The sequence below is a fragment of the Pseudacidovorax intermedius genome, from assembly GCF_003350475.1.
Classification (GTDB): Bacteria; Pseudomonadota; Gammaproteobacteria; order Burkholderiales; family Burkholderiaceae_C; genus Xenophilus; species Xenophilus intermedius.
In genome coordinates this window covers 582,116-637,258 of record NZ_QQAV01000001.1, presented here as the reverse complement: position 1 = coordinate 637,258, position 55,143 = coordinate 582,116, and the positions used below count along the sequence as shown (strand labels likewise).

52 protein-coding genes and 1 pseudogene (2 of these 53 only partly in view) are annotated in these 55,143 nt (G+C 70.9%); 18 read left to right on the top strand and 35 right to left on the bottom strand.

What is annotated here, in order from left to right:
* From DFR41_RS02780 to sucC, 5 genes are all read right to left on the bottom strand, one after another.
* Nucleotides 1-415, bottom strand: partial view of an FHA domain-containing protein gene (locus DFR41_RS02780; RefSeq protein ID WP_114801613.1) — the 5' portion only. The gene continues 245 nt to the left of window position 1, outside the view; 415 of the gene's 660 nt are visible here — the first part of the coding sequence; the start codon lies at nt 413-415; the stop codon falls past the left edge of the window.
* A gap of 97 nt (nt 416-512) precedes the next feature.
* Complete coding sequence (locus DFR41_RS02775; protein WP_017761550.1) at nt 513-1,298, bottom strand: Stp1/IreP family PP2C-type Ser/Thr phosphatase; 786 nt, start codon at nt 1,296-1,298, stop codon at nt 513-515.
* Nucleotides 1,299-1,302: 4 nt separating this feature from the next.
* Nucleotides 1,303-1,995, bottom strand: coding sequence for a TerC family protein (locus tag DFR41_RS02770; RefSeq protein ID WP_017761551.1), 693 nt, complete (start codon nt 1,993-1,995; stop codon nt 1,303-1,305).
* Nucleotides 1,996-2,173: 178 nt separating this feature from the next.
* Nucleotides 2,174-3,067: a succinate--CoA ligase subunit alpha gene (sucD, locus tag DFR41_RS02765; protein WP_017761552.1), complete on the bottom strand. Its 894-nt coding sequence runs from the start codon at nt 3,065-3,067 to the stop codon at nt 2,174-2,176.
* 13 nt (nt 3,068-3,080) lie between these two features.
* Nucleotides 3,081-4,241 carry an ADP-forming succinate--CoA ligase subunit beta gene (gene sucC / locus DFR41_RS02760; protein WP_114801612.1) on the bottom strand — a complete coding sequence of 387 codons (1,161 nt, stop codon included), beginning with the start codon at nt 4,239-4,241 and terminating at the stop codon, nt 3,081-3,083.
* A 192-nt stretch (nt 4,242-4,433) separates the two neighbouring features.
* Between sucC and argC the strand changes: the two genes are divergently transcribed.
* Nucleotides 4,434-5,357 carry an N-acetyl-gamma-glutamyl-phosphate reductase gene (argC, locus tag DFR41_RS02755; RefSeq protein WP_017762066.1) on the top strand — a complete coding sequence of 308 codons (924 nt, stop codon included), beginning with the start codon at nt 4,434-4,436 and terminating at the stop codon, nt 5,355-5,357.
* A 5-nt stretch (nt 5,358-5,362) separates the two neighbouring features.
* Here the strand turns inward: argC and DFR41_RS02750 are convergent, their stop codons facing one another.
* The 9 genes from DFR41_RS02750 to DFR41_RS02710 all read right to left on the bottom strand — a co-directional run bounded on the left by DFR41_RS02750 (nt 5,363) and on the right by DFR41_RS02710 (nt 16,317).
* Complete coding sequence (locus DFR41_RS02750; protein WP_017762065.1) at nt 5,363-6,196, bottom strand: M55 family metallopeptidase; 834 nt, start codon at nt 6,194-6,196, stop codon at nt 5,363-5,365.
* 76 nt (nt 6,197-6,272) lie between these two features.
* The gene (locus DFR41_RS02745) at nt 6,273-7,406 is read right to left on the bottom strand and encodes a DmpA family aminopeptidase (protein WP_114802163.1); all 1,134 of its coding nucleotides are present in this window, start codon (nt 7,404-7,406) and stop codon (nt 6,273-6,275) included.
* Nucleotides 7,407-7,468: 62 nt separating this feature from the next.
* On the bottom strand, nt 7,469-8,392 hold the full coding sequence (gsiD, locus tag DFR41_RS02740) for a glutathione ABC transporter permease GsiD (protein ID WP_043116983.1): 924 nt from the start codon (nt 8,390-8,392) through the stop codon (nt 7,469-7,471).
* A gap of 38 nt (nt 8,393-8,430) precedes the next feature.
* Nucleotides 8,431-9,354 (bottom strand): glutathione ABC transporter permease GsiC, encoded by a 924-nt coding sequence (gsiC, locus tag DFR41_RS02735; protein ID WP_114801611.1) that lies wholly within the window; start codon nt 9,352-9,354, stop codon nt 8,431-8,433.
* A gap of 277 nt (nt 9,355-9,631) precedes the next feature.
* Nucleotides 9,632-11,179, bottom strand: a complete 1,548-nt coding sequence (gene gsiB / locus DFR41_RS02730; RefSeq protein ID WP_114801610.1) for a glutathione ABC transporter substrate-binding protein GsiB — start codon at nt 11,177-11,179, stop codon at nt 9,632-9,634.
* A 54-nt stretch (nt 11,180-11,233) separates the two neighbouring features.
* Nucleotides 11,234-13,123: a dipeptide ABC transporter ATP-binding protein gene (locus DFR41_RS02725; protein ID WP_114801609.1), complete on the bottom strand. Its 1,890-nt coding sequence runs from the start codon at nt 13,121-13,123 to the stop codon at nt 11,234-11,236.
* 5 nt (nt 13,124-13,128) lie between these two features.
* A complete protein-coding gene (locus DFR41_RS02720; protein WP_114801608.1) occupies nt 13,129-14,091 on the bottom strand; it encodes an isoaspartyl peptidase/L-asparaginase family protein in 963 nt (320 codons plus the stop codon).
* On the bottom strand, nt 14,088-15,023 hold the full coding sequence (locus DFR41_RS02715) for a MurR/RpiR family transcriptional regulator (protein WP_114801607.1): 936 nt from the start codon (nt 15,021-15,023) through the stop codon (nt 14,088-14,090). The genes DFR41_RS02720 and DFR41_RS02715 overlap by 4 nt, the downstream gene beginning before the upstream one ends.
* A 109-nt stretch (nt 15,024-15,132) precedes the next feature.
* Nucleotides 15,133-16,317, bottom strand: coding sequence for a helix-turn-helix transcriptional regulator (locus DFR41_RS02710; RefSeq protein WP_114801606.1), 1,185 nt, complete (start codon nt 16,315-16,317; stop codon nt 15,133-15,135).
* 201 nt (nt 16,318-16,518) lie between these two features.
* Here DFR41_RS02710 and DFR41_RS02705 point away from each other — a divergent pair, with 201 nt between their 5' ends.
* The gene (locus DFR41_RS02705; protein WP_114801605.1) at nt 16,519-18,630 is read left to right on the top strand and encodes a carboxypeptidase regulatory-like domain-containing protein; all 2,112 of its coding nucleotides are present in this window, start codon (nt 16,519-16,521) and stop codon (nt 18,628-18,630) included.
* Between the two features lie 96 nt (nt 18,631-18,726).
* On the opposite strand, the gene recX is transcribed toward DFR41_RS02705, so the two are convergent.
* Complete coding sequence (gene recX, locus DFR41_RS02700) at nt 18,727-19,179, bottom strand: recombination regulator RecX (protein WP_114802162.1); 453 nt, start codon at nt 19,177-19,179, stop codon at nt 18,727-18,729.
* Nucleotides 19,180-19,350: 171 nt separating this feature from the next.
* Complete coding sequence (recA, locus tag DFR41_RS02695) at nt 19,351-20,406, bottom strand: recombinase RecA (protein WP_114801604.1); 1,056 nt, start codon at nt 20,404-20,406, stop codon at nt 19,351-19,353.
* Between the two features lie 125 nt (nt 20,407-20,531).
* Between recA and DFR41_RS02690 the strand changes: the two genes are divergently transcribed.
* From DFR41_RS02690 to DFR41_RS02680, 3 genes are all read left to right on the top strand, one after another.
* Nucleotides 20,532-21,011, top strand: a complete 480-nt coding sequence (locus DFR41_RS02690; protein WP_114801603.1) for a MarR family winged helix-turn-helix transcriptional regulator — start codon at nt 20,532-20,534, stop codon at nt 21,009-21,011.
* Between the two features lie 26 nt (nt 21,012-21,037).
* Nucleotides 21,038-21,712, top strand: a complete 675-nt coding sequence (locus DFR41_RS02685; RefSeq protein ID WP_076507056.1) for a response regulator transcription factor — start codon at nt 21,038-21,040, stop codon at nt 21,710-21,712.
* 103 nt (nt 21,713-21,815) lie between these two features.
* Nucleotides 21,816-23,351, top strand: coding sequence for a sensor histidine kinase (locus DFR41_RS02680; protein WP_114801602.1), 1,536 nt, complete (start codon nt 21,816-21,818; stop codon nt 23,349-23,351).
* A 12-nt stretch (nt 23,352-23,363) separates the two neighbouring features.
* Here DFR41_RS02680 and DFR41_RS02675 read toward each other — a convergent pair whose 3' ends face one another.
* Genes DFR41_RS02675 through DFR41_RS02665 form a run of 3 tightly spaced genes read right to left on the bottom strand, consistent with a single transcriptional unit; the run spans nt 23,364 to nt 25,070 of the window.
* On the bottom strand, nt 23,364-23,594 hold the full coding sequence (locus DFR41_RS02675) for a sporulation protein (RefSeq protein ID WP_114801601.1): 231 nt from the start codon (nt 23,592-23,594) through the stop codon (nt 23,364-23,366).
* 7 nt (nt 23,595-23,601) lie between these two features.
* Nucleotides 23,602-24,411 carry a biotin--[acetyl-CoA-carboxylase] ligase gene (locus DFR41_RS02670; protein ID WP_425326677.1) on the bottom strand — a complete coding sequence of 270 codons (810 nt, stop codon included), beginning with the start codon at nt 24,409-24,411 and terminating at the stop codon, nt 23,602-23,604.
* Entirely contained in the window at nt 24,411-25,070 is a 660-nt protein-coding gene (locus tag DFR41_RS02665) for an SET domain-containing protein (protein ID WP_114801600.1), read from the bottom strand. The genes DFR41_RS02670 and DFR41_RS02665 overlap by 1 nt, the downstream gene beginning before the upstream one ends.
* A gap of 188 nt (nt 25,071-25,258) precedes the next feature.
* Between DFR41_RS02665 and DFR41_RS02660 the strand changes: the two genes are divergently transcribed.
* Nucleotides 25,259-28,222, top strand: coding sequence for a DNA topoisomerase III (locus tag DFR41_RS02660; RefSeq protein WP_114801599.1), 2,964 nt, complete (start codon nt 25,259-25,261; stop codon nt 28,220-28,222).
* Between the two features lie 921 nt (nt 28,223-29,143).
* Here DFR41_RS02660 and DFR41_RS02655 read toward each other — a convergent pair.
* A complete protein-coding gene (locus tag DFR41_RS02655; protein ID WP_114801598.1) occupies nt 29,144-30,070 on the bottom strand; it encodes a gamma-glutamyl-gamma-aminobutyrate hydrolase family protein in 927 nt (308 codons plus the stop codon).
* Nucleotides 30,071-30,356: 286 nt separating this feature from the next.
* Here DFR41_RS02655 and infA point away from each other — a divergent pair, with 286 nt between their 5' ends.
* The 3 genes from infA (at nt 30,357) to DFR41_RS02640 (ending at nt 32,597) form a co-directional block, all read left to right on the top strand.
* A complete protein-coding gene (infA, locus tag DFR41_RS02650) occupies nt 30,357-30,611 on the top strand; it encodes a translation initiation factor IF-1 (protein ID WP_017757760.1) in 255 nt (84 codons plus the stop codon).
* A 190-nt stretch (nt 30,612-30,801) separates the two neighbouring features.
* On the top strand, nt 30,802-31,131 hold the full coding sequence (locus tag DFR41_RS02645; protein WP_331274223.1) for a hypothetical protein: 330 nt from the start codon (nt 30,802-30,804) through the stop codon (nt 31,129-31,131).
* Between the two features lie 200 nt (nt 31,132-31,331).
* Nucleotides 31,332-32,597, top strand: coding sequence for an MFS transporter (locus DFR41_RS02640; RefSeq protein WP_114801597.1), 1,266 nt, complete (start codon nt 31,332-31,334; stop codon nt 32,595-32,597).
* A 102-nt stretch (nt 32,598-32,699) separates the two neighbouring features.
* Here the strand turns inward: DFR41_RS02640 and DFR41_RS02635 are convergent, their stop codons facing one another.
* Complete coding sequence (locus tag DFR41_RS02635; RefSeq protein ID WP_114801596.1) at nt 32,700-34,211, bottom strand: CYTH and CHAD domain-containing protein; 1,512 nt, start codon at nt 34,209-34,211, stop codon at nt 32,700-32,702.
* A gap of 157 nt (nt 34,212-34,368) precedes the next feature.
* Here DFR41_RS02635 and DFR41_RS02630 point away from each other — a divergent pair, with 157 nt between their 5' ends.
* Nucleotides 34,369-35,148, top strand: a complete 780-nt coding sequence (locus tag DFR41_RS02630) for a transglutaminase domain-containing protein (RefSeq protein WP_114802160.1) — start codon at nt 34,369-34,371, stop codon at nt 35,146-35,148.
* 54 nt (nt 35,149-35,202) lie between these two features.
* On the opposite strand, the gene DFR41_RS02625 is transcribed toward DFR41_RS02630, so the two are convergent.
* The 4 genes from DFR41_RS02625 to DFR41_RS02610 form a co-directional block, all read right to left on the bottom strand.
* Complete coding sequence (locus tag DFR41_RS02625; RefSeq protein ID WP_017761788.1) at nt 35,203-35,484, bottom strand: hypothetical protein; 282 nt, start codon at nt 35,482-35,484, stop codon at nt 35,203-35,205.
* 140 nt (nt 35,485-35,624) lie between these two features.
* Nucleotides 35,625-36,785 carry a YihY/virulence factor BrkB family protein gene (locus DFR41_RS02620; RefSeq protein WP_114801595.1) on the bottom strand — a complete coding sequence of 387 codons (1,161 nt, stop codon included), beginning with the start codon at nt 36,783-36,785 and terminating at the stop codon, nt 35,625-35,627.
* Nucleotides 36,786-36,909: 124 nt separating this feature from the next.
* The gene (locus tag DFR41_RS02615) at nt 36,910-37,128 is read right to left on the bottom strand and encodes a DUF3606 domain-containing protein (protein ID WP_017758558.1); all 219 of its coding nucleotides are present in this window, start codon (nt 37,126-37,128) and stop codon (nt 36,910-36,912) included.
* Between the two features lie 34 nt (nt 37,129-37,162).
* Nucleotides 37,163-37,879 carry a sensor histidine kinase gene (locus DFR41_RS02610; RefSeq protein WP_114801594.1) on the bottom strand — a complete coding sequence of 239 codons (717 nt, stop codon included), beginning with the start codon at nt 37,877-37,879 and terminating at the stop codon, nt 37,163-37,165.
* A gap of 286 nt (nt 37,880-38,165) precedes the next feature.
* Between DFR41_RS02610 and DFR41_RS02605 the strand changes: the two genes are divergently transcribed.
* The gene (locus tag DFR41_RS02605; protein ID WP_114801593.1) at nt 38,166-38,645 is read left to right on the top strand and encodes an FKBP-type peptidyl-prolyl cis-trans isomerase; all 480 of its coding nucleotides are present in this window, start codon (nt 38,166-38,168) and stop codon (nt 38,643-38,645) included.
* 78 nt (nt 38,646-38,723) lie between these two features.
* On the opposite strand, the gene DFR41_RS02600 is transcribed toward DFR41_RS02605, so the two are convergent.
* The 3 genes from DFR41_RS02600 to DFR41_RS02590 form a co-directional block, all read right to left on the bottom strand.
* Complete coding sequence (locus tag DFR41_RS02600) at nt 38,724-40,184, bottom strand: amidase family protein (RefSeq protein WP_114801592.1); 1,461 nt, start codon at nt 40,182-40,184, stop codon at nt 38,724-38,726.
* 92 nt (nt 40,185-40,276) lie between these two features.
* Entirely contained in the window at nt 40,277-40,657 is a 381-nt protein-coding gene (locus tag DFR41_RS02595) for a response regulator (protein ID WP_017759737.1), read from the bottom strand.
* 105 nt (nt 40,658-40,762) lie between these two features.
* Nucleotides 40,763-41,053: a hypothetical protein gene (locus DFR41_RS02590; RefSeq protein ID WP_114801591.1), complete on the bottom strand. Its 291-nt coding sequence runs from the start codon at nt 41,051-41,053 to the stop codon at nt 40,763-40,765.
* Nucleotides 41,054-41,268: 215 nt separating this feature from the next.
* On the opposite strand from DFR41_RS02590, the gene DFR41_RS02585 reads away from it, so the two are divergent.
* The gene (locus DFR41_RS02585; protein ID WP_114801590.1) at nt 41,269-42,300 is read left to right on the top strand and encodes a pirin family protein; all 1,032 of its coding nucleotides are present in this window, start codon (nt 41,269-41,271) and stop codon (nt 42,298-42,300) included.
* Between the two features lie 129 nt (nt 42,301-42,429).
* Here the strand turns inward: DFR41_RS02585 and DFR41_RS02580 are convergent, their stop codons facing one another.
* The 4 genes from DFR41_RS02580 to DFR41_RS02565 all read right to left on the bottom strand — a co-directional run bounded on the left by DFR41_RS02580 (nt 42,430) and on the right by DFR41_RS02565 (nt 46,129).
* Nucleotides 42,430-43,347 carry a hypothetical protein gene (locus DFR41_RS02580; protein ID WP_114801589.1) on the bottom strand — a complete coding sequence of 306 codons (918 nt, stop codon included), beginning with the start codon at nt 43,345-43,347 and terminating at the stop codon, nt 42,430-42,432.
* The gene (locus tag DFR41_RS02575; protein WP_114801588.1) at nt 43,344-43,634 is read right to left on the bottom strand and encodes a YciI family protein; all 291 of its coding nucleotides are present in this window, start codon (nt 43,632-43,634) and stop codon (nt 43,344-43,346) included. The genes DFR41_RS02580 and DFR41_RS02575 overlap by 4 nt, the downstream gene beginning before the upstream one ends.
* Before the next feature lie 178 nt (nt 43,635-43,812).
* Nucleotides 43,813-45,135 (bottom strand): Nramp family divalent metal transporter, encoded by a 1,323-nt coding sequence (locus DFR41_RS02570; RefSeq protein ID WP_114801587.1) that lies wholly within the window; start codon nt 45,133-45,135, stop codon nt 43,813-43,815.
* A 73-nt stretch (nt 45,136-45,208) separates the two neighbouring features.
* On the bottom strand, nt 45,209-46,129 hold the full coding sequence (locus tag DFR41_RS02565; protein WP_114801586.1) for a LysR family transcriptional regulator: 921 nt from the start codon (nt 46,127-46,129) through the stop codon (nt 45,209-45,211).
* 129 nt (nt 46,130-46,258) lie between these two features.
* On the opposite strand from DFR41_RS02565, the gene DFR41_RS02560 reads away from it, so the two are divergent.
* Nucleotides 46,259-47,476 carry an MFS transporter gene (locus DFR41_RS02560; protein ID WP_211322540.1) on the top strand — a complete coding sequence of 406 codons (1,218 nt, stop codon included), beginning with the start codon at nt 46,259-46,261 and terminating at the stop codon, nt 47,474-47,476.
* Between the two features lie 189 nt (nt 47,477-47,665).
* On the opposite strand, the gene DFR41_RS02555 is transcribed toward DFR41_RS02560, so the two are convergent.
* Nucleotides 47,666-48,253: a DNA-3-methyladenine glycosylase gene (locus DFR41_RS02555; protein ID WP_114801584.1), complete on the bottom strand. Its 588-nt coding sequence runs from the start codon at nt 48,251-48,253 to the stop codon at nt 47,666-47,668.
* Here DFR41_RS02555 and DFR41_RS28255 point away from each other — a divergent pair.
* Nucleotides 48,241-49,292: pseudogene (locus tag DFR41_RS28255) on the top strand (amidase family protein); the annotation flags it as partial. The gene DFR41_RS02555 and the pseudogene DFR41_RS28255 sit on opposite strands and share 13 nt — an antisense overlap.
* Nucleotides 49,293-49,343: 51 nt before the next feature.
* Nucleotides 49,344-49,826 carry an amidase family protein gene (locus tag DFR41_RS28250; protein ID WP_425326684.1) on the top strand — a complete coding sequence of 161 codons (483 nt, stop codon included), beginning with the start codon at nt 49,344-49,346 and terminating at the stop codon, nt 49,824-49,826.
* An 87-nt stretch (nt 49,827-49,913) separates the two neighbouring features.
* Here the strand turns inward: DFR41_RS28250 and gap are convergent, their stop codons facing one another.
* Together gap and tkt are read right to left on the bottom strand one after the other, a co-directional pair.
* Complete coding sequence (gene gap, locus DFR41_RS02545) at nt 49,914-50,912, bottom strand: type I glyceraldehyde-3-phosphate dehydrogenase (RefSeq protein WP_017759352.1); 999 nt, start codon at nt 50,910-50,912, stop codon at nt 49,914-49,916.
* Between the two features lie 33 nt (nt 50,913-50,945).
* Nucleotides 50,946-52,979, bottom strand: a complete 2,034-nt coding sequence (tkt, locus tag DFR41_RS02540) for a transketolase (RefSeq protein ID WP_114801583.1) — start codon at nt 52,977-52,979, stop codon at nt 50,946-50,948.
* A 199-nt stretch (nt 52,980-53,178) separates the two neighbouring features.
* Here tkt and speD point away from each other — a divergent pair, with 199 nt between their 5' ends.
* The 3 genes in view from speD to DFR41_RS02525 are tightly spaced (at most 14 nt apart) and all read left to right on the top strand, a layout consistent with a single transcriptional unit that may run on beyond the window.
* Nucleotides 53,179-53,568, top strand: coding sequence for an adenosylmethionine decarboxylase (speD, locus tag DFR41_RS02535; protein WP_017759350.1), 390 nt, complete (start codon nt 53,179-53,181; stop codon nt 53,566-53,568).
* Between the two features lie 14 nt (nt 53,569-53,582).
* Nucleotides 53,583-54,308: a nucleotidyltransferase family protein gene (locus DFR41_RS02530; RefSeq protein ID WP_114802159.1), complete on the top strand. Its 726-nt coding sequence runs from the start codon at nt 53,583-53,585 to the stop codon at nt 54,306-54,308.
* Nucleotides 54,305-55,143, top strand: the 5' portion of a protein-coding gene (locus DFR41_RS02525; protein ID WP_114801582.1) for an aminopeptidase P N-terminal domain-containing protein. Its footprint extends 553 nt past the window's final position; the window shows 839 of its 1,392 coding nt (coding positions 1-839); it begins with the start codon at nt 54,305-54,307; the stop codon falls past the right edge of the window. The genes DFR41_RS02530 and DFR41_RS02525 overlap by 4 nt, the downstream gene beginning before the upstream one ends.

The following is a 55,143-nucleotide window of genomic DNA, read 5'->3' as shown; positions in this document are numbered from 1 at the left end:
AGGCCTGCGCACCGCTGCCGCCTTCCAGCGCCGCCGGCACCGTCTCGCCCTCGGTCAACGGCATGGGCTGCGAGTCGTGCAGCGGTGCGGTGGCGGTCATGCGCAGGTGCGCGCCTTCGTCGATCTCCGCCGTCTGCAGGTAGCGGATCTTGTACTTGCCGACCTCGATCAGGTCGTTGTGCTCCAGCACCTGCTTGCGGATGGCCCGCGAGTTGACGTAGGTGCCGTTGGTGCTGTCCAGGTCCTCGAGGTACACGCTGCTGCCGATCTTGTGCAGCACCGCGTGCTCGCCACTGATGGCGAGGTTGTCGATGACGATGTCGTTGTAGGGGCGCCGGCCGAGCGTGGTGCGTTCCTTGAGCAGGGGCACTTCCTTCAGCACGACGCCATCGATGGCAACTACCAATTTCGGCATGGCCGACACTCCTCAGACCGGACGGGCGCGCAGGCGCAGGACATCAATTTGTAACCGCGAGCCGCCAGGCCCGCAACCTTTCGCATGACACGGCCCGTCAATGGCCGCCGAAACGTGCCAGGATGACCGACACGTTGTCCTTGCCGCCGTTGTCGTTGGCCACCGTGATCAGCAGGGCGACCTTGTCGGCCAGCGGGATGTCGGGGGTCAGCAGCGAGACGAGCTGCTCGTCGGTGACCATGTCGGTCAGGCCGTCCGAGCACAGCAGGTACAGGTCGCCGCGCTGCGCGGGCTCGTGCAGCAGGTCCACCTCCACCTCGGCGCCGATGCCCAGCGCGCGTGTCACCAGGTTGCGATGCGGGGAGGCCTGGGCCTCCTGGGCCGTCATGAGGCCGGCGTCGATCTGGGCCTGCAGGAAGGAATGGTCGCGCGTGAGCGCGGTCAGGCGACCGCCACGCAGCCGGTAGCAGCGCGAGTCGCCGATGTGGCCGACCACCGCGCCGCACGGCCCGAACACGGCGCTCACCAGCGTGGTGCCCATGCCGCGCAGGGCCGGATTGACGGTGCTGGCGTTGAAGACGGCGCGGTTGGCCTGGGTGATGCCCTGTTGCAGGGCCTTCATGACGGCCCGGCTGCCCGGCGCGGGGCCCGCCTGGGCCAGCCACCGGCCCATGGAGGCCTGCAGCAGAGCCACGGCCATCTCGCTGGCCACCTCGCCTCCGGCATAGCCGCCCATGCCGTCGGCCAGAACGGCCAGACCCAGGCGCGGGTCGAAGGCGATCGAATCCTCGTTGTTGCGGCGCAGCCGGCCGGTGTCCGTCTGTGCCGCGAACTCCCAGGGCGGCCCGGCAGGGTCCTGAAGGATGACAGCCGGGCGCGCCATGGGTTCAGTGCTGCGCCGCCTGCTGTCGGCCGCGGCTGGCCAGCAGCTTGCCGACGGCCACCACCAGCACGGCGCCGACGGCCGCTGCCACGTAGTGCAGCGAGGGATTGGCGGCCACGGCGTCATGCAGCGACACGTCGCTCGCCATCGTCTCGCCACCGACCCAGCCGATCAGGGCGGCGCCCAGCATGATGATGATCGGGAAACGGTTCATGAGCTTGATCATGAGCGAACTGCCGAAGATCACCAAGGGGATGCTGATCGCTAGGCCCAACACCAGCAGCACCATGCTGCCATTGGCGGCCGCGGCCACGGCGATCACGTTGTCCAGGCTCATCACCAGGTCGGCGATCAGGATCGTGCGAACGGCGCTGGCGAGCGTGGAATGCTGCTTGCCGCCGCCTTCCTCGCCCTCGTCCTCGCCGCCCAGCAGCTGCACGCCGATCCACAGCAGCAGCAGGCCGCCGATGATCTGCAGGTAGGGCAGGGACAGCAGCTTGACCGCCACGATGGTCAGCACGATGCGCAGCACGACGGCCGCGGCCGAGCCGAGCATGACGGCCTTTTTCTGTTGATCGGGCGGCAGGGCGCGCGCCGCCAGGGCGATCACCACGGCGTTGTCGCCCGAAAGAATGATGTTGATCCAGATGATCTTGAGCAGACCGATCCACAGATCAGGGTTGGAAAGAATCTCCACGGCTTGCTACCTCCACGGTGTAGTGAATTGATGAAGGGCGCCTGTGGTCTCCGACAACCACGGGCGCCCTCCGGCTTTTTTTATGGAGTGGCGAAAGCACGGCGTTCATTCGACGCCTTCGGCTCCGCCTGAGGTGCCGGCGCCTTCCCTTCGACGGGGTAGGCGCTCAGGCACGGGGTCAGATCAGCGACTTCAGGATGCGGCCCATCTCCGACGGGTTGCGCGTGACCTTGAAACCGCACTCTTCCATGATGGCGAGCTTGGCGTCGGCCGTGTCGGCGCCGCCCGAGATCAGCGCGCCGGCATGCCCCATGCGCTTGCCGGGAGGGGCGGTGACGCCGGCGATGAAGCCGACCACCGGCTTCTTCATGTTGGCCTTGCACCATTGGGCCGCTTCGGCCTCGTCCGGGCCGCCGATCTCGCCGATCATGATGACGGCGTCGGTGTCCGGATCGTCGTTGAAGGCCTTCATGACGTCGATGTGCTTCAGGCCGTTGATCGGGTCGCCGCCGATGCCCACGGCCGAGGACTGGCCGATGCCCAGCTCGGACAGCTGCGCCACGGCTTCATAGGTCAGCGTGCCGGAGCGCGAGACCACGCCGATGCGGCCCTTCTTGTGGATGTGGCCGGGCATGATGCCGATCTTGATCTCGTCGGGCGTGATCAGGCCGGGGCAGTTGGGGCCCAGCAGCAGCGTCTTCTTGCCGCCCTTGGCTTCCTTGGCCTTCATCTTGTTGCGCACTTCGAGCATGTCGCGCACGGGAATGCCTTCGGTGATGCAGATGGCCAGGTCCAAGTCGGCCTCGACGGCTTCCCAGATGGCGGCGGCGGCGCCGGCCGGCGGCACGTAGATCACCGAGACGGTCGCGCCCGTCTGCTGGGCGGCTTCCTTGACCGAGGCGTAGATCGGGATGTTGAAGATCGACTCGCCGGCCTTCTTCGGGTTCACGCCGGCCACGAAGGCATTCTTGCCGTTCGCGTACTCCTGGCACTTCTCGGTGTGGAACTGACCGGTCTTGCCCGTGATGCCCTGGGTGATGACCTTGGTGTCCTTGTTGATGTAGATCGACATGGCTGGTGATTCCTTACTTGACGGCCGCCACGACCTTCTGGGCCGCTTCTGCCATGGTGTCTGCGCTGATGATGGGCAGGCCGGATTCGGCCAGCATCTTCTTGCCCAGCTCTTCGTTCGTGCCCTTCATGCGCACGACCAGCGGCACGGACAGGTTCACGGCCTTGCAGGCGGTGATCACGCCGGTGGCGATGGTGTCGCACTTCATGATGCCGCCGAAGATGTTGACCAGGATGGCCTTCACGTTCTTGTTCTTCAGCATGATCTTGAAGGCCTCGGTGACCTTCTCGGGGGTGGCGCCGCCGCCCACGTCCAGGAAGTTGGCTGGCTCGCCGCCGAACAGCTTGATGGTGTCCATGGTGGCCATGGCCAGGCCGGCACCGTTGACCAGGCAGCCGATGTTGCCGTCCAGGCTGATGTAGGCCAGGTCGAACTTGGAGGCTTCGATTTCCGCGGGATCTTCCTCGTCGAGGTCGCGCAGGGCGACGATCTCGGGATGGCGGAACAGCGCGTTGGCGTCGAAGTTGAACTTGGCGTCCAGGGCGATGATGTTGCCCTTGCTGTCGCGGTTGAGCGGGTTGATCTCGACCAGCGAGGCGTCCGTCTCCATGTAGCAGGTGTAGAGCTTCTTGCAGACGTCGATGAACTGGGCTTCGGAGTCGGCGGGCAGCTGGATGCCCTTCGCCAGTTCCTTGGCGAGCTCGTCGGTCATGCCGGTGAGCGGGTCGACGAAGACCTTGACGATCTTCTCGGGCGTGCTGTGCGCTACTTCCTCGATGTCCATGCCGCCTTCGCTGGAGGCGATGAAGGCCACCTTCTGCGTGCCGCGGTCGGTCACGGCGGAGAGGTAGTACTCCTTCTGGATGTCGGCGCCGTCTTCGATGTACAGGCGGCGAACCTTCTGGCCTTCGGGACCGGTCTGGTGCGTGACCAGCTGCATGCCGAGGATGTCGGTGGCGCGGGCCTTCACGTCCTCGATCGACTTGGCCACCTTCACGCCGCCGCCCTTGCCGCGGCCACCGGCGTGGATCTGGGCCTTCACCACCCACACGGGGCCGCCCAGCTTCTGTGCGGCTTCGACCGCTTCTTGCACGGTGAACGCCGGAATGCCGCGCGGCACAGGCACGCCGAACTTGGCAAGGAGTTCCTTGCCTTGGTACTCGTGAATCTTCATGGAAAGAGTCTCTCGGAACGGAGGATGGGAGGTGCTGTTGTCCGCAGGCCACGCCAGCCGGCCGGCCGGGGAGCGGCGGAGCAGCCTGCGAATGTATCATGGTGCGCCGCGTCATGGCGGCCTCTGGCCGTTGTGGCGACCACGTAGTCTTCCCACTGTCCATGGGGAGAACACTCAATCGAGGATCCCGCCATGACCAAGGTTTTCATCGACGGCGAGGCCGGCACGACCGGCCTCCAGATCCGCGAACGGCTCACCGGCATGCCCGGCATCGAGCTCGTCAGCATCGCCCCCGAACTGCGCAAGGACGCCGCCGCCAAGCGTGACCTGATGGCTGGCGTCGATCTGGTCATCCTCTGTCTGCACGACGATGCAGCCCGCGAGTCGGTGGCGCTGATCGACGGCCTGGGCGGGCGCAAGCCGCGCATCATCGACGCCTCCACCGCGCACCGCGTGGCGCCTGGCTGGGTCTACGGCTTTCCCGAGCTGGCCGAAGGCCACGCCGCCGCCGTGAAGGCCGCCGAGCGCGTGGCCAACCCCGGCTGCTACGCCACCGGCGCCATCGCCATCGTGCGCCCGCTGGTCGACGCCGGCCTGCTGCCCAAGGACCATCCCATCGCGCTGCCCTCGGTCAGCGGCTATTCGGGCGGCGGCCGCACCATGATCGAGGCCTACGAGGCGGGCACCGCTCCGGCCTTCGAGACCTACGCGCTGGGCCTCAAGCACAAGCACATCCCCGAGATCATGGCCTGCACCGGCCTCACGGCACGGCCGGTGTTCATTCCCTCGGTGGGCAACTTCCGCCAGGGCATGCTGGTCAACCTGCCGCTGCACCTGGACGCGCTGCCCGGCAAGCCCACCGCGGCCGACCTGCACGACGCGCTGGCCGCCCACTACGCGAAGAGCAACACGCCAGAGCAGTACGTGAAGGTGCTGCCGCCGACGGAAGACGGCAAGCTGGAGCCGCAGGCCCTGAACGACACCAACGACCTGGAGATCCGCGTCTTCCCCAACGAGGACCATCGGCATGCCGTCGTCATCGCCCGCCTGGACAACCTGGGCAAGGGGGCGAGCGGCGCGGCGGTGCAGAACATGCGGCTGATGCTGGGGGTCTGAGCCCCTCAGCGCAGCATCATCGCCATCGCCGAGCAGCAGTTGAGCATGCGCACCGCCGCCTCCATCGTCGGTGCGTCGAAGCGCAGCGCGGTGCCGTCCACCCGTTCGAAGCTGGGCCACTGGCAGAACAGGTCGGCATGGGCCGGCGTCTGGGTGTGCAGCTCCAGGTTCAGCGGCCCGGGCACGCGCAGCGGCGCGGGCCGGGCATTGGCGGACGTCGCCACGGCGCGCGCCACACCTTCGCGGATGGCCGCGCAGGCGGCCTCGGGCGAGAGCGAGACGCCGCTGTTCATGCCCGTCGCCTCCTTGGTCTGCACGAAGACCGTGCCCGGCAGCCGCGGCGCCGTCTCGGCGATGAAGGCGTCGTCGCCGCTGGCCATCAGCACCGGCACGCCGTAGTCGCCGGCCAGCGCGCCATAGAGCGTGGCCTCGCTCTGCCATTCGCCGTTGACGCGGATGCCGGCGAAGGCGCCGCTGTTGATCGTGTGGGCCAGGATGCCCGGCGCATGCGCGCGGGCGTGGTAGCCCACCATGCACACGCCCGTGGTGCCGGGCCGCTCCACGCCGGCCACCATGCTCAGGTAGCGCGGCTTGCCCTGCACGATGCGGGCGCGCGGGTCCAGCCGCGCCGCCGGCATGTTGCGGAAGCTGCCGTGCGAGTCGTTGACCACCACGGCCTCGGCTCCGCCGTCGAAGGCGCCAGCGATGGCGGCATTGGCCTCGTCGGTCATCCACAGCCGGGCGCGTTCGTACTCGCCATTGCCGGGCCGTGTCTGTTCGGGGTGGAAGACGCCGGCAACGCCTTCGATGTCGACGGAAATGAGGATGGTCTGGGTCATGGATTCAGGCGCTTCGCGCGACGGGTGGGCGACTGTGCGAGGCCGTGGCGGGACGAGGAAAGCGTGCAGGCGTGCGTCATGCCGCGACCGGCAGCAGCGAGCGGGTGAACGCATCCGCCGGCCAGTCGGCCAGCAGCTCGCTCAGGCCGCGCCGCACATGGCCCGCGCGGCCGTGCAAGGTGGACGCATGCCATAGCGCGGAGAGGATCGCCTGCTCCACGCTGTCGGCCGCGGCCTGGAAGAAGGGGTCGAGCCGCGCATCGTGCAGCAGCGCCACGGCGGGAATGGGCTCGGAGGGAAGCTGTGGCAGCGTGTAGGCGGTCGAGAAGGCCAGTGCGATGTCGCCGCTGCCATGGCCGAACACCGAGCCGGTGCGCGCCAGTCCGGCGCCGGCGCGCAGTGCCAGGCGGCGCAGTTGGCGCGCATCCAGCGGCGCGTCCGTGGCCAGCACCATGATGATCGAGCCGCGCTCGGGCGCTGTGGCCGCCGCAATGCGGCCAGTCTGCTGCAGCCAGGCGCCGACGGGCTGACCGACCACCTGCAGCTGCTCGGGCCGGCCCTGGTTGGTCAGTACCAGGGCGCCGACGGTCCAGCCTGGCGCAGCGCCGCCGTCGGGCTTGGCGCGCGCATCGTCGCCTTGGGGCCGAGCAGCATCACCGCCGCCGTCGACCGCGATGCGTCGCGAGGCGGTGCCGATGCCACCCTTGAGCCCGTGGCAGGACATGCCCCGCCCCGCGCCGACCGCGCCCAGCGCGAAGTCGGCATCGGCCGCCTGCCAGGCGGCCAGGTAGTCCGCCTCGCGCACCGCAAAGCGCTGCTGGTCGCTCAGGAAGCCGTCGTTGCACTCCAGCACGAGCGGATTGACCGTGGGCCAGCTCCGGCCGCATTCCGGATGCGCCGCGATGCATTGGCGCATCTGTGCCTGCGCCACCGCCGGCACGGCGAAGGTGTTGGTCAGCGCGATCGGCGACTCCAGCACGCCGAGCTCTTCCACCTGCATCAGCCCCAGGCTCTTGCCGAAGCCGTTGAGCACTGCCACGCCGGCCGGCACCCGCTGCAGGTAGGCACTGCCGGCATGCGGGCGTACGACCGTGACGCCGGTGTGCACGTCTTCATCGGGCCGATCCAGCGTGGCATGGCCGACGGTGACGCCAGCCACGTCGGTGATGGCATTGCGCGCACCGGCGGACAGGGCGCCGATGTGCGGCAGGGCCGGGCCGCGCGCCGGGTGATCGACGGTGCCGGCGCCTTTGGTCGCGGCCGGGAGCTTGCTCACAGCCGGTCGATCTTCGGATCCAGCGCGTCGCGCAGGCCGTCGCCGAGCATGTTGAAGGCCAGCACCGTGAAGAAGATGGCCAGCGACGGGAACAGCGCCACATGCGGTGCGTTGACCATGTCGGCGCGCGCCTCGTTGAGCATCGCGCCCCACTCCGGCGTGGGCGGCTGCGCACCCATGCCCAGGAAGGACAGGCTGGCCGCCGTGATGATCGACGTGCCCATGCGCATGGTGAAGTACACGACGATGGCGGAGAGCGTGCCGGGCAGGATGTGGCGCAGCAGGATCGTCAGATCGCCCGCGCCGATGCTGCGCGTGGCCTCGATATAGGTCAGGTTCTTCAGCGCCAGCGTGTTGCCGCGCACCAGCCGCGCGAAGGCCGGCACGCTGAACACCGACACCGCCACCACCACGTTGGTCATGCTGCTGCCCAGGATGGCCACCACGGCGATGGCCAGCAGGATGCCGGGGAAGGCGAACAGCACGTCGCACATGCGCATGATGAGCCGGTCCCACCAGCCGCCATAGAAGCCGGCCACCAGGCCCAGCGCGGTGCCCACCACCGCGCCCAGTGCGACGGAGACGAAGCCCGTGGCCAGCGAGATGCGCGCGCCCATCAGGATGCGGCTGAGGATGTCGCGGCCCAGCGGATCGACGCCGAACCAGTGCGCGGCCGACGGCGGCGTGTTGAGCCGGTCGTAGTCGAAGAAGTTCTCGGCGTCGTAGGGCGAGATCCAGGGCGCCAGCACCGCCACCGCGACCAACAGCACGATGAAGGCGAGGGCGGCCAGCGCCATCGGTTGACGCTTGAACTTGCGCCAGAACTCGGACCAGGGCGAGCGCACCGCCAGCGGCGCGCCGCTGGCCGCCGCGGCGGCGGCTGCGGTATCGGAAGCGGGAAGGGACGAAGAGGAGGGCATGGTGCGATGCGAAGCCTGCGTGGGATCGGCGGTCCGGCTCACTTGCCGAAGCGGATGGCCGGGTTGATGAGGCCGTAGAGCACGTCCACCACCAGGTTGATGAGGATGAACTCCAGCGAGAACAGCAGCACCAGCGCCTGGATCACCGGGTAGTCGCGCATGTCCACCGCATCCACCAGCAGCCGGCCCAGGCCGGGCCAGTTGAAGACGGCCTCCACCACGATGGAGCCGCCCAGCAGGAAGCCGAACTGCAGGCCCATCATGGTGACGACGGGGATCAGCGCATTGCGCAGGCAGTGCTTGAAGAGGATCCACGACTCCGGCACGCCCTTGGCGCGTGCGGTGCGCACGAAGTCCTCGCCGATCACCTCGATGAAGGAGGCGCGGGTGAAGCGGGCCATGACGGCGGCCACGGCCGCGCCCAGCGTCAGCGAGGGCAGGATGTAGTGGCGCCACGAATCGGCGCCCACCGTGGGCAGCCAGCCCAGCTGCACCGAGAACAGCTGCATCAGCAGCATGCCCAGCGCGAAGGCCGGAAAGGAGATGCCCGAGACGGCCAGTGCCATGCCCAGCCGGTCGGGCCACTGGTTGCGCCATACGGCGGATGCGATGCCGATGGCCATGCCGAAGAGCGTGGCCCACACCATGCTCGTGACGGTGAGCCAGAAGGTGGGCATGAAGCGCGCGCCGATTTCTTCCGACACCGGCCGCTTCGTGCGCAGCGAGGTCCCCAGATCGCCATGCAGCAGGCGGTTGAAGAAGGCGACGAACTGCTGGGGCAGGGGCTTGTCCAGGCCCAGGTCCTGGCGCACCAGTTCCACCGTTTCGGGGCTCGCATCCACGCCCGCGGCCAGCCGCGCCGGATCGCCGGGCAGCAGGTGCACGAACAGGAAGACCAGCACGGCCACGATCAGCAGCGTGGGAGCAAGGCCGAACAGGCGGCGGACGACGTAGTGGAGCATGGAGATACAGGTGGCTCGGGCGGGACGTGCGGTACAGCTCAGGCAGACGAAAGGCGCAGGTGGCGGCGGACCATGCCGCAGCACTACCTCTCATGCCTGATGCAGCCCACCACACAAAAGAAGCGCACTTTCAAAGATCAGGCGGCCGCGGAGCAGGGCCCGCCAGTGCACCCGCGGAACCGGCTTTGCCGGGCCGCCGGGTGCGCCCCTTGAGGGGTAGGCGGCTACACGAAGTGAGCAAGCAGCGGGGAGGGCCTTGTGCTCAAGCAACGGGGGCTTACTTCAGTTCCACTTCGTCGAAGTTGAAGCTGCCGTCCGGAATCACATAGAAGCCGGCCAGGTTGCGCGCACGCACCGACAGCAGCTGCTCGGTCACCAGGAAGGCCCAGGGCGCGTCCTTCCAGATGCGCTGCTGGGCATCGGCGTAGATCTTGGCCTTCTCGGCGTTGTCGGTGGTCACCAGCGCCTTCTGGATGTCCGCATCGACCTGCTCGTTCTTGTAGTAGGCCGTGTTGAACAGCTTGGGCGGGAAGGACTCCGAAGCCAGCAGCGGGCGCAGCGCCCAGTCGGCCTCGCCGGTCGACGAGGACCAGCCCACGTAGTACATGCGCACCGGCGCGGTGGCCGGGTCCTGCGCGCTCTCCACGCGCTCCACGCGCTGGCCGGCTTCCAGGGCCTGCACCTGCACCTTGATGCCCACCTGCGCCAGCTGCTGCTGCACGAACTGGATCACCTTCTGCGCTGTGCTGTAGTTGTAGGCGCTCCACAGCGTGCTCTCGAAGCCGTTGGGGTAACCCGCCTCCTTCAGCAGCTCGCGCGCCTTCTTCGGGTCATAGGGCCAGGGGCCGAGCTTGGTGTTGTACTGCACGCCCTTGGGCAGCACGCCCTCGGCCGGGATCGCGTAGCCCGAGAAGGCCACCTTGGCCAGGGCTTCCTTGTTGATGGCGTAGTTGATCGCCTCGCGCACCTTCGGGTTGTCGAAGGGCTTCTGCTGCACGTTCATCGAGATGTAGCGCTGGATGATCGAGGGTGCGCTCGTCACCTCCAGGCTCGGCTTGGCCTGCAGCGTCGCGGCCGCCTCGGGCGGCATCGGGAAGGCGAAGTGCGCCTCGTTGGTCTGCATCATCGCGGCGCGGGTGTTGTTGTCCACCACCGGCCGCCAGGTGATCGAGTCGATCTTGGGGTAGCCCTTGCGCCAGTAGCCGTCGAACTTGGCGACCTTCAGGTAGTCGGTGGACTTCCACTCGACGAACTTGAACGGGCCGGTGCCGACCGGGTTCTGCGCGATGCCCTTGCTGCCGTACTTGGCCAGCGCTGCCGGCGAGATGATCACCGCCGACGGATGGGCCAGCGAGTTGATGAAGGGCGAGAAGGCTTCCTTCAGTGTGAAGCGCACCGTGGTCGGGTCCACCGCCTCGGTCTTGGCGATGTTCTTGTAGAGGTTGTAGCGCTTGAGCTTGTTGTCCGGGTTGGTCACGCGGTCGAAGGTGGCCTTCACCGCCTCGGCGTTGAAGTCGGTGCCGTCGTGGAACTTGATGCCGGTCTTGAGCTTGACCGTGTAGACCAGGCCGTCCTTGCTGACGGTGTAGCCGGTGGCCAGCACCGGCTGCATCTTCATGTCCTTGTCGAAGCCGAACAGGCCCTGGTAGAAGGACTTGGCCACGGCCTGCGACAGCGTGTCGTTGGCGTCGTAGGGATCGGTGGTGGTGAAGTTGGACTGCACGGCCACGACGATGTCCTTGGCGGCGTGGGCCGAGGCGGCGAAGCCCGCCAGCCCGGCCAGGGCCAGGGCGGCGGCGATGCGGTGGGGACGCTGTTGTTGCATGCGAAGCTCCTTCAGAAGACGAGGGGAACGAAAAGGTGAAAGGCGCACCGGGCTTCAGCCCTGTGGCGGCGCCACGAAATGATCCGGGCCGACCTGCACCAGCGGCGGCACGTCGGGCTCGTGGCCGGCCGGGAAGATGGGGCTCGGGATCTCGCCCTGCAGCAGCGCCCGCGGCTGATGGCGGCGCGATGGATCGGCCACCGGCACCGCGCTCATCAGCTTGCGGGTGTACGGGTGCTGCGGGTTCTCGAAGACCGCGCGCCGCGGGCCGATCTCGACGATGCGGCCCAGGTACATCACGGCCACGCGGTGGGCGATGCGCTCCACCACCGCCATGTCGTGCGAGATGAACAGGTAGGCCATGCCCATCTCGCGCTGCAGCTCCAGCATCAGGTTGACGATCTGCGCCTGGATCGACACGTCCAGCGCCGACACGGCCTCGTCCGCCACCACCACCTTGGGCTGCAGCGCCAGGGCGCGGGCGATGGCGATGCGCTGTCGCTGGCCGCCGGAGAACTCGTGCGGATAGCGCTGCGCATGCTCCGGCGGCAGGCCCACGCGGGTGAGCAGCGCCTCGACGCGGGCGCGGGCCTCGTCGCGCGTGGCCAGGCCGTGCACCAGCAGCGGCTCCATGATCGAGAAGCCCACCGTCAGCCGCGGATCGAGCGAGGCATACGGGTCCTGGAAGATGAACTGGATGTCCCGCCGCAACGCCTGCACCTCGGCCGGCTTGAGCGCGAGCACGTCGCGGCCGTCAAAGCGGATGCTGCCGCGCTGGCTCTCGACCAGGCGCAGCAGCGAGCGGCCGGTGGTGCTCTTGCCGCAGCCCGATTCGCCCACCAGGGCCAGCGTCTCGCCAGCGCGCAGGTCGAAGCTCACCTTCTCGACCGCATGGACCTCGCGCGTCACGCGCTGCAGCCAGCCGCCGCGCAGCGGAAAGCGCGTGACCAGGTCGCGCACCTGAAGAATGGGCTCGGCGTCGTGGCGCACGGTGTCGTGCTCGGGCCGGGGTGAAGCAGCCTCGTCCACCGCATCGACGCGCAGAAGCTCGAAAGGCGCCGGCCGGTCGGTGCCCTGCATGGCGCCCAGCCGCGGCACGGCCGACAGCAGGGCGCGCGTGTAGGGATGGGCCGGCGCCGCGAAGAGCTGCGGCGCCGGGCCTTCGTCGACCTTGTCGCCCCGGTACATCACCAGCACGCGGTCGGCCACCTCGGCCACCACGCCCATGTCGTGGGTAATGAAGACCACGCCCATCTGCATCTCGCGCTGCAGCTCGGCGATGAGGGCGAGGATCTGCGCCTGGATGGTCACGTCCAGCGCCGTGGTGGGCTCGTCGGCGATCAGCAGCTGCGGCTTGCACGACAGCGCCATGGCGATCATCACGCGCTGGCGCATGCCGCCCGAGAGCTGGTGCGGATAGCGGCGCAGCACCTCGCGTGCCTCGGGGATGCGCACCAGCTCCAGCATGCGCAGCGCTTCGGCGCGGGCGGCCGCCTGGCTCTTGCCCTGGTGGATGGCGATGGCCTCGGCGATCTGGTCCCCCGCCGTGAAGACGGGGTTCAGCGAGGTCATCGGCTCCTGGAAGATCATGGCGATGTCCGCGCCGCGGATGCCGCGCATCGTCGCCTGCGAGGCCTGCGCCAGGTCCAGCACCTCGCCATTGCGGCGGCGCAGGGCCATGCGGCCGTTCAGGATGCGGCCGCCGCCGTAGTCCACCAGGCGCATCAGCGCCAGCGAAGTGACGGACTTGCCCGAACCCGATTCGCCCACGATGGCCAGCGTCTCGCCGCGGTCCACATGGAAGCCCAGGTGCTTGACCGCATCGACGGTGCGCTCGCGCGTGGCGAAGCGCACGCTCAGGTCGTCGACCTGCAGCACGCGGCCTTCGGGAAGGGCGACGCCCGCGCGGGTGGCGGCGGGCGCCTCGGCAATGGCAGTGCTCATGGGATTCAGCGGTGGATGGCGGTGACGGGCGCTTCGGCGCCGCGCACGTGGGCACGGTACATGCCCTCGGTGTTGAAGGGCAGGGCGAGGTTTCCATGACGGTCCACCGCGATCAGACCGCCGGTGCCGCCGAGGGCGGGCAGGCTCTGGTGGACCACGGCGTCCGCCGCCTCCGCCAGCGACTGGCCGGCGTAGCGCATGCGCGCGCACACGTCGTAGGCGGCGGCGGCGCGGATGAACATCTCGCCGCTGCCGGTGCAGGAGATGGCGGCATAGCGATCATCGGCATAGGTGCCGGCGCCGATCAGCGGCGAATCGCCGATGCGGCCCACGCGCTTGTTGGTCATGCCGCCGGTGGAGGTGGCGGCCGCCAGATGGCCATGGCGGTCGACGGCGACGGCGCCGACGGTGCCCATCTTGCGGTCCTCGTCCAGCGGCGTGCGCGCGGCGTCGGCGGCCGCGGCGCCGTCGTGGTCCAGCACCACGCGGCCGGCCGCGCGCACGCGCTCCAGCTGCTCGCGGCGCATGGGGGTGGAGAAGTACGTCGGGTCGACGGAGGCCAGGCCCCGCTCCTGCGCGAAGGCTTCGGCACCGGCGCCGGCCAGCAGCACATGGGTGCCATCCTCCATCACCGCACGCGCCGTGTGCACCGGATTGCGCAGCCGGCTCACGCCGGCGATGGCGCCCGCGCGCAGGTCGCGCCCGTCCATCACGGCGGCGTCCAGCTCGTGCGTGGCGGCATGGGTGAACACGGCGCCGTGGCCGGCGTTGAAGAGCGGGCAGTCCTCCAGCATCTGCACGGCCAGGCAGACGGCGTCGAGCGCGCTGCCGCCTTCCAGCAGCAGGGCCTGGGCGGCGGCGGCGATGTCGTGCAGCGCCTGGTGGTAGCCGCGGGCGTCGTCGGCGCTCAGGCTGGCGGCCGTGATGGTGCCGGCGCCGCCGTGCAGCGCGAGGGCGGGAAGGGTCATGCGGAAAGGTCCTTGGGGTCGACGCCGCGGCGGCCGGTGCGGGTGTTCCAGATCCAGGGCGCGATGGCCTCGGCCGTGCCGCGAACGGCCTGCAGCGCCTCGCGGCTCTGCAGCGACAGGGCAATGATCAGCGCCTCGATCAGCGCCAGGGCGCTGCTCTCGCAGTTGGCACGGAAGCGGCTGCGGGCCTGGGCGAAGAGAGCCACGTCGGCCAGCGGCGCCAGGGGCGATGCCGCATGGTCGGTGATGGCGAGCACCGGCGTGCCGCGAACGCGCGCCTGCTCGGCCAGCGCGACCGTGTCGGCCAGGTAGCGGGGAAAACTGATGGCCACCACCAGATCCCGCGGCGTGCTGCGGGCCAGTGCGCGGGCGGCATGGGTGGCGCCCGCGGCGCTGGCCAGCAGGCGCACGTCGTCGCAGTGGGTTTCCAGCCCGTGCTGCAGCAGCCCGCCGAGCCAGGCGCTGGCGCCGTAGCCGGCGATGTAGATGGTGCGGGCCTCGCGCAGCAGCGCCACGGCGGCCTCGCAGGCCTGGGGCGTCAGCGCCTGGCGGGTGCCTTCGATGTTCTGGCGGCACTCCTCCAACGCGCTGGAAAACGCATCCGCCGCGCTGGCCGGACCGGCTTCGACCTGGCTGCGCAACTGTTCGACCGGCGCCAGCAGCGCCTCGAAGCCGCGCACCAGCTCGGCCCGGAAGGCCGGGTAGCCGTCGAAACCCAGCGCCCGCGCGAAGCGATTGGCGGTGGCCACCGACACGTCCGCACGCGCCGCCAGCTCGTCGATGGAGAGCGTGGCCACCTGCAGCGGCTGCGCCAGCACCACGTCCGCCACCTGCCGGTGCAGCCGGGACAGCTGCGGCCGCGCCTGCGCGATGCGCTGGGCGACGGAATGGGTGCCGTGGGGCGTGGGCGAGGCGTTGGTGGGAGCGAGCACGGAAATGGGGCGGATTTGAAAGCGAATTTACACGCTTGGTGCATCCGGAGAAAACTTTTGATCGTTTTCAAGTCTCGCAGCAAGGTCCGGGCCAGTGACCCAATCGCCTTCAATCCTTGGGTTCTGGTTGCCGAGCCTCCTCCCATCTTCCCAGCAGCGCCGGCCCCGTGAGCAGGACGCGCACGAAGTCCGCCTGGCGCCGCACGCCCACCTTGGCCGATGCAGCCTTGAACTGGGTGCGCACGGTGTGGACGGACACGTCACGGCTGTCGGCATATTCCTGGGGCGACAGGCCGTTGATCAGGGCCTGCGCGAGCTGTGCCTCGGCGAGCGTCAGGCCGTAGACGCTCTGCAAAGCGGGCCTCAAGCCCGTGAGTGCGAGCGAGGGCGCGCTGATGAAGACGGCCGCCGCAGCCTGCTCGCCGAAGGGCGCCCGCCAAGCCGGCAGCGGCGCGACCAGCAGGTGCAGACGGGCGCCGGCCAGGCCGTCGAGCCGCAGGCCGGTGCCTGCCGAGGTGCCCTGCCCCTGACCGGTGGCCACGGCCTCGCGGATGGCGCGCTGCAGGCGCGCATCCGGTCCGGGCGCAGTGGCGCCCAGCCGCGCGCCATGGCGAAACTGGAGCAGGCCACCCTGGGCCGCCAGCGTGCGGGCGCGCCGGGTGGCGTGCAGCACTGTGGCTTCGGCGTCCAGCAGCACCACGCCCAGCGGCAGGCCTTCGAGCACCTGCAGGGACGCCTGGGCCAGCGCCTCCGCCCGGCACAGGCGCCGGTGCAGGGCGAAGGCCGTGGTCAGGTGCGGCAGCAGGCGCCGCAACAACTGCAGTTCGTCCGGCCGGTAGGGCCCGACGGAGCGGCTGCGCAGCAGCGTCAGGTTGAAGGCGCGGTCCGCTGCCTGCTGGACCATGGCGACGGCCGAATGAAACAGGTCCAGCGGCTGCAGCCAGCCGGCATACCACTCGGTGCGGGGCAGTTCGCGATCCGGGAAGACGTCGGAGGAGCTGGCGACCACGCTGCCTTCGACGCGTGGTGCGTGCTGCATCCACACGTTGCAGTGGCTGTAGTGCTGCTTGAAGCTGTCGATCGCCGCGGCCGCCGCGCCGTGGAAGGCGTCGATGGCCCCCACGCCGCCCAGGTAGCCGCCCAGCGCGAAGTCGTGGGCCCACACGGCACTGCCCTGCGACTGCATGGCGCGCTCCAACTGCGGTAGCAGCTCCCGCTCCCACAGGCTGGCATCCAGGGCCGCTTCGTAGATGCGGCCGACCAGGTGGCTCATGACGGCATCGGCGGCGTCCATGGTTGTGCTTTCCCCTCGTTTTGTGTCTTTGTGTGCCGAGCTGTGGCCGCCGGCTCCCACGTTCATGGGAGCGCACGCCCCAGTCACCAATTCTGGCGATGTCCCGCGCGGACCGAATCCCTAAAAAGGCCGAGCCCGCCGGCAGGCCACCTCCGCGGCCTCGCGGCATCACCAACCGTTCATTCAATGAGGAGCCGATCCATGGGTGTGACCCCGTCCGAATTCCCTTCCTTTGTCCGCCGGCCCGTGTGGCTGGCCTCGACCGCTCTGGTCTGCGCGCTGTCCGCCTGCGGCGGCGGCGGCGGAGGCGGGGGTGGCTTCGCGCTGCTGCCCACCAGTTCGGGCAATGGCGCGGCGCCGGCACCGGCCCCTGCGCCAGCCCCGGCGGCCACCGTCCTCACGGGCGTGGCGGCCACCGGCGCCCCCTTCGCAGGTGCCGTCGTCCGGGTGACCGATGCGGGCGGCCAGGTGGTTTGTTCGACCGAGACCCAGGCCCAGGGCGGCTACAGCTGCGTGCTGCCGGCGGGTACGCAGGCGCCGCTGCTGGTGCGCGTCTCGCGCGACGACGAGGTGCTCTACAGCGCGGCGGTGAAGGTCGAAGGCACGGCCAACGTCACGCCGCTGACCACGGTCGTGGTCTCGCGCCTGGCACCCGACGGCAACCCGGACAGCCTGACGGCCAGCCCGGCGCCGATCACGGCCGAGGCCCTGGCCCGCCAGGTCGCCCAGCTCAACGCGGCGCTGCAGCCCGTGCTGGTCGCGCTGGGCGTGAGCGCCGCCAATCCGCTGACCGACACGCTGGTGGCCGATGGCACGGGGCAGGACAAGCTGCTCGACGCGCTCAGTGTCAGCAGCCGCGCCGACGGCACGGCCGCGAACATCGAGATCACGGTCAAGACCGCCGACGGCACGCCGGTGGCGATCAGCTTCCGCAGCAGCGACGCGGAGATACCCGCGCTGCCCGGCAATGTGCAGGTGGCGCAGCTGCCGCCGCCCGACGTGGTGGCTGCGCTGATGCAACGAATCACGGCCTGCTACGCCCTGCCGCTGACCCAGCGCGTGGGCACGGCCTCCAGCGATAGCGGCGCGGCCGTGGGCGGTCCGGCCGACGTGGTGGCGCCGGCCTGCCGGCAGCTGTTCCTGAGCGACGACCCGTCCACCTACTACCAGAGCGGCCAGCGCGTGGGCCGCAACGCGAACAACAACGGCGCCTGGGCCAGCCTGTTCCGTGGCGGCGCAACCGGCCTGACCTTCGGCCGGGGCAGCGTGGCGTTCGCGCGGGGCAACGGGGACCTGGTGCTGAGCTACCGCTGGGAAGACGCCCAGGGCAACAGCGATTTCGACACGCTGGCGGCACGCAATGTGGATGGCACGCTCAAGCTGGTGGGCAACGGCTACGACTACGCAGCCAGCGTCACACCCTACGCGCAGCACCGCGACCTGCTCAATTCGCCGGCCTACAGCTCCTACGGCACGGGCTACGACATCAACATCAACAACCGCACCGACGGCAGCGGCAATCCGGTCTTCAGCCGGGTCGAGGTGCTCACGCCCAGCGGCAAGACGCTGACCTATGTGCCGCAGGCTGGCCTGTCCTTCCTGGTGATCCAGCGGGGCAATGGCACGCCCACCGGCACTTCGGTGCTGCGGGTGCGGGGCGAGTACGCCTCCAGCACCACGGCCGGCAATCCCGCCGACCGGGAGTCCAGCCTGTTCTTCACCAACCCACAGGCGAGCGAGGAGGAGATCCGTGCCTATGGCAACCAGGGCCGCTGGACGCTGACCTTCTTCCATGCCGACACCAGCAAGCCGTCGGTGGAGCAGAGCTACCGCACCCTGTCGCGCGCCCTGACCATCGGCGAGTTGCGCCAACTGCCGATGCCCTCGCTGCCCGACAGCAGCCGCGCGGAGCTGATCGCCGAGACGGCCGCGACCGGCTACGTCCTGTTCGGCGCGCCCTCGCAGAACGAGCGCAACGTGGTGGACCTCAGTGCCACCGGCGGCACCGATGGCTGGATCGTGCCTGCCGGCGCGCTGGCGCCGACTTCGATCACCGTCTACGGCTATGCGCCCTTCGGCAGCACCGTCGCCGGCCAGCAAGGCAACCGCTTCAACGACAGCGCCACGGTGCGCAGCACCCAGCGCACGGTGGTGATCGGCTGCTCGTCCCAGTCGGTCGGCGACAAGCACTGCGATGCGGGCGATCCCACGCAATATGCGCAGGGCACCACCATCAACAGCCTGCAGTTCTATGCGCGCAACGCACGGCAGGTGGGTGTGAGCAAGCTGATCGGGCTTTACAAGCTGCAGTGAGGCGGGTTGCCCGCCGAGCGGGCGGCGGGGCGCGCTGGTCTGGCGGCGCGTCCGCGTCCCGATGCGCGGCGCCGAGGCAGCCGCCGGGCCGGGGCTTCAGCGCCCGTCGGCCTCGTCCTCGCTGGGCGGTGCGCACATGGCGCGCGCCGCCACCTCCGCCGAGAAGCCCCGCGCCATCAGGAAGCGCATCTGCCGGCCCCGCTCGCGCGCGTCGGCCGGGGGGTCGCCGAAGCGCCGCAGCCACAGGGCGCGGGCGCGTTCGGGCTCGGATTCCTTCAGCCCGGCCAGCGCGTGGGCGGCGGCCTCGGCGTCCACTCCCTTGGCGGCGAGTTCCTGGCGTAGGCGGCTGGCGCCCAGCCGCCCGGCGCGCTGGTGCAGCAGCGAATCGATCACCCGCTGCTCGTCGATGAAGCCGCGCGCCTGCAACTCGTCGAGCACCCGGGCCAGCTCGCCCGGTTCGGCCTCGTGCGCGGCCAGCTTGCGCTCCAGTTCCAGCCGTGAATGCTCGCGACGGCTGAGCAGCTGCAGGGCGCGTCCCTTGAGCGACAGCGTTGGCCGCCGGCGCGCGGGCGCAGCCTCCGCGTCGGCCGCGCCGTCCGTGGCCGGTGCCCGCGGGCCGCGGGCCTGGCGCGGGCCGGCAGTGCGGTCGGGCGGCGCGTCGTCCTGCGGGGCGCGCCCGTCCGGGGCGCGGGGGCGCCCGGACGCCCTCCACATGCCGGATTACTCCGCGTCGGGCGCGTCCACCACGCCGCCGGTGGGCAGCAGGCTGATGCCCAGGCTGTCGCGCACCTTGTTCTCGATCTCCACGGCCAGGGCCGGGTTCTCGCGCAGGAACTCGCGGGCGTTGTCACGGCCCTGGCCGATCTTCTCGCCGTTGTAGGCATACCAGGCGCCGGACTTCTCGATCACGCGCGCCGTGACGCCCATGTCGATGATCTCGCCCTCGCGGCTGATGCCCTCGCCGAAGAGGATGTCGAACTCGGCCGTCTTGAAGGGCGGGCTCACCTTGTTCTTCACCACCTTGACCTTGGTCTCGTTGCCGATGGCCTCGTCGCCCTTCTTGATGGTGCCGGTGCGGCGGATGTCCAGACGCACCGAGGCGTAGAACTTCAGCGCGTTGCCGCCGGTGGTGGTCTCGGGGCTGCCGAACATCACGCCGATCTTCATGCGGATCTGGTTGATGAAGATGACCATGCAGTTGGTCTTCTTGATGGTGGCGGTGAGCTTGCGCAGCGCCTGGCTCATCAGGCGGGCCTGCAGGCCGGGCAGCGCGTCGCCCATCTCGCCCTCGATTTCGGCCTTGGGCGTGAGCGCGGCCACCGAGTCGATGACGATCAGGTCCACGGCGCCCGAGCGCACCAGGCTGTCGACGATCTCGAGCGCCTGCTCGCCGGTGTCGGGCTGGCTGATGAGCATGTCCGACAGGTTCACGCCCAGCTTCTGGGCGTAGCCGGTGTCCAGCGCATGCTCGGCGTCGATGAAGGCGCAGGTGCCGCCCTGCTTCTGCATCTCGGCGATGACCTGCAGCGTCAGCGTGGTCTTGCCGGACGATTCCGGGCCGTAGATCTCGATCACGCGGCCGCGCGGCAGGCCGCCGACGCCCAGCGCGATGTCCAGGCCCAGCGAGCCGGTGGAGACGACCTGGATGTCCTCGATCTTCTCGCCCTCGCCCAGGCGCATGATGGTGCCCTTGCCGAACTGCTTTTCGATCTGGGCCAGTGCGGCCTGCAGGGCCTTGGCCTTTTCGCTGTTGGCGGCCTTGACGGGTGCGTCCATGAGTGACTCCTTGAGGTGTGGATGGGTGCCTGTCTTGATCTACAGGCTGGATGCTTGAACAGTAGTGTAGGGGGCAGTATCTTTCTGCCAAGCCATTTTTTCGTCAGTTTGGCTTACTATCGGACATGGACCTTCCAGAGCCAAAGGACGACGACTGGCGCCAGACCCACCTGGGCCGCCTGCTGGGCCATGCCATGCGGCGTTTCGACGCGCGCGTCTACGAGCTGATGGCCCATGACGTGGAGGTGCCGCTGGCGCTGTCCAACCTGGCGGCGCGCCAGCAGGTGACGGCGGCGCACATCCACATCACCCGCCACCTGGCGCGCGGCGGCTCGCGGCTGGGTGAGCTGGCCGAGTCGGCCGGCATGACCAAGCAGGCCATGGGCGCGCTGGTGGACCAGTGCGAGGCCTGGGGCCTGGTGCGGCGCGAGGCCGATCCGCTGGACGCGCGGGCCCGGCGCATCGTCTTCACTGCCGATGGCCTGGCCTGGCTGGAAGCCTTCCGCCGCTGCGTCGCGCGGGCCGAGGCCGAGTTCCGCGCCAGCGTGGGCGAGGAGGTCGCGACCGTGGTTGCCCTGGGGCTCGAAGCCTATTGCGGCTCCTAGAATCCGCCACCCTCCAGAGAGCCCCCATGCGCATCCTCATCGCCGAAGACGACCAGGTGCTTGCCGATGCCCTGCTGCGCAGCCTGCGCACCTCGGGCGCGGCCGTCGACCATGTGGCCACCGGCCCGCAGGCCGATGCGGCGCTCATGACCAACAACGAGTTCGACCTGCTCATCCTCGACCTGGGCCTGCCCAAGCTGCATGGGCTGGAGGTGCTCAAGCGCCTGCGGGCGCGCGGCTCGCAGGTGCCGGTGCTGGTGCTCACCGCCGCCGACTCGGTGGAGGAGCGCGTCAAGGGCCTGGACCATGGTGCCGACGACTACATGGCCAAGCCCTTCTCGCTCCAGGAGCTGGAGGCGCGGGTGCGCGCCCTCACGCGCCGCGGCATGGGCGCCACCAGCAATGCCATCCGGCACGGGCCGCTGGTCTACGACCAGGCCGGCCGCGTGGCCACCATCGACGGCAAGATGGTCGAGCTGTCCGCGCGCGAACTCGGCCTGCTGGAGGTGCTGCTGCAGCGCGCCGGCCGCCTGGTCAGCAAGGACCAGCTGGTGGAGCACCTGTGCGAATGGGGCGAAGAGGTGAGCTTCAACGCCATCGAGGTCTACGTCCACCGCCTGCGCAAGAAGATCGAGAAGGGCCCGATCCGCATCGCCACCGTGCGCGGGCTGGGCTACTGCCTGGAAAAGATCGACGGCTGATGCGGGCTGCACCGACAGGCGCCTGCCGCCTGCGTCGCACGCCGTCGGCCGCCGTGTCGCCCTTGGCCCGACCGGCGGGAACGCCATCCTTCGACACCCCGGCATGAAGCTCTTCCAGCGCGCCCAGAACTCCCTCTTCGGCGAGATCCTCGATTCGCTGCTGGCGCCGGCCATCGTGCTCATCCTGCTGAGCATTGGCCTGACCTGGCTGGTGGCGCAGGGCATCGCCAACGCGCCCTACGATCGCGCCCTGGCCCACGGCGTGCGGCTGATCGCGGCCGAAGCCGCACGCGCCGCCGCCCAGGGCCGCGCGCCCGACGTGCCGCCGCTGGTCACCGAGGTGCTGCGCGGCAGCGAAGACGACCGCGTCTGGTTCCAGGTGCTGGATGCCCAGGGCCGGCGGCTGGCCGGCACCGGCGGTTTGCCCGGGCCGCACCTGGCCCAGACGCCCGTGCCCGGCGTGGTCTACATCGACGACGGCCAGATGCAGGGCCGCGAAGTGCGCATCGCCCACCTGTGGGTGCGTCCGGGCGCGGCCGGCCTGGCACTCACCGGCCGCGTCGCGCTGGCCACCGAAGGTTCGTCGGACCTGCCGGAGACCATCACCGAGCCCGGGGACGCGGACAGCGCCGGCCTGCTGCTGGTGCAACTGGCCGAGACCCGCGCGCGCCAGGCCGCGCATGCGCGCGAGATCATCACCGGCGTGCTGTTGCCCCAGTTCGCGCTGGTGCCGCTGGGCGTCATGCTGCTGTGGATCGCACTGGCCCGCGGCATCAAGCCGCTGTCGGTGGTGGAGGACCGCATCCGCGAACGGGAGCCCGACGACCTGCGGCCCATCGACGCCACTTCCATTCCGCTGGAGGTGGCCCCGTTGGTGTCCTCGCTCAACGAGCTGCTGACCAAGCTGCACGACTCCATCGGCACGCAGAAGCGCTTCCTGGCCGACGCGGCCCATCAGCTCAAGACGCCGCTGGCCGGCCTGCGCATGCAGGCCGACCTGGCCCAGCGCGAGGGTGCCAATGCCGACGAGCTCAAGCAGTCGCTCAAGCAGATCGGCCGTGCCAGCATGCGCGCCACGCACACCGTCAACCAGCTGCTGGCCCTGGCCCGGGCCGAGGGCGGTGCCGGCGTGCTGGCGCGCCAGCCCTGCGACCTGGCGCGCTTGACCATCGATGCCGTGCGCGAGTTGCTGCCGCGCGCCATGGACAAGTCATTGGACCTGGGCTACGACGGCGCGCAGCCGGGCGCGGCCGGCGTGACGCTGCCGGGCAACCCCACCCTGCTGCGCGAGCTGATCCGCAACCTGCTGGACAACGCCATCAACTACACGAGTTCCACGCCGGGGCGCCCCGGCGTGATCACGGCGCGCGTACTGGCCGACCCCTTCGGCCATGTGCTGCTGCTGCAGGTGGAGGACAACGGCCCGGGCATCCCCGAGGCCGAGCGCGAGCTGGTGTTCGAGCCCTTCTACCGCGTGCTGGGCAACGAGGCGGACGGCTCCGGCCTGGGCCTGCCGATCGTGCGAGAGATCGCGGGCCAGCACCGGGCGCAGGTGCTGCTGCAGGAGGCGCATCCGGGGCAGCATCCGCCCGGCACGCGCTTCACCGTGCGCTTCGACACAGAGCCCCCGGAGGGCTGACGCTTGGCCCGCTCAGCGCGCTGGCGAGGAGCTGGCGGGTTCGGGGGCCGGGGCGGCCGGCGCATCGGCCGGTGCGGGGCGCACCTCCAGCAGCTCGGGGCGGATCTGCGTGTTGAGCCGCTGGGGCTCGCGCTCGCGCAGGCTGGCAGGCACCAGGCCGAAGCCGGCCAGGTCGCCACGCGCCCACAGGAAGTAGCCGGCATTGGCCAGCACGAGGGCGATGACGAACAGGCGCAGGAGCATGGGCTGCTCAGAAGGCCTGGCCCAAGGGCCGCACGCTGACCTCGGCGCTATCGACCAGCCGCAGGCCGGCAGTGGTGGCGATGCGCAGTTCTCCGTCGGGCGCCACGCCCTCACAGCGGCCGGCGGTGCCGTCGCTCAGGTGCACATCGCGGCCCAGCAGCGCGTCGCGCGCCGCGAAACGCGGAGCAACGGGTGCGAAGCCCTCGTCGGCGAAGCGCAGGACCTCGGCGAGCAGCGCTGGCGCCACGGCCAGCAGCACGCTGGCCGGTTCGGCCTGCGGCGCCCACTGGCGCACCCAGGCCGGCGGCGTGCGCATGGCGTCGGCGGGCCGCGGGCCGATGTTGATGCCGATGCCGATCACCACCTGGCGCGGCGCCGCCGTCGCGTGGCCGGTGGAGGCGGTCTCGATCAGGATGCCGGCCAGCTTGCGGTCCTGAACCCACAGGTCGTTGGGCCACTTGATCTGCACGCCGGCGTTGCCCAGCGGGTCCAGCGATTCGGCTGCGCTCACGCCCACCGCCAGGGACAGCCCCGACCAGCTGCGGGGCGCCAGCGGCAGGGAGAGGGAGAACATCAGCGAGGCGGCGCGCTCCTGGGGCACGCCACCTTCCCACTGCCGTCCCAGGCGTCCGCGGCCGGCCGTCTGGCGCTCGGCCACCAGCAGCACGGCGCGGGTGTCGCCGGCACGGGCGCGGCGCATGAGCTCGGTGTTGGTGGAGGCTATCTCGTCCACCACCTCGACGCGCAGGCTGGGCAGCTGCGCGGCCAGGGCCTGCTGCAGCGCGTCGACGGGCCAGACCTGCGACATGGCGGCCATCAGGCCTTGTCCTTCGCCTTCTTCTTGCGGGGCTTGGCCCCGGTGTCGGCCTTGCCGCCCGCCTTCTTGCCCGACTTGGCGGACTTCTCCGCCTTGCCCGCCTTCTTGCCGGACCCGGCCTTCTTGGCCTTCTTCGCTTTCTTCTTCTTGCCGCCCTTGCCCGGCACGGCCTCGGCGTCCTCCGGCGGCGCCAGCAGCGTGCCGCGGCATTGCGGCGAGCCGCACCAGCAGGGGAAGTCGGCCAACAGCTCGGGCGTGTACGGCGAGTCGATCACCAGGCCATAGTCGTAGTTGAGCTCTTCGCCCGCGGCGATGTCGCGCAGGGCACGGATGAATACGCGGCCGTCCTCGACCTCGGTCTCGCAGTTGGGCCCGCAGGAGTGGTTGATCCACTTGGCCGAGTTGCCGTGCACCTTCCCGTCGATCACATGCTTGTCATCGATGTGGAAGTAGAAGGTGTGGTTGGGCTGGGCCGGGTCGTGCGGATGGCGTCGCAGCGCCTCGGTCCAGCTGATCACCTCGCCGGTGTACTCGATCACCAGCTCGCCGGCCGCGATGTCCTGCGTCGCGAACACCCCCTTGCCATGCACGCCGGAGCGCCGGGTCTGGATGCGGCGGCCGGCAGAGGGTGCGGGCGAAGAAGGGGATTTGGAGGGCATCGCCGAGTTCTGATAGCTTGAGATGTGCACATGTGCGCGCATGCGCACGTGCGCGAGAGGCGCAGAGTATAGAGAGCCGTCCGGCGCGTCGCCGGCCGCCGCCGCCCGTCGTGGGCGCCGGGGTTTTGTCCCCGAAGGTGCCGGTCCGTCCGGGCCCCCGGCGGCTCTTGCCCATGAGAGATTTCCAGATGACGAAGACCTTGGTGATAGCGGAAAAGCCGTCGGTGGCGCAGGACATCGTGCGCGCGCTCACGCCCGTGTCCGGCAAGTTCGACAAGCACGACGAGCATTTCGAGAACGACAACTACGTCGTGACCAGCGCCGTGGGCCACCTGGTGGAGATCCAGGCCCCCGAGCAGTACGACGTCAAGCGCGGCAAGTGGAGCTTTGCGCACCTGCCGGTGATCCCGCCGCACTTCGACCTCAAGCCCGTGGACAAGACCAAGGGCCGCCTGAACGCCGTGGTGCGCCTGGCGCGCCGCAAGGACGTCACGCAACTGGTCAACGCCTGCGACGCGGGCCGCGAGGGCGAGCTGATCTTCCGCCTGATCGAGCAGTACGCCGGCGGCGCCAAGCCACTGGGCAAGCCGATCCGCCGGCTCTGGCTGCAGTCGATGACGCCGCAGGCCATCCGCGACGGCTTCGACCGCCTGCGCTCCGAGCGCGAGATGCAGGGCCTGGCCGATGCCGCCCGCTCGCGCTCCGAGGCCGACTGGCTGGTGGGCATCAACGGCACGCGGGCCATGACGGCCTTCAACTCGCGCGACGGCGGCTTCTTCCTGACCACCGTCGGCCGGGTGCAGACGCCCACGCTGTCCATCGTGGTCGAGCGCGAGGAGCAGATCCGCAAGTTCGTCAGCCGCGACTACTGGGAGATCCACGCGGTCTTCCAGGCGCAGGCCGGCCAGTACCCGGGCAAGTATTTCGACCCGGCCTGGAAGAAGGCCAACGCCCCGCTGCTTCCCAATGGCGAACCCGACCCCGAGCAGCGCGCCGACCGCCTGTGGACCGCGGCCGAGGCCCGTGCCATCGCCGAGGCGGTGCGCGGCCGGCCCGCCACCGTCACGGAAGAGAGCAAGCCCACCACCCAGGCCAGCCCGCTGCTGTTCGACCTCACTTCGCTGCAGCGCGAGGCCAACAGCCGCTTCGGCTTCTCGGCCAAGACCACGCTGGCGCTGGCCCAGTCGCTGTACGAGCGGCACAAGGCGCTGACCTATCCGCGGACCGACTCGCGCGCCCTGCCCGAGGACTACCTGCCCGTGGTGAAGGACACCCTGGGCATGCTCGCCAACAGCGGCATGCGTCACCTGGCGCCCTTCGCGCAGCAGGCCATCGACCAGAACTACGTCAAGCCCACTAAGCGCGTCTTCGACAACGCCAAGGTGTCGGACCACTTCGCCATCATTCCCACGCTGCAGGCGCCCAGCGGCCTGTCGGACGCCGAGCAGAAGCTCTACGACTTCGTGGTGCGGCGCTTCCTGTCGGTGTTCTTTCCGAGCGCCGAATTCCAGGTCACGACGCGCATCAGCACCGTCGAGGCAGCGGGCAAGAAGCACAGCTTCCGCTCCGACGGCAAGGTGCTGGTCAAGCCGGGCTGGCTCGCCATCTACGGCAAGGAAGCCGCCACCGACGACGACAAGGACGGCAAGACGCTGGTGCCCGTCAAGCCCGGCGAGCAGGTGAACACCGAGAGCGCCGAGGTCAAGGCCCTCAAGACCCGCCCGCCCGCGCGCTATAGCGAAGCCACGCTGCTGGGCGCCATGGAAGGCGCCGGCAAGCTGGTGGACGACGACGAGCTGCGCGAGGCCATGCAGGAGAAGGGCCTGGGCACGCCCGCCACCCGCGCCGCCATCATCGAAGGCCTGCTCAACGAGAAGTACATGCTGCGCGAGGGCCGCGAGCTGATCCCCACCGCCAAGGCCTTCCAGCTGATGACGCTGCTGCGCGGGCTGGGCGTGGAGGAGCTCTCCAAGCCCGAGCTGACTGGCGAGTGGGAGCACAAGCTGGCGCAGATGGAGCAGGGCCACCTGAGCCGCGACGAGTTCATGCGCCAGATCGCGGGCATGACCGAGCACATCGTGCGCAAGGCCAAGGAATACGACCGCGACACCGTGCCCGGCGACTACGCCACGCTGGCCGCGCCGTGCCCCAACTGCGGCGGCATCGTGCGCGAGAACTACCGGCGCTTCGCCTGCACCGGCAAGTCGGGCAGCGGCCAGGACGCCTGCGGCTTCTCCTTCACCAAGTCGCCGGCCGGCCGCACTTTCGAGCTGGCCGAGGCCGAGCAGCTGGTGCGGGACAAGCACATCGGCCCGCTGGAAGGCTTCCGCTCCAAGGCCGGCTGGCCCTTCGTGGCCGAGATTGTGCTCAAGCACAGCGACGAGGACCACAACTGGAAGCTGGAGTTCGACTTCGGCGACGACGGCAAGGACCCGGCCGAGACGGGCGAGATCATCGACTTCGGCGCCGCGCCCTCGCTGGGCCCTTGCCCCAAGTGCGGTGCGGGTGTGCACGAGCTGGGCGCCAACTATGTGTGCGAGCGTTCGGTGCCCACGGCCGACCATCCCACGCCCAGCTGCGACTTCAAGACCGGCAAGGTGATCCTGCAGCAGCCGGTGGAGGAGGAGCAGATGCGCAAGCTGCTGGCCACCGGCAAGACGGACCTGCTCGACAAGTTCGTCAGCATGCGCACGCGCCGGTCCTTCAAGGCCTTCCTGGCATGGAATGCGGAAGAGGGCAAGGTGACGTTCGAGTTCGAGCCGCGCGCCTCCAAGTTCCCGCCGCGCAAGACGGCATCGGCCGCGCCGGCCCGAGTGCCGGCTGCCAAGAAGGCGGCTGCAAAGAGTGCGACGAAGACCGCCGCCAAGGCCCCGGCGGCCAAGAAGGCGGCGGCCCCCAAGGCCCCGCGCAAGACCAGCGCCGCCGCGGGGCGTCAGCCCAGTGCGGCGCTCGCGGCGGTGATCGGGCCGGAGCCGGTGGCGCGGCCCGAGGTGATCAAGAAGCTGTGGGACTACATCAAGGCCAACGGCCTGCAGGACGCCAAGGACAAGCGCGCCATCAACGCCGACGACAAGCTGCGTCCGCTGTTCGGTCGTGACCAGGTGTCGATGTTCGACCTGGCGGGGATCGTGGGCAAGAACCTGGAAGGCTGAGGTTCGTGTTGCGGGGCTCGCATCCCGGTCTGCCCGGGGCGGGTTCTCGACGGCGCAAGTCTTGAGCTTTGGATCGGGGTTCGCAGTTCGTGGTTCGCGTAGCGCAGTGCGGCGCGGCGTGCGTTGCGTGCGTGGGCGTGCGTGTCCTGCGTTGCGTGGCCGGGCGGGAGGCGCGAGTGGGAGGGGCGCTAACCCGGCAGAGGACGCCGGCATGCGCGCTCCCGGTGCACGCTCGCGCCGACCGGCTTGTTGCACGGGACGGGTGCTCGCTCTCCGCCGACGTGCTTGGGGCACTGCACGGCGCCGCGAATGGCACCTCCGCACGCACACCGGCATCCTCCGCCTCGACGCTGCGCCTGAACGGCCGCGATTGCGCCCCGCCCCGAATCCGTTCGTCCTGAGCCTGTCGAAGGGCAAAGCGGCGCGCGATGCAAAGGCCGAGTCGTCCTGGCCAGCGTCATCACAACCCTGACGCTCGAGGCTTCGACAGGCTCAGCCCGAACGGTCTGGGGTCGACTGGCCCTCCATTACGACCCGCGAGGACTCCGCGGCCTTACGGTCGCACGGTCCCACGGTCCCACGGTCCCACGGTCCCACGGTCCCACGGTCCCACGGTCCCACGGTCCCACGGTCCCACGGTCCCACGGTCGTGCGGCCTGAAAAGGGGAGGGCTCGAGCGCAGCGTCGAGGCGGAGGATGCCGGTGTGCGTGCGGAGGTGCCATTCGCGGCGCCGTGCAGTGCGGAAGGCGCGTCGGTGGAGAGCGAGCACCCGTCCTGTGCAGCAAGTCGGTCAGCGCGAGCGTGCACCGGGAGCGCGCATGCCGGCGTCCTCTGCCGGGTTAGCGCCCGCGCCACTCGCACCACTCGCACCAACCCGCATCAACCGCACCGCACCGTACATGCGGCCGATGCCCAGCCCCTCAGTCCCGCCGCAACAACGCCTGCCGCAGCAGCCGCGAAGCGCGGTCGCGGATGCGCCCCGGCATCTGCCGCAGCGGCCGGTGCGGCTGCACCCGCGCGGTGGCGCAGGCCCACAGGAAGTCGTGCAGGATCGGCGTGTCGTTGATCGTGTCCGTGCCGCCGTACTTGTGGAACTCCGGGTGCCACTGCGTCGCCGCGATGTAGCTGTGGCTGCCCTGGTTCGGTCGGCGGCGGATCGCCTCGGGCACATGGTCGGGCAGGCTCCAGGCCTCCACTTCGAAGCCCGGGGCCAGATTCTTGATGCCCTGGTGGTGGATGCTGTTGACCCGCGCCTGGTCCACGCCCGGGTACATCTGCGCCAGGCGCGTGCCCGGCACGATCTCGATGCCGTGGAAGTTCTGGTCGTAGGTCACCGGATCGCGGTGGCGCAGCGTCTGCGGGTGGCCGTGCTGCTCCTCGATGTCCTGGTAGAGCGAGCCGCCGAAGGCCACGTTGATCAGCTGCAGCCCGCGGCAGACGCCGAAGATCGGCTTGCCTGCCTGCTCGAAGGCCTCCACCAGCGCCAGGTCGTACAGGTCGCGGATGCGGTCGCCGATCCAGGCTTCCTTCAGGGGCTCCTCGCCGTAGCTGCCGGGCCACACGTCGGCGCCGCCATGCATCACCACGCCGTCCAGCCATTCGGCGTAGTGCGCCAGGCTGGTGTCGCCGCGGGCGGTGTCGCCGGTGGGGCAGGGCACCATCACCACCATTGCGCCGGCCGACATCAGCCAGTGGCAGATCGACTGCTCCACATACTGCAGCGTCTTGTTTGTGAACAGCGAGCGCTTGGGGTCGGCATGCGAGAAGCAGGCCGACAGACCGATCTTGAGGCGGGCGGAGACGGGCGGGGCACCGCCGGACAGCGGCAACCAAGAGGCGCGAGACATCGCCGCATGGTGCGCGCAGGCCACGCCCGGGCGTGTCGGCCAAGGGCGCGTCTGGTCTGGGAAGGGCGCCAGCCCACCGACTGCGCCGCTACAATCCCGCGGTTTTGCACCGCGCGGGCTGTCCGCGCGTGGCGACATTCAAGCGTTGAGATCGTGGCGATCCGTTTGTGGGTCGCCACGCACCCCTGACAGTTTCGCGCCCGCCTTCTCCACGTACACAGGCTCGGGCGCCGGCAACGGCAGCCGGTTCGGGTACCGGCGTCCTGCCTCCGAGAGGACACACGACATGGCGAAGGAAGAGCTGATTGAAATGCAAGGGGCGGTCACCGAAGTGCTGCCCGACTCGCGCTACCGCGTGACGCTGGAAAACGGCCACGAGGTCATCGCGTACAGCGGCGGCAAGGTACGCAAGAACCACATCCGCATCATCCTGGGCGACAAGGTGTCGCTGGAGATGTCGCCCTACGACCTGAGCAAGGGCCGCATCACCTTCCGCCACCTCGAGCGCCGCGGCCCGCCGCCCGAAGGCTCCCGCCGCTGACCGAGGCGGCGCCTGCGCAGTGCCGCAGGGCTGGCCGACCCGGCGACCACGGCGACGGGCCTTCGCTGAAGCCTTCCTTCGGACGGCGCAAGGTCTTCGGGGCGCTCGCGCTTCATGGTCCAGGGTTCCGCACAGGGGCCCTGTCCTTCTTTTCATCACCCAGGGTCTCGCAGGAGGCCCTTTCTTGTTTGTGCCCATGGACGGCGAAGACCAGCAGACCGAGATCCCTCCTTCCTTCCTCGCGCTGTACGCCGACGCCCGCCAGCGCCTGCGCGAGCCGCTGGCCGTGGTGCGCCAGCGCTACGAGCTGTGCGAGGACCTGGCCCAACTGCTGACCGGCCAGGCGCTGGGCCTGTCGCAGAGCGGCACGGTGAGCGACCAGGAGGTGCTGCAGCGCTGCCTGGCCGGCCTGCGCAGCACCGATTCCGGCCTGGGGGCCGACGAGGCCGGCTGGACGGTGCAGCGGCTGGCCGAGTTGCTGGGCTGGGGCTGGACGAGCAGCCCCGACCGTCCGGACTGAGCCGCCCGCTCCCCGTCCGGGCCGAGCGCGTCGACGCCGGGACATGTGCGGCCTGCCCTTCGACACGCCCACGGCGAACGGATCGGCGCCTGGCCCCCTGCCTCGCAGGCGCCACACGCCCCGGCGGCTTTCACGTTAGGCTCCGACGCTGGAGACACCACCCAGAACGCGTCCACACCCGATGGGCGCACGCGCCGCCCATGACCCCGCCGCCTTCCGCCAGCGCCGCCGACCCGGCGCCCCGGCTCCCCTCCGCCACCCGCGCCTCGACCCCCAGCCCCTGGACCATGCTGCTGGTGCTGAGCACCGGCTTCGCGCTCAGCCAGGCCTTCCGCACCGTGGCCGCCATCATGGCCGCGCCGCTGGCCGCCGACTTCCACCTCAGCCCGCAGGCCCTGGGCCTGTTCGCCGGCGCCTTCCACTTCGCCTTCGGCGCGCTGCAGCTCCTGATGGGCATCGGCATCGACCTGCAGGGCGTGCGGCGCACCGTGCTGGTGGCCTTTCCGCTGGCCATCGGCGGGGCGGTGTTGTCGGCGTTGGCGCCCAGCTTCGGCGTTCTGGTGGCGGGGCAGGTGCTGATCGGCATCGGCTGCGCCCCCGCCTTTCTCGTGTGCACCGTCTTCATCGCGCGGCACTTTGCGCCGGAGCGCTTCGCGGCGGTGTCGGGCGCCATCCTCGGCCTGGGCAGCTGCGGCATGCTGGTCACGGGCACGCCGCTGGCCTGGCTGATCGAGGCCAGCTCCTGGCGCATGGGCTTCTGGGTGCTGGCGGCGGCCTCGCTGCTGGCCTGGGTCGCCATCGCGGCGGTCGTGCATGAGCCGGCCCCGGCCGCGGACGCGCCGCGCGAATCGCTGGGCAGCGCCGTGCGCACCTTCGCCGGCCTGCTGCTGCTGCCGCACACCTGGGGCATCCTGGCACTCGCGCTGGTCACCTATGCCTCCTTCGTGGCGCTGCGCGGCCTGTGGCTGGGGCCGATGCTGATGCAACGCCATGGCTTCTCGCTGATGGCCAGCGGCAACGTGGCGCTGTTGATGACGGTGATCGCCATCGCGGGGCCGCCGCTCTTCGGCCGCATCGATCCGGGGCCGGCGCGGCGCCGGCGCTGGCTGATCGGCTTCACCGTGGTCTGCGCCGGGCTCTTCGCGGTGCTGGCCTTCGATGCGCAGGCCAGCGTGGACATCGCGCTGGCCCTGGCCATCGGCCTGCTCTCGGGCTACATGGTGCTGCAGTACCCGGACGTGAAGGGCGCCTACCCGATGGCCGTCACGGGCCGGGCCATGGCGCTGTTCACCATGGCGATGTTCCTCGGCGTGGCGCTGATGCAGTGGGCGACCGGGGCCATCGCCACGGCGGCGCAGTCGCGGGGCATCGAGCCCTTCCAGGCCGTCTTCGGCGCGATCGCGCTGATGCTGGCGGCCGGAGCGCTGGCCTACCGCCTGCTGCCGCAGCCGCCGCGGGAGGGGTGAGGGTGGGGCTTGCCGGGGCAGCACCCTGGGGCGGCTCCCCCCTCTCCCCAATCCCTCTCCCGCGAGGGAAGAGGGGCCGAGACACCTGGGCGTCGTGGCCTTTCAGCCCTTGCGGCGGCCCTTCCAGAACTTCGGTGCATCCGCGAGCCGGCGCAAGGCCTTGCCGGCCTTCTTCGCGGTGCGGGGCTGCTGCGCCGCCAGCCAGCCGATGGCGAACCAGGCATGCGCGTCCTGCTCGGCCGCCTCTTCGTAGAGGCGGCGGGCCGTCACCTGGTCGTTGAACAGGCCCAGCGCGTCCTGCGCGGGGCGCAACTGGTCGAGGTAGCGGGCCGTGCGGCCGGCGTCCAGCAGGGGCGCGACGAACTCGGCCAGGTAGCGCAGCCGCTTGAGCCGCTTGCGGGTGCGATGGCGCTGGTCGTCGTCCAGCTGGTCGAAGCGCTCGGCGTCGCGCAGCGACTGGCGGTGCAGCCGGCGCAGGCGGTGGCGCAGGTGGGCGAGGGTGGCATCGGCGTCGAGCGTCCCGACGCCCTCGGCCGGGTCTTCGGCCGCGCGGCCTGCCAGGGCCACCAGCACGCCCTGGAAGGCCGGCTCGCGCACCGCGTCCGCGGGCGTGGGCGCATCCTTCGCTTCGGGCACACGCATGGCTGGTGCGTCGCTTCCTTCCATCCAGCGGCGCGACTCGGCCACCACCTGCGTCCGGTCGCGCTGCGCGCCCAGGGCGTGGAAGGCGCGCTGCAGTGGTGCTTCCCAGGCTGGGTCCAGCCCGCCGGCCAGCGGTGCCAGCTCGCGCAGCGCAGTGCGCAGGCGGCGCAGGCCGATGCGCAGCTGGTGGATCTGCTCTTTGTCTTCGCTGCCCTCGGCGATCTCGCTGGCATTGGGCAGGATCTGGGCGAGGCAGGCGGCGATCACCCGACGCTGCAGCGCCGCGCCATCGGGCGGGCTGTCTTTTTCGAAGCGTGGCGTCTCGGCCTTGACCGCGGGCACCTGGACGATGCCCTTCATCAGCCGCTCGCCGCGCTCGGCTTTGGAGACGGTGCCCAGCCACAGGCCATGGCGCTGCGCCCAATCCCGTGACAGGGCGACCAGGCCCGCGAGCGGGCCCTGCACCAGCTCCAGTTCCAGCTCGCACACGGGCGCCACACGCATCGGTCCGCCGGCGGGCGCCTGCGCGACGATCTTGCCCACGTCCAGCGCCAGCTCGACCCGCGCACCCTCGTGGCGCATGTCGCGCGTCAGGCGCCAGATGTCGGTCGCGTAGGTCTCGACCAGGTCCTCGCCCGCGGCCTGCAGCACCTGCACCAGGCGCTCGCCCACGGGCGTGCCCTGGTGGCGCAGCAGGTCGGGCTGCAGCAGGTCGGTGGCGCGGGCGGGGCCCAGGTCGGCGTTGTGCTCCAGCCGCTGCAGCAGGCCGTGCCCCGCGGCCTTGACCGTCTGCACCCAGCGGCGGCCTTCCTTGCGCAGGCGCAGCGCCATGCCTGCGGCGGCCAGGGCGCCACCGGGCGTGTCGAAGTAGCGGGCCTGCATGCGGGTGCGCTGCACGGCGCCTTGGCGCAGGTCGACCTCGACCGCGGCCAGCCGCTCGGTGGGGATGTGGAACTTGAATTCGGTTTCCATGGATGCTTGGTAAGAGTGCACGTGCCGCGGCGTCGGCGTCCAGCGGCTCGGGCCTCCGGCCGACAGGCCGCGCGGGCGTCGGTGCCCAGAATGCCGGCGCCTGCCGATGGTGGCAGGCCTGTGTGTCATTGTCCCCGTCGACCGAGCCGAGCCCTTCATGCGCCTCAAAGCCACCAACTTCCTCAAGCTGGACTGCCAGCAGCCCTGCCCCGTCGTCGCCATGCTGCGCCCGCGCAGTGGCCTGGCCCAATGGGTGGTCAGCGAGCACTACCACCTGCGGCCCTGGGTGCCCACGGTGGAGTACGTGGACCCGTACGGCAACCTCGGTCAGCGCTTCGTGGTGCCGGCCGGCGGCATGGAGATCGAGGTACAGGTGGAGATGGAGACCGAGGAGGCCCTCGCCGTCGAGCCCGCCGCGCCGGTCACGCCCGTGGACCAGTTGCCCGACGCCGCGCTGATGTACCTGCTGCCCAGCCGCTACTGCCCCTCGGACCGGCTGGCCGGCCGCGCGCGCGAGATCGTCGGCGACCTCACGGCCGGCTATGCGCAGGTGGAGGCCATCCGCCGCTGGATCCACGAACACATCGCCTACGAATACGGCGTGAGCGACGCCAGCACCGACGCGCTGGGGACGCTCAACCTGGGCAAGGGCGTGTGCCGGGACTTCTCGCACGTGGGCATCGCCCTCACGCGGGCGCTGCAGATTCCGGCGCGGCAGGTGGTCGGCTACCTGCACAAGCTCGACCCGATGGACATGCATGCCTGGTTCGAGGCCTTCATCGGCGGCCGCTGGTACACCTTCGACGCCACCCAGGCCGAGCCGCGCGGCGGCCGCCTGGTGGTGGGCTACGGCCGCGACGCAGCGGACGTGGCCTTCATCTCCAACTACGGCGAGATCGCGATCGAGGAGATGCGCGTGACGGTCGAGCAGGCGTAGCCCGCCGCAGGGCGCGGCGGCAGCGCCGGCCCTGCGTATCAGGCGCCGCGCCGCTCAATGCCAGCCGCGGTGCCAGCCATAGACGGGGTGGTACCAGCCCCAGCCATGGCGCGGGTGGTAGTGCCACACATAGCCCGGTGCCGGCATCGCATAGGTGGGCGCCACATAGACCACGGTGGGCGGCGGCGCATACACCGGCGGTGTGACCACCACGGGCCGCGGCACCACGTGCACCGGCTCGGGGGCCACCACGCACCCGGCCAGCAGTGCGGCCGGCAGCACGGCCAGCGCACACAGCCGGAAGGGGGAGGAAGAGGGGCGGGAGCTTGTCTTCATTGGCGGATGTTCGAAGTGCCCGGTCGGGCGATGTCCCCGATCAACGCCTGCGCGCATCCGCCCGGCCGACCGCCGGCGTGTAAAGAAGGGTTTACTCAGCCGGGCGTCAGTCCGTGCTCAGCCCACTGTCAGTGGCTTCTTCAGGCGGTGGTGCCGCGCGGGCCACTGCGCCGGCCGAAGGCCTTGCGGCGCAGCTTGTCCTTCTTGCGCAAGCGCTTCTGCCACTGCGAAGCGGCCACGCTCAGCACGGTGGCGCCACCGAGCAGCAGCAGTTGCCGCGCCAGGTCGCGCGTGGCGCCCTGCAGCCGCCGGTCCACCTCGGCCTGCACCTCTCCGGTCTGCGTCAGCGCCACGGCCGCGGGCGGCGGCGGCGCGTCGCCCGCGTCGGGCTGGCCGGTCGTGGCCTGGGTGGGCACGGCGGGCGGCTGGGCCACGCTGGCGGCCAGCCGTGCATCGGCCACCGAGCCATGCTCCAGCGCATAGACCTTGGTGAACTCCGCACCCAGCAGGAAGATCTGCGCCGCGTAGTACACCCACACCAGCAGCACCACCAGCGAGCCTGCGGCCGCGAAGGACTCGGTCATGCTGCTGCGGCCCAGGTACAGCGCGATGGCGGTCTTGCCCACCTGGAAGAGCATCGACGTGACGGCGGCACCCACCCACACGTCGCGCCAGGCGATGCGCGTGGTGGGCATGAACTTGTAGATCATGGCGAACAGCAGCGTCATGATCGCGAAGGAGATGGCGATGTTGAGCAGCTGCAGCATCAGCTCCCAGCCCGGCAGCAGCGCGCCCACCCAGCTGCCCATTGCGGCCAGGAAGGCCGACACCAGCAGCGACACCATCAGCAGGAAGGCCAGCCCCAGGATCAACCCGAAGGAGAGCACCCGCGCCCGCAGCACCGACCACACGCCCTTGGGCTTGGCTGAGGGCGGCACATGCCAGATGCGGTCCAGCGCGCTCTGCAGTTCGGCGAACACGGTGGTGGCACCGACGATGAGCACGCCCACGCCGATCAGCCCGGCGACCAGCCCTTTGCCGGGCTCGCTGGCGCTGCGGATCAGGCCCTGCACCGCGATGGCCGCCTCGCGGCCGATGAGGCCGGAGAGCTGGCCCACGATCTCGCCCTGCACCGCCTCGCGGCCGAAGAGCGCGCCGGCAATGGCGATCACGATCACCAGCAGCGGTGCGAGCGAGAAGAGGGTGTAGTAGCTGATCGCAGCCCCCATGCTGGGGGCGAAGTCGTCGCTCCAGGCGACGACGGCTTTCTTGCACAGCGAGAAGAGTTGCTTGAAGGTCATGGCGGCGGCTTTCTGGAGACGCGTACGACGGCGCACGGATGCCGCCAGTGTGCGGTCCCCGCGCCGCTGCGGCCATGCGTCAAGGCGCGCTTTGCGGGTAGGCCAAGTGCGATGCGCGGCGGGGTCAGGCCGGTGGCCGCTCCTTATGGGCCGTGCCGTCGCTGTCCGCAAGGTGGCGGGCGACGTCGGTGGCGCGGTCGCCGACGGTGGCCACCGCGGCGCGCAGCCGCGCCTCGTCGATGTCCATGCGGCGTGCCCATTCGGCCACCGCGCCTTCGGACTGCAGGTCGATGCGGTCCGGGTCGTTGCCGGCGGGGGCGATGAGGGTGTGGTCGTCGGGCATGAGAGGCTCCTGCAAAGGGGGAAGAAAGAAAGGGTCAGAGGGCCGCCGCAGTGCGGGCGAAGCTCGCGACCAGGGTGCGCCCGGGCGGTGCCGCCTGGCGCATCACCTCCAGCCGGCCGCTCTGGCTGCGCACGGCGTCGCGCAGGCGGTCCTCGCCACCGCCATCGGGTGCCTCGCCTTCCGCCGGCGTGGGCGCATGCACCGCGATGCGGAAGCGCTCGGGCTCCACGATGGAGGCGACGATGAGCCCGCTGCCCGGGGTCGCGACGGCGGCGGCCTCGGCCACCATGCGGCCCACCAGCTGGGCCAGGCGGTCCGGGTCGGCCTGGCAATGGCCTTCGCCCAGCCGGTCATGCTCCAGCGCATGGCCGGGGAAGGCCTGCGCCAGCGTCTCCACGCACTGGGCCACCAGCGCATGCAGGGCCACGGGGCGGTGCTGCTCGTCGGTGCTGGCGGCGGTCTGGGCCTCGGCGATGCGCTGGTCGATCAGCTGCTGTGCGCGCTCGCCGGCGCTGTCGATGTGGTCCAGCACCTGCCGCTGCTGCGGATCGAGCGCCCCGCGGCGCAGCAGTTCGGTGCCCAGCCGGATAGCGCCCAGCGGGTTGCGCAGGTCGTGGCTCAGCCGGGCGAGCTGGCGCTCCAGCTGGTGCACCTGGGCCTGGAGCGCGTCGCGCATGGCCTCCAGCGGCTGCAGGTCGGGCCGGCCGTGGGACGCGGGCGGCTCGGCGGGGGCGGAATCCGGGTCGTGCATGGGCGCTCCTGGACGCGGGACGGAAAGGCGATGGGTGGGGACGGGAGGACGATGGTCGGGCGCGGGCCGGGGTGCGCCGATGCGCCGTCGGCGCCACCGCGGGTAGGCCAATGACGACGCCACGGGCACTGGGCACGGCGGCGGTGCGCGCGCCGGCCTTCACGCACAATCGGCAGCCCTGTGGCGGGCCCCGGCGCCCCCAGGCCGGCGGCGCGCCTGCTTGCAGCGCAAGGCCGGCCCACCTCTTACGAACAGGCCGTCCGCGGCACTCCAGCCTTTTTCCTTCATGCAGATCACCCAAGACACCGTCGTCACCCTGCGCCTGCGCATCGCGGACGCCCAGAGCGGCCAGCTGCTCGACAGCCCCAAGGAGCCGGTCGTGTACCTGCACGGCGGCTACGACAACATCTTGCCCGCCATCGAGACGGCCCTTGACGGCCAGGCGGCCGGCCACCAGGCCACGCTGAACCTGTCGCCCGAGCAGGCCTTCGGCACGCGCGACGAGAGCCTGCTGCGCACCATCCCCAAGAGCGAATTCCCGCCGGGCGTGAAGGTCGGCGGCCAGCTGCGCGGCCAGCTCGACAACGGCGAGCCGCATGTGTTCAACGTGGTCAAGATCAAGGGGCCGCAGGTGCTGCTGGACGGCAACCATCCCCTGGCCGGCCGCAGCCTGCGCATCCAGCTGAACGTGGTGGCCGTGCGTGCCGCCACCGGCGAGGAGATCGCCCATCGCCATGTGCATGGCGATGGCGGCCATCACCACTGAAGGCCCTGGCGCCTTGCCCCGGCGCGGCCCGGGGCTGCCGCCGCGGCGGCGGGACGTGCCCGGCGCCGCAAGGCGGCCTCAGCCGCGCGGCGTCACGGGCGAGGGCGGCACGCCGCGGGCCTCGATGGCCTCGGCGGCTTCCAGGCACAGGTCCTCGCGGAAGCGCGCCGCCACCAGCTGCACGCCCACCGGCGCCGGTCCGTGTTCACCGTCGGCCATGCCGGTGCTCATCGTCAGGCCCGGCAGGCCCATGAAGGGCAGCGCGATCTGCGTCATCTGCGCCGCCCACACGCGGGCATAGCCTTCGGGGCCCTGCAGGTCCAGGTCGACCGGGAAGGGCAGCTCGGCCGACACCGGCAGCAGCACCAGCGGATAGCGCTCGTGCAGGAAGCGCTGCCACTGCCGCGTGAGCGTCGCGCGCCGCACCAGGATGGCCGACAGCGCCGCGCTGTCCATGCGCGCCGCCACCTCGGCCTGCCCGCGCAGCACGACCAGCGCCGCCGGATCGCCCTCGCGCTCGGCCGTGCGCAACTGGGCCTCGTAGCCATCGCCCACCCACAGCAGCGTCTGGTCGTCGGCAGCGGCCTTCAGCGGCGGCAGCGCCTCCACCTCGTCCACCAGCCAGCCGGCGTCGCGCAGGCGGGCGGCCGCGTCGCGCAGCGCTGCTTCGACGGGGGCGGTGGTGGCCAGGCCGTCCGGGCGCACGCACAGCGCGGCCCGGCGCGGCACGGCGGGCCCGACCAGCGGCACCGCCACCGACCAGGGATCGCGCGCATCCGGCCGGGCCATGGCGGCCAGCGCGAGGCGCAGGTCATGCACATGGCGCGCGATCGGGCCGGAGACGGCCGTCAGCTGGCCGCCGATGGTGCGCTCGGGGCTGGAGGCATTCCACGCCGCCACCCGGCCGAAGCTGGGCCGCAGGCCATGAACGCCGCAGGCATAGGCCGGGTAGCGGATCGAGCCGGCGATGTCCGTGCCATGGCCGATGGCGCCGATGCCCGCCGCCACCGCCGCGGCCGCGCCGCCGGAAGAGCCGCCGGGTGTCAGCGCCGAGTTGCGCGGATTGCGCGTCGCGCCGTGCAACTGGTTGCTGGTGAACCAGCGGTAGCTGAAGGCGGGCGTGTTGGTGCGGCCGATGACCACCGCGCCGGCGGCGAGCAGGCTGTCCACCACCGGGCTGTTGTGTTCGGCGACGAGGTCCTTCTGCAGGCGCACGCCGTTGGTGGTGGCGAAGCCGGCCTGGTCGACGTTGACCTTGAGGGTGACCGGCACGCCGGCCAGCGGCCCCACCGCCTCGCCGCGGGCCAGGGCCGCGTCGATGTCGGCGGCGCGGCGCAGCGCCTCGTCGGGCCGGTGGTCGACCACGGCGTTGAGGGCGGGGTTGACCGCCTGCAGCCGCGCCAGGGCCGCCTGCGTCGTCTCGGTGGCGGAGATGCGACGGCTGGCGACCAGCGCGGCCGTCTGGGCGGCGCCCAGCTGCCAGAGCTCGGCCGGCAGTGCGGAGAGGGAAGAAGAGGAGGGGAGCGGCGAGGAGGACATGCCCGAGGTGTAGCGGGAGGCATGCCCGCTTGTCCAGCACCGGCCGCGCCGCCCGTGTGCCTCAGTGCCCGGCCTGCGTGGCCGGCCGGCGCTCAGCGCACCGGCCCCTGCGCGTTGCAATAGTCGAAGAAGGCGTCCAGGTCGTTGGACTTGTCGAAGACGCGATCGGCCCCGGCGTCGCTGCAGCGGCGGCGCATGTCGGCCGTGGCGTAGTTGGTCAGCACCACCATGCGTTGCCGGGCCCCGCCGTTGCGCAGCCGGCGCAGCACGCCCAGGCCCGATCCCTGGCGCAGGAAGAGATCGACGATGGCCAGGTCCCAGCCGTCGGAATGCGACTGCATCCACCGTACCGCCTCGTCCTCGCCCTCTGCCAGCCCGACGATCTCGGCGTCGGTCAGGTCTTCGAGCGTGGGGATCAGGCTGTCCCGTATGGTGGGGTTGTCTTCGACGATAAAGATGCGGGGAGCGGCCATGGTGTGGCGCGGACTGGAACAGGGGAGCTTAAGGGCCGGGGCGGTGCGGGCGTGGGCGCCCTGGGCCTCCCTTCCTGTGGGACGCGGCCTACGGAACGGGGAGGGTCAGCGCGGGCGCGCCTTCTTTTCGACCTCGGATTGCGCGGCTTCGAGGGCGTCCAGCACCTCGGCGGAGCGGCTGATCTGCTCCTCGACCTGGCCCGACTGGTCCAGCGCCTGGGCCACGTCGCCGACCTGCACATGGTCGGGCAGGGCCTCTTCGAGCACGGTGTTCACGACAGCCAAGTTGTCGGCCGCCTGGCGGATCTCGGCGGCCACCGCCTTGGCCTGGTCGATGGTGCGCTCCAGCGCTTCGACCGCCTGCGCCGTCGTCGGATCCTGCTTGTCTTGGCTCATTCAACGCTCCTGCGGAGGCCGTGGGAAGGCCCAATGCCGCGTGTGTAACGAGGGCGGATGGTAGCGCCGCCCGTGCGCTGCCGGCGGCCAATCCACTGTTGCACCCATGGTCCACCCTGTCTCGCGGGCATGGTCTTCCACAATCGGGCCGAACGCCTCATCTTCGGACTTCGGGCTGACTGCCAGCCCCCTCGCGAACGAAAGAAAGACTTCCCATGGCCACTGCCCCTTCCTCCGCCGTCCTGGGCGTGCACCCGCTCGGCTTTCCCTGGCCGACCGTCGACCCCTTCCTCTTCTGCGCCTATCACGACGATGGCTATCCGCGCGGCGACGGCCGCATGGCGCCGGCCGCCTCGCTGGCCGGCCGCGAGATCGGCGCCGACTTCAGCCGCAAGGACGGCTGGAGCATGTACCACGGCGAATCCGTGCCCGGCTTCCCGGCCCATCCGCACCGCGGCTTCGAGACCGTGACGCTGGTGCGCCGCGGGCTGATCGACCATGCCGACTCGCTGGGCGCCGCGGCCCGCTTCGGCGGCGGCGACGTGCAGTGGGTGACGGCCGGCCGCGGCATCGTGCATTCGGAGATGTTCCCGCTGCTGCGCGAGGACGCGGACAACCCGCTGGAGCTGTTCCAGATCTGGCTGAACCTGCCGGCGGCGCGCAAGATGGTCGATCCGCACTTCACCATGTTCTGGTCGGGCCAGGTGCCGCACTGGCGCGCCGAGGGCGTGGACGTGACCGTGGTGGCCGGCCGCCTGGACGGGGCCGACGCGCCCCTGGCGCCGCCGCCGGATTCCTGGGCTGCGCAGGCCGATGCCGACGTGGCCATCTGGACCGTGCGCCTGGAGGCCGGCGCGCGCTGGGCGCTGCCGGCCGCGCGGGGCCAGGGCACCCACCGTGTGCTGTATTTCTTCAAGGGCGCGTCGGCCACGGTGGGCGGCCAGGTGGTGCAGGGGCCGGCGGCCATCGAGCTGCGGGCCGATGCCGAGGTGGCCCTGCTGGCCGGTGACGAGGTCTGCGAATTCCTGCTGCTGCAGGGCCGGCCCATCGCCGAGCCCGTGGCGCAGCACGGCCCCTTCGTCATGAACTCGCAGGCCGAGATCATGCAGGCCATGCAGGACTACCGTCGCACGCAGTTCGGTGGCTGGCCCTGGCCGGATGCGGCGCCGGTGCATGGCGCGGCGCCGGAGCGCTTCGCGCGTTATCCGGATGGGCGGCGGGAAGCGGCGATGGACGCGGAGGGCTGAGGGGGGCGTCCTGCCGCATGCAGGGCGCTGCGCGAGTCGGTCTGCCGCGGTCGAGATGCGGGCTGTGCCTCCGCTGCGGCCCCCTCTCCCCGGCCCTCTCCCGCGAGGGGAGAGGGAGAGACTGCCGGCTCAGCGGCGGGCGGCGCTGCCGGCAATGGCGCGCGACAGCCGCCACATGAGCCACAGGAAGCCCAGCGGCAGCAGCACCGTCTGCACCACGAACAGGGCGATCAGCCGGACCATGGTGCGGGTCCATTCGCCAGCCGCCTGCAGGATCGCCTCGTAGCCGGCGCGCAGGTCGGTGGCGCGTTCGGACCAGCGCTTGAGGCGCTCCAGCAGCCCTTCTTCGGCCGGTGCAGCCGGCTGGGTGCGGCCCACCACCTGCTCGGGCGAAGCCTCGATCACGGCCAGGGCCGACTGGTATTCGCCCGCCATCACGGCGCGGTAGACGCCCTCGTTGGCCAGGCCCACGGCCGGCACCGCGAAGCGCACCAGCAGCAGGCCAGCGAAGATCGGGGACAGCCAGCGCAGGGCGCGTGCCGCCGCGGCGTCTTGCCTCGCGCGGGGGGCATCGGCGCCGACGGCTGCCCTTTCCGCGCTGGCGGCGGCCGAGTCCGCCCGCCAGCGCAGCACCAGCCAGGCCAGCAGCACCGCCGTCAGCGCGGCGGACACCGCCACATGCCCGCCGATGCCCAGCATCAGCAGCTGGATGCCGAAGGCCACGCTGGCGGCCAGCATCACCGCAGCGAAGCGGTCCACCAGCTCGTTGAGCGGCTTGAGGGCCTGGCCCGGGGCCAGGCTCAGGCCGACGCCGGCGGGCTTGACGTCCAGCTGCGTGCCCTGGGCCACCGACAGCACGGCGCCCAGCGCCCGCGCTGCGGCAAAGGCGGTGAGAGAGCGCTGCAGGCCGGCGCGCAACTGCTCGCGGGCCAGGGGCTCCAGCGGCACCAGCCAGCAGCCGGCGAGCACCGCGGTGGCGACGAGCAGCAGCAGGGCGCGCTTGAACGGCGCCACGGTGGCCGGCGGCGCGCCCGGGCGCTCGCTCATATCGACTTGAGCGCCTCGGCGCCGGGCGCGGTCATGCTGGGCGCGAACTCGACGATGTCGATGCGGGCCAGCTTGTGCTGCGCGAACGGGTCTTCGGCGAGCACGGCCTCGAGCGCCGCGCGGTCGCCCGAGCGGGCCAGGATCACGCCGCCCACGCGCGGCACCTGCCGGCCGGAGGCGACGAACAGGCTGCTGTCGTAATGGCGGCGCAGCCAGGCGACGTGGGCCTCCATGTGGGCGTCGATTTCTTCGACGGGGCGGATGTAGGTGAGGGTGACGATGAACATGCGCCCGAGGGTAGCCCGGGGGCCCGGCCGCTGTCTCGGAGGGCCTCGGCTGGCGCGGAGGATTGCGGGGCCGCCTCGCCTCGCCTCGCCTCGCCTCGCCTCGCCTCGCCTCGCCTCGCCTCGGCGCCGGCCCCGAGCCGCGTCGCAGCGCGGGGCGACGGCGGCCATTGCCGTCGGCTCAGCCCTGCCCCGTCGCCACCGTCCAGACCAGCCACGCATTGGCCGCGCTGATCACCGCGAACAGCCCCCAGGCCGTGGCCTTCATCGCCCAGCCGCTGGCGAATTCGCCCATCAGCCGCCGGTCGCTGGTGAAGCGCACCAGCGGCCAGATGGCGAAGGGCAGCTGGAAGCTCAGCACCACCTGGCTGAGCACGAGCATCTTGCCCACGCCGCCGTCGCCGAACCACCACACGCCCACGAAGGCCGGCACGATGGCCAGGGCCCGGGTGATGAGCCGTCGCTGCCAGCAGGGGATCTTCAGGTCCAGGAAGCCTTCCATGATGATCTGGCCGGCGATGGTGCCGGTGAAGGTCGAGCTCTGGCCGGAGGCCAGCAGCGCGATGCCGAAGAGCGTGGCCGCCAGGCCGCCCACCACCGGTTCGATGAGCCGGTAGGCGTCTTCGATCTCGGTGACCGGCGCGCGCCCGCCGCCGTGGAAGGCGCTGGCCGCCAGGATCAGGATGGCGGCATTGACGAACAGTGCCAGCGTGAGCGAAAGCACGGCGTCCATCGTGCCCAGGCGCACCGCCTCGCGCGTGGCCGCGGGCGTGCGCGCCACCAGACGGGTCTGCACGATGGAGGAATGCAGGTACAGGTTGTGCGGCATCACCGTTGCGCCCACGATGCCGATGGCCAGGTACAGCGCGCCCGGCTGCTGCAGCCGCTCCAGGCTGGGCACGAAGCCCATCGCCACGCCGAACCAGTTCGGCTGGGCCATGGCCAGCTCCACCGCAAAGCAGCCGGCGATGGTCAGCACCAGGCCGAGCACGATGGCCTCCACGCGCCGGAAGCCCGCGCCCTGCAGGCCCAGCACCAGCAGCGTGTCGAAGGCGGTGATGGCAATGCCCACGGGGATGGAGACGCCCAGCAGCAGGTGCAGCGCCAGCGCGCTGCCCAGCACCTCGGCCAGGTCGCAGGCCACGATGGCCAGCTCGGCGCCCAGCCACAAAAAGCGGTTGGTGCGCGGGCCGTAGCGCTGGCGGCAGGCGCGGGCCAGGTCCAGCCCGCCGGCCAGGCCCAGGCGCACGCACAGGGTCTGCAGCAGCATCGCCGCCAGGCTGGCCAGCAGCACCACGAAGAGCAGGCCGTAGCCGAAGCGCGAGCCGGCCTCGATGTCGGTGGCCCAGTTGCCCGGGTCCATGTAGCCCACCGACACCAGCAGGCCGGGGCCGGCGAACTTCAGCAGCTTCTTGTGGAAGGGCTGGCCCGGGTCGACGGTGACGCTGCCCTTGACTTCGGAAGGGCAGAAGGGCGCGGTGGCGGTGCGGGGCAGGCGGAACATGGCGGGGCCGATGGTAAGGAGCCGCCTCGCGGACCGGGTGGCGCGGGGGCGCCGGGCGGCGGGGTGCGTGCGGTCAGAAGTGGTCGGGCGACGGCATGTGCTCGCGCATCCACGCCGTGAAGGCGCGCAACCGCGGCGGGTACTGGCGCGCGTAGGGGTGCATCAGGTAGATGGGCAGCGGATCGCCCACCCACTGCGGCGCCAGGCGCACCAGCCGGCCCTCGGCCAGATCCGGCGCCACCGCCCAGGCCGACACCAGCGCGATACCGGCTCCGCCGAGCACGGCGCGGCGGGTGGCATAGAGGCTGTCGGTCGCGAGGCGGGGGCGGATGGCGAAGGTCTCGCGCCTGCCGTCGGCCTCGTGCGTGAGCGTGACCTCGTCGCGGTAGAAGGTCTGCAGCGCCAGCCAGGGCAGGGCGGCCAGCTGCTGCGGCGCCTCCGGTGGCGGGCCGTGGCCCCAGAGGCCGGGCGGTGCCACCACGATGCGCTGGATCTCGGTCAGGCGCTGGGCGACGACCGACGGATCGCTCACGGCGCCCACGCGGATCGCGCAGTCGATGCCCTCGGCGATGAAGTCCGGCTGCCGGTCGTGCAGCAGCCATTCGACGCTCACTTCGGGATGGGCCTGCAGGAAGCCCAGCAGCGGCGCCATCAGCTGGTCCTGCCCGAAGGCATGCGGCACCAGCACGCGCAGGTGGCCGCGCGGCGTGTTGCGGGCGCCGCGCACGTCGGCCTCGAAGCTGTCCCAGCGCTCCAGCAGTTCGCGCGCCTGTGCCAGGCAGCGCTCGCCGTCCTCGGTCAGCGCCATGGCATGGGTGGAGCGGTGCAGCAGCCGCAGGCCCAGGGTGCGCTCCAGCGCCTGCAGGCGGCGGCTGACGGTGGGCTGGGTGCTGCCCATCTGCTGGGCGGCGGCCGAGAGGCTGCCGGCATCCACGATGCGCACGAAGGTCTGCAGCAGGTCCAGGCGGTCGATGGCGAGCGGCGCTTCTTTCATGCGTCGAACGTATAGCTGATCTGCAATCCAGCCGTCTACAGCTTTTTGTCATTCGTTGAAAGAATGCTCCCCATTCGGCGTCGCCCACCGACAACAAGGGCGGCGCCGCAGACTGCCAAGGAGTTCCCCATGTCATCCCTTCCTCTTGTCGCCGGTTCCGCTGCGGCGCCTGCCGAGCCCGACCTGTCGCGGCCGCTGGTGCTGATGCTGGCCGCGGGCGCCGGCCTGGGCGCCGCCGCCCTCTACTACGCGCAGCCGTTGCTGGGCATCCTGGGCGCGGACCTGGACGCAAGTCCGGCCCAGACCGGCCTCGTGCCCACCCTCACCCAGCTCGGCTATGCCGCCGGCATCCTGCTGCTGATCCCACTGGGCGACCGCTACGACCGTCGCCGCATCATCCTGGTCAAGGTGGTGCTGCTGATGCTGGCGCTGCTGGCCAGCGCGCTGGCGCCCGGCCTGGGCGCGCTGCTGGTGGCCAGCCTGGCCATCGGCCTCACGGCCACGCTGGCGCAGGACATCGTGCCTGCCGCCGCTGCGCTTGCGCCCGAGGCGCACCGCGGCCGCACCGTGGGCACCGTGATGACCGGGCTGCTGCTGGGCATCCTGCTCTCGCGGGTGGCCAGCGGGCTGGTCGGCCAGCAATGGGGCTGGCGCGCCGTCTTCCTGGCCGCGGCCGGCTCCATCGCGCTGATCGGCCTCGCCCTGTGGCGCGGGCTGCCGCGCTTCGTGCCGACGACCCAGCTGAGCTACGGCCAGCTCATGGCCTCGCTGGTGCAGCTGTGGAAGCGCTACGGGCCGCTGCGCCGCGCGACGCTGGCGCAGGGCCTGCTGTCGATCGGCTTCAGCGCCTTCTGGTCCACGCTGGCGGTGATGCTGCACGAGCGCTTCCAGATGGGCAGCGCCGCAGCCGGTGCCTTCGGCCTGGCCGGCGCCGCCGGTGCGCTGGCAGCTCCGCTGGCCGGTCGCCTGGCCGACCGCCGCGGCCCCAACCGCGTGACGCAGCTGGGCGCCGGGCTGGCGCTGCTCTCCTTCGCGCTGCTGCTGGTGCAGGACCTGCTGCCGCCCGCCGCGCAGATCGGCCTGCTGGTGGTGGCCGCCATCGGCTTCGACTTCGGCGTGCAGGCCACGCTGGTGGCGCACCAGACGCTGGTCTACAGCCTGGACCCGGGCGCCCGCAGCCGGCTGAATGCACTGCTGTTCACCGGCATGTTCATCGGCATGGCCGCCGGCGCCGCGCTGGGCAGCCAGGTGCTGGCCCATGCGGGCTGGTTCGGCGTCGTGCTGCTGGCGATGGCCAGCGCCGGGGCCACGCTGGCCGTGCGGCTCTGGCCGGCGCGGCGGGGCTGAGCGCCGGCCAGAGCCTCACGGCCGCGCAAAAGGCCGCCTGCCGGATGGGAGCCGGTCGGTCGACCCAAGGCCGTTCAGGCTGAGCTTGTCGAAGCCCGGGTCAGCGACTCGAAGGCCCCCGACGACTCAGGGCGAACGGGTTGACCTTCGGACATCACCCGGCGGGTTGGGGGCCTTCTGCGAAGGACGTCACCGCCTGGGAAAGGGCCGGCTCAGGAAGGGCGAGGCTGCCTCGCCGAAGCGCCAGGGCACGTCCGCCGCGCGGGTGATGCCGATGCGCGGCCCAGTCTGCACCTGGATGTTCTCGCCAGCGGGTCGCGGACGGAGTTCGAAGGGCGGGGCATCCAGCCGCCGATGGTTGAAGCTGGCGTCCACCCCCAGCGCCTGGGCCACACGCCCGGGGCCGGCGGCCAGCAGGCGCACATCCTGCACGCCGCGGCGCTCGCGCATGCGGGCCAGGCCCTCGGTGGGCGCCAGCGCGCGGATCAGCACGCCCGCGCCGTGGCCCTCGGGGCCGCAGACGAAGTTCAGGCACCAGTGGATGCCATAGGAGCGGTAGACATAGGCCCGGCCCGGCGGCCCGAACATGGCCGCATTGCGCGGCGTGGGCCCGCGGTGGCTGTGCGAGGCCGGGTCCTCGCGGTCGTAGGCCTCGGTCTCCACGATGCGGCCGCCGACGCCGTCCACCAGCACCTCGACGCCGATCAGGGCCGGCGCCACCTCGTGGGCGGGGGCGAGGAAGTCGATGAAGGCGGCAGCGGGCGATGGGGCGGTCACGGGGGCAGCGGGGTGAGGACGGATCGCACCAGTCTAGGAGGCGCGTCCCTCCGCCGGCGCCGGACGAATGCCGGTGCGCCCGACAGCCCGCGCCCGGGTGCATCGCGCCAGAATCGCCGGGTCCTCGTCACCCAGCATCCGGCGCCACGCCTCGGCCGCCGTCCTCGCCCGCCATGCCCCAGCCGACCGACTTCGCCAGACTGATCCACCAGGGCGCCGCCGCCTGCGCGCGTGCCGTCGCCGCGGGCGAGGCCACGGCCCTCGAACTCTGCGACGCCGCCATCGCCGCCATCGAGGCGAAGGACGGCGCCCTCAACGCCGTGGTGCTGCGCGACTTCGACCGCGCCCGCGACCAGGCCCGGGCCGCCGACGCGCGGCGTGCGAAGGGCGAGCGGCCGGTGCTGCTGGGCGTGCCGATGACGGTGAAGGAGTCCTTCAACATCGCCGGCCTGCCCACCAGCTGGGGCCTGCCGCCCTTCCGCGGCTTCCGCCCGGCGACCGATGCGGCGGCGGTGCAGCGGCTCAAGGCCGCGGGCGCCGTCATCTGGGCAAGACGAATGTGCCCGCGGCCCTGGCCGACTGGCAGACGGCCAACCCGATCCACGGCCGCACGGTGCACCCACTGGATGCCTCGCGCACGCCGGGCGGCTCCTCGGGCGGCGGTGCGGCTGCGCTGGCGGCGGGCCTGGTGGCGCTGGAGATGGGCTCGGACCTGATGGGCTCGCTGCGCGTGCCCGCGCATTTCTGCGGCGTGTGGGCGCACAAGCCCAGCACCGGCATCCTGCCGCTGCGTGGCCAGGCCTTCCCTGGCACGCCCGACACGCTCGGACCGCCCCCCGACCTGCCCACGGTCATCGGCCCGATCGCGCGCACGGCCGACGACCTGCTCCTGGCGCTGGACGTGCTCGCCGGCCCGGAGATGCCCATGGCTCAGGCCTGGCAGCTGCAACTGCCGCCGCCGCGGCAGCCCGACCCGGCGCGCTGGCAGGTGCTGGTGCTCGACGCCAATCCGCTTGCCCCGGCCGATGCCGAGGTGCGCGGCGCGGTGGCCGAGGCGGCGCGGCGGCTGCAGGCGCAGGGCGCCCGGATCATGAGCGCGGCAGATCTGCCGCCCGGCGCCTTGCCCGACCTTGCGGTGCTGCACCGGGCCTACCAGCAGTGGGTGATGACGGTGCTCGGCGCGTTCGAGCCCGGCGCCGAGTGCGACCTGAACGCGCACGAATGGATCCGCCTGGTCGCCGACCGCGGCCGGCTGCGGGCGCAGTGTTTCGCGCTGCTGGAGCGGGTCGATGCCATCGTGATGCCGGCCTTCGGCTGCGCCGCCTTCGCGCACCAGGACGATCCGGACTGGGGGCGGCGCACCCTGCGCATCGATGGCGAGGACACCCCTTACGAGGCCCAGTCCGCCTGGGCCAGCCTCGCCTCGCTGGCCAGCCTGCCCGCCACGGCCGTGCCGGTCATGGCGGGGGCGGGCGGGCTGCCGCTGGGTGTGCAGGTGATCGGCCCGTGGCTGCACGACCGCGGGACCATCGACGTGGCGCGCCGGGTTGCGGGCGCGGGCCCGAGGGCATGACGCCAGACCGCCAAAAGAAAAGCGCGCCACGGGGGCGCGCTCTTCATCGCAGTTCAGGGGCCGCCGGGGCAGCCCGTGCGGCGCTGCTTACTTGGCGACGACGCGGGTCATCTCCAGGCACTTGTTCGAGTAGCCCCACTCGTTGTCGTACCAGCTCACCAGCTTGACGAAGGTGCCGTCCAGCGCAATGCCGGCCTCAGCGTCGAAGATCGACGTGCGGGCATCGCCGCGGAAGTCGGTGGCCACCACCTTGTCCTCGGTGTAGCCCAGCACGCCCTTCAGGGCGCCTTCGCTCTGGGCCTTCATCTCGGCGCAGATCTCCTTGTAGCTGGCTTCCTTCGACAGCTCGACGGTCAGGTCGACCACCGACACGTCGGAGGTGGGCACGCGGAAGCTCATGCCGGTGAGCTTGCCCTTGAGCTCGGGCAGCACCACGCCCACGGCCTTGGCGGCGCCGGTGGAGCTGGGGATGATGTTTTCCAGGATGCCGCGGCCGCCGCGCCAGTCCTTGTTGGACGGGCCGTCGACGGTCTTCTGCGTGGCGGTGGCGGCATGCACGGTGGTCATCAGGCCGCGCTTGATGCCCCACTTGTCGTGCAGCACTTTGGCCAGCGGGGCCAGGCAGTTGGTCGTGCACGAGGCGTTGGAGACGATGTCCTGGCCGGCGTAGCCGCTGCTGTTGACGCCGTACACGAACATGGGCGTGTCGTCCTTCGAGGGGGCCGACATGATCACCTTCTTGGCACCGGCGGCTAGGTGTTTGCCCGCGGTTTCCTTGGTCAGGAAGAGGCCCGTGGATTCCAGCACCACGGTGGCGCCGACTTCGTCCCACTTGAGGGCGGCCGGGTCGCGCTCCTGCGTCAGGCGGATCTTCTTGCCGTTGACGATCAGCGTGTTGCCCTCGACGGCGATGTCGCCCTTGAAGCGGCCATGCACCGAGTCGTACTGGAGCATGTAGGCCAGGTAGTCGGGCTCCAGCAGGTCGTTGATGCCCACGACTTCGATGTCGGGGAAGTTCTGAACCGCGGCGCGCAGCACGTTGCGGCCGATGCGGCCGAAGCCGTTGATACCCAGTTTGATGGTCATGCGAATGCTCCAGGAAGTTATGGAAAAACCAACTCAGTCGGCGAGGACGGCCTCGACCGTCGCCGCCACGTTCTCGGGCGTGAAGCCGAAGTGCTTGAACAGCACGCCGGCCGGCGCGGATTCGCCGTAGGTGTCGATGCCCACGACGGCGTCCACGCCGTATTTCCACCAGCCGCCGGTGCTGCCCATCTCCACGGCGATGCGCGGCAGGCCCTTGGGCAGCACGGACTTCTTGTACTTGACGTCCTGGCGGTCGAAGGTGGTGGTGCTGGGCATGGAGACCACGCGCACGGCAATCTTGCGGCTGGCCAGCAGTTCCTGCGCCTTGAGCGCCAGCTGCACCTCGGAGCCGGTGGCGATGATCACCGCCTTGGCCTTCTTCTTGAGGCCCACGCGCGAGGGCTCGGCCAGCACATAGGCGCCGCGGCTGATGTCGGCCAGCTCGTCCTTGGGGGCGTAGTTCAGGTTCTGGCGCGACAGCAGCAGCGCGGTGGGCTGCGTCTTGTTGCGCAGTGCGCAGGCCCAGGCCACCACCGTCTCGGTGGTGTCGCCGGGGCGCCACACGTCCAGGTTGGGAATCAGGCGCAGGCTGGCCGCATGCTCGATCGACTGGTGCGTCGGGCCGTCCTCGCCCAGTCCGATGGAGTCGTGCGTGAAGACATGGATCACGCGCTGCTTCATCAGCGCCGCCATGCGGATGGCGTTGCGGCTGTAGTCGCTGAAGGTCAGGAAGGTGCCGCCGTAGGGAATGAAGCCGCCATGCAGCGCCACGCCGTTCATGATGGCGGCCATGCCGAACTCGCGCACGCCGTAGTTGATGTGGCGGCCGATGCGGCCGTCTTCGGTGCGCACCACGGCGCCGTCGGCGGCGAAGCGCAGGTCGGGCGTGGCGGCGGTCTTGGTCAGGTTGGAGCCGGTCAGGTCGGCGCTGCCGCCGAGCAGTTCGGGCAGTTGCACCGTCAGCGTCTCCAGCGCCAGCTGGCTGGCCTTGCGGCTGGCCACGGTCTCGGCCTTGGTGTGGGCGGCCAGCACGGCGTCGACCACCACCTGGTCGAAGGCGGCGGGCAGCTCGCCCTTCATGCGGCGCTCGAATGCGGCGGCCAGGTCGGGGAAGGCCTGCGCGTAGGCGGCGAACTTCTCGTTCCAGGCGGCTTCGGCGGAAGCGCCTTTGGCCTTGGCATCCCAGTCCTGGTAGACGGCCTCGGGCAGCTCGAAGGGGGCGTGTTCCCAGCCCAGGGCCGAGCGGGTCAGGCCGATCTCGTCGGCGCCCAGCGGCTCGCCGTGGGCCTTGGCGGTGCCACCGCGGTTGGGGCTGCCCTTGCCGATCTGCGTCTTGCAGACGATCAGCGTCGGCTTGCTGCCTTCGCCGGCCTTGGCCTGGGCCACGGCGGCGGAGACGGCGGCGGCGTCATGGCCGTCCACCGGGCCGATCACGTTCCAGCCGCAGGCTTCGAAGCGCTTGGGCGTGTCGTCGATGAACCAGGGCGCGACCTTGCCGTCGATGCTGATGCCGTTGTCGTCGTACAGGGCGATCAGCTTGCCCAGCTTCCAGGCGCCGGCCAGGGCCACGGCCTCGTGGCTGATGCCTTCCATCAGGCAGCCGTCGCCCAGGAAGACATAGGTGTGATGGTCGACGATGGCATGGCCATCGCGGTTGAATTCGGCGGCCAGCAGCTTTTCGGCCAGCGCGAAGCCCACGGCATTGGTCACGCCCTGGCCCAGCGGGCCGGTGGTGGTCTCCACGCCGGCGGTGATGCCCACCTCGGGGTGGCCGGCGGTGCGGCTGTGCAGCTGGCGGAAGTTCTTCAGTTCCTCGATGGGAAGGTCGTAGCCCGTCAGGTGCAGCAGGGCGTAGATCAGCATCGAGGCATGGCCGTTGGAGAGCACGAAGCGGTCGCGGTCGGCCCAGTGCGGGTTGGCCGGGTTGTGCTTGAGGTGCTCGCCCCAGAGGGCCGCCGCCATGTCGGCCATGCCCATCGGGGCGCCGGGATGCCCGGAATTGGCTTGCTGGACGGCGTCCATCGCCAACGCGCGGATCGCGTTGGCCATCAGGGCTTGGTTGGCCATGAGAAAAGGCTTTCGGGGAGGTGTGGGAGGGGAGAACCCGCGATTTTAGCGAGGGGCGCCCGGGCCCTCCGCCGGGACGCTTCACACACGTCAAGCGCTGTCAGCCTTGGTACAAGACGGGACACAATCGTGTCCAATTTGCGAATAATTCAGTCGTACATCCTCCCCGAGCCCCGCGCGGGACTGCTAGAGTCCACGCATGCACGGCCTGCACCTTACTGCCGACCTTCACGATTGCCAGTGCGATGACTTCTGGCTGACGGACGGCACCATCCTCCTCGAGTGTCTGACGCGCGCCGTTGCCGTCGCCAAATTGAAGGCGGTGGGGCAGCTGGCTCATCACTTTCCCTCCACCCCTGCCGGGCGCGGCGGCGTCACGGCCGCGCTGCTGCTGGCGGAATCCCATGTGTGCATCCACACTTGGCCCGAGCAGGGCAGCGTGACGCTCGACGTGTACGTCTGCAACTTCGGCGGCGACCATTCCGACGCCGCGAAGGCCTTGCAGGAGGCGCTGATCGTCCTGTTCTCGCCGCGGCACGTCGAACGCAACGTCCTGCACCGAGGCAGCGTGTCCCGTCACCTGGTGTGACGGTGACGCCGGCCATGGTCCTCGCTGCGGGCCGCGGCGAGCGCATGCGCCCGCTGACGGACCGGCAGCCCAAGCCGCTGCTCGATGTCCGGGGCAAACCGCTGATGCAATGGCCCATGGAGGCGCTCGCGCGCGGCGGCTTCACCCGGCTGGTGGTCAACACCGCGTGGCTGGGCGAGCAGATCGACCAGCGCTTCGGCACCGCGCCGCAATGGGACGGGGGTGTAGGCTCGCAGATCGCCTATTCGCACGAAGGCCGTGACTTCGGTGCGGCGCTGGAGACCGCCGGCGGCATCGCCCGCGCCCTGCCGCTGCTGGACGCCGAGCTCTTCTGGTGCCTGGCCGGCGATGTGTACGCGCCCGACTTCCACTTCACGCAGGCCCAGGTGCAGTCCTTCGCCGACAGCGGCCGGCTGGCCCATCTGTGGCTGGTGCCCAATCCGCCGCACAACCCGCGTGGCGACTTCGGCATCGGCCAGGACGGCGCAGCGCTGAACCTGCCGGCCGACGACCCGGCGCCGCGCTACACCTTCTCCACCATCGGCCTGTACCGGCGCGAACTCTTCGCGCCGCCGTACTGCGACATCCCGCCCGGCAACCCGGCGGGCGTGAAGGCCGCGCTGGCGCCGCTGCTTCGGCGCGCCATGGACAATGGCCGCGTCAGTGCCCAGCTGCACACCGGCCGCTGGACCGACGTCGGCACTCCCGAGCGCCTTGCCCAACTCAACACGTCGCCATGAACGCCAGTCCCTCCCTCTACGCCGGGCGCCGGGCCCGCCTTGCCGCCCAGCTCGGTGCCGATGGCATCGCCCTTATCCCCACCGCACCCGAGCGTCAGCGCAACCGCGACAGCGACTTCCCCTACCGGCACGACAGCTACTTCCATTACCTGACCGGCTTCACCGAGCCCAACGCCTGGCTGGTGGTCGACGCCGCGGGCCGCAGCACGCTGTTCTGCCAGCCCAAGGACCTGGAGCGCGAGATCTGGGACGGCTACCGCCTCGGCCCCGAGGCCGCGCCCGAGCGCCTGGGCGTCGACGAAGCCTTCTCGGTTGCCGAACTCGACAGCCGCCTGCCGAAGCTGCTCGAAAACCGCGCCACCGTCTGGTACCCCTTCGCCACCCATTCCGGCCTGGAAGGGCGCGTCGACGGCTGGCTGCAGAAGGTGCGCGCCCGCGTGCGCTTCGGCGCCCTGTGCCCGGAGCAGCAGCGCGACCTGTGCGGCCCGCTGGACGAGATGCGCCTGGTCAAGGACGCGCACGAGCAGGACGTGATGCGCCGCGCCGCCAACATCAGCGCCCGCGCCCACATCCGCGCCATGCAGCTGAGCGCGCGCATGCTGCGCGAGGGCCGCGACGTGCGCGAGTACCACCTCGACGCCGAGCTGCTGCACGAATTCCGCCTGGGCGGCTCGCAGTTCCCGGCCTACGGCTCCATCGTGGCAGCCGGCGCCAATGCCTGCGTGCTGCATTACCGCGCCGACGTGGCGCCGGTGCGCGCCGGCGAGCTGGTGCTGATCGATGCCGGCTGCGAGCTCGACAGCTACGCCAGCGACATCACCCGCACCTTCCCGGC

Coding starts and splice junctions, on each gene's coding strand:
- DFR41_RS02775 (WP_017761550.1), bottom strand. CDS start 1,298: ATGGCGCGCCCGGCTGTCATCCTTCAGGACCCTGCCGGGCCGCCCTGG.
- sucD (WP_017761552.1), bottom strand. CDS start 3,067: ATGTCGATCTACATCAACAAGGACACCAAGGTCATCACCCAGGGCATC.
- sucC (WP_114801612.1), bottom strand. CDS start 4,241: ATGAAGATTCACGAGTACCAAGGCAAGGAACTCCTTGCCAAGTTCGGC.
- argC (WP_017762066.1), top strand. CDS start 4,434: ATGACCAAGGTTTTCATCGACGGCGAGGCCGGCACGACCGGCCTCCAG.
- DFR41_RS02750 (WP_017762065.1), bottom strand. CDS start 6,196: ATGACCCAGACCATCCTCATTTCCGTCGACATCGAAGGCGTTGCCGGC.
- gsiD (WP_043116983.1), bottom strand. CDS start 8,392: ATGCCCTCCTCTTCGTCCCTTCCCGCTTCCGATACCGCAGCCGCCGCC.
- gsiC (WP_114801611.1), bottom strand. CDS start 9,354: ATGCTCCACTACGTCGTCCGCCGCCTGTTCGGCCTTGCTCCCACGCTG.
- gsiB (WP_114801610.1), bottom strand. CDS start 11,179: ATGCAACAACAGCGTCCCCACCGCATCGCCGCCGCCCTGGCCCTGGCC.
- DFR41_RS02725 (WP_114801609.1), bottom strand. CDS start 13,123: ATGAGCACTGCCATTGCCGAGGCGCCCGCCGCCACCCGCGCGGGCGTC.
- DFR41_RS02720 (WP_114801608.1), bottom strand. CDS start 14,091: ATGACCCTTCCCGCCCTCGCGCTGCACGGCGGCGCCGGCACCATCACG.
- DFR41_RS02710 (WP_114801606.1), bottom strand. CDS start 16,317: ATGGACGCCGCCGATGCCGTCATGAGCCACCTGGTCGGCCGCATCTAC.
- DFR41_RS02705 (WP_114801605.1), top strand. CDS start 16,519: ATGGGTGTGACCCCGTCCGAATTCCCTTCCTTTGTCCGCCGGCCCGTG.
- recA (WP_114801604.1), bottom strand. CDS start 20,406: ATGGACGCACCCGTCAAGGCCGCCAACAGCGAAAAGGCCAAGGCCCTG.
- DFR41_RS02690 (WP_114801603.1), top strand. CDS start 20,532: ATGGACCTTCCAGAGCCAAAGGACGACGACTGGCGCCAGACCCACCTG.
- DFR41_RS02685 (WP_076507056.1), top strand. CDS start 21,038: ATGCGCATCCTCATCGCCGAAGACGACCAGGTGCTTGCCGATGCCCTG.
- DFR41_RS02680 (WP_114801602.1), top strand. CDS start 21,816: ATGAAGCTCTTCCAGCGCGCCCAGAACTCCCTCTTCGGCGAGATCCTC.
- DFR41_RS02675 (WP_114801601.1), bottom strand. CDS start 23,594: ATGCTCCTGCGCCTGTTCGTCATCGCCCTCGTGCTGGCCAATGCCGGC.
- DFR41_RS02670 (WP_425326677.1), bottom strand. CDS start 24,411: ATGGCCGCCATGTCGCAGGTCTGGCCCGTCGACGCGCTGCAGCAGGCC.
- DFR41_RS02665 (WP_114801600.1), bottom strand. CDS start 25,070: ATGCCCTCCAAATCCCCTTCTTCGCCCGCACCCTCTGCCGGCCGCCGC.
- DFR41_RS02660 (WP_114801599.1), top strand. CDS start 25,259: ATGACGAAGACCTTGGTGATAGCGGAAAAGCCGTCGGTGGCGCAGGAC.
- DFR41_RS02655 (WP_114801598.1), bottom strand. CDS start 30,070: ATGTCTCGCGCCTCTTGGTTGCCGCTGTCCGGCGGTGCCCCGCCCGTC.
- infA (WP_017757760.1), top strand. CDS start 30,357: ATGGCGAAGGAAGAGCTGATTGAAATGCAAGGGGCGGTCACCGAAGTG.
- DFR41_RS02640 (WP_114801597.1), top strand. CDS start 31,332: ATGACCCCGCCGCCTTCCGCCAGCGCCGCCGACCCGGCGCCCCGGCTC.
- DFR41_RS02635 (WP_114801596.1), bottom strand. CDS start 34,211: ATGGAAACCGAATTCAAGTTCCACATCCCCACCGAGCGGCTGGCCGCG.
- DFR41_RS02630 (WP_114802160.1), top strand. CDS start 34,369: ATGCGCCTCAAAGCCACCAACTTCCTCAAGCTGGACTGCCAGCAGCCC.
- DFR41_RS02625 (WP_017761788.1), bottom strand. CDS start 35,484: ATGAAGACAAGCTCCCGCCCCTCTTCCTCCCCCTTCCGGCTGTGTGCG.
- DFR41_RS02620 (WP_114801595.1), bottom strand. CDS start 36,785: ATGACCTTCAAGCAACTCTTCTCGCTGTGCAAGAAAGCCGTCGTCGCC.
- DFR41_RS02615 (WP_017758558.1), bottom strand. CDS start 37,128: ATGCCCGACGACCACACCCTCATCGCCCCCGCCGGCAACGACCCGGAC.
- DFR41_RS02610 (WP_114801594.1), bottom strand. CDS start 37,879: ATGCACGACCCGGATTCCGCCCCCGCCGAGCCGCCCGCGTCCCACGGC.
- DFR41_RS02605 (WP_114801593.1), top strand. CDS start 38,166: ATGCAGATCACCCAAGACACCGTCGTCACCCTGCGCCTGCGCATCGCG.
- DFR41_RS02600 (WP_114801592.1), bottom strand. CDS start 40,184: ATGTCCTCCTCGCCGCTCCCCTCCTCTTCTTCCCTCTCCGCACTGCCG.
- DFR41_RS02595 (WP_017759737.1), bottom strand. CDS start 40,657: ATGGCCGCTCCCCGCATCTTTATCGTCGAAGACAACCCCACCATACGG.
- DFR41_RS02590 (WP_114801591.1), bottom strand. CDS start 41,053: ATGAGCCAAGACAAGCAGGATCCGACGACGGCGCAGGCGGTCGAAGCG.
- DFR41_RS02585 (WP_114801590.1), top strand. CDS start 41,269: ATGGCCACTGCCCCTTCCTCCGCCGTCCTGGGCGTGCACCCGCTCGGC.
- DFR41_RS02580 (WP_114801589.1), bottom strand. CDS start 43,347: ATGAGCGAGCGCCCGGGCGCGCCGCCGGCCACCGTGGCGCCGTTCAAG.
- DFR41_RS02575 (WP_114801588.1), bottom strand. CDS start 43,634: ATGTTCATCGTCACCCTCACCTACATCCGCCCCGTCGAAGAAATCGAC.
- DFR41_RS02570 (WP_114801587.1), bottom strand. CDS start 45,135: ATGTTCCGCCTGCCCCGCACCGCCACCGCGCCCTTCTGCCCTTCCGAA.
- DFR41_RS02565 (WP_114801586.1), bottom strand. CDS start 46,129: ATGAAAGAAGCGCCGCTCGCCATCGACCGCCTGGACCTGCTGCAGACC.
- DFR41_RS02560 (WP_211322540.1), top strand. CDS start 46,259: ATGTCATCCCTTCCTCTTGTCGCCGGTTCCGCTGCGGCGCCTGCCGAG.
- DFR41_RS28250 (WP_425326684.1), top strand. CDS start 49,344: ATGAGCGCGGCAGATCTGCCGCCCGGCGCCTTGCCCGACCTTGCGGTG.
- gap (WP_017759352.1), bottom strand. CDS start 50,912: ATGACCATCAAACTGGGTATCAACGGCTTCGGCCGCATCGGCCGCAAC.
- tkt (WP_114801583.1), bottom strand. CDS start 52,979: ATGGCCAACCAAGCCCTGATGGCCAACGCGATCCGCGCGTTGGCGATG.
- speD (WP_017759350.1), top strand. CDS start 53,179: ATGCACGGCCTGCACCTTACTGCCGACCTTCACGATTGCCAGTGCGAT.
- DFR41_RS02530 (WP_114802159.1), top strand. CDS start 53,583: ATGGTCCTCGCTGCGGGCCGCGGCGAGCGCATGCGCCCGCTGACGGAC.